Source organism: Streptomyces sp. GL_141, from assembly GCF_057834385.1.
In genome coordinates, this window is record NZ_CM174402.1 from 7,374,366 (window position 1) to 7,430,503 (window position 56,138).

The 56,138-nt window shown below is 72.4% G+C and carries 52 protein-coding genes (2 of these 52 cut by a window edge); 34 read left to right on the forward strand and 18 right to left on the reverse strand.

The annotated features are described in order from the left end of the window. Positions 1-728: the 3' portion of an 8-amino-7-oxononanoate synthase gene (locus AC3IX6_RS32895; RefSeq protein ID WP_489366933.1), read on the forward strand. It extends 448 nt beyond the left edge of the window; only the last 728 of its 1,176 coding nucleotides appear in the window; its start codon lies off the left edge, out of view; it ends in the stop codon at positions 726-728. A 36-nt stretch (positions 729-764) separates the two neighbouring features. On the opposite strand, the gene AC3IX6_RS32900 is transcribed toward AC3IX6_RS32895, so the two are convergent. Continuing rightward, complete coding sequence (locus tag AC3IX6_RS32900) at positions 765-986, reverse strand: DUF397 domain-containing protein (RefSeq protein WP_489366934.1); 222 nt, start codon at positions 984-986, stop codon at positions 765-767. Between the two features lie 12 nt (positions 987-998). Next, positions 999-1,886 carry a helix-turn-helix domain-containing protein gene (locus AC3IX6_RS32905; protein WP_489366935.1) on the reverse strand — a complete coding sequence of 296 codons (888 nt, stop codon included), beginning with the start codon at positions 1,884-1,886 and terminating at the stop codon, positions 999-1,001. A 197-nt stretch (positions 1,887-2,083) separates the two neighbouring features. Between AC3IX6_RS32905 and AC3IX6_RS32910 the strand changes: the two genes are divergently transcribed. Beyond that, positions 2,084-2,536, forward strand: coding sequence for an ATP-binding protein (locus AC3IX6_RS32910; RefSeq protein WP_489366936.1), 453 nt, complete (start codon positions 2,084-2,086; stop codon positions 2,534-2,536). 50 nt (positions 2,537-2,586) lie between these two features. Here the strand turns inward: AC3IX6_RS32910 and AC3IX6_RS32915 are convergent, their stop codons facing one another. Next, on the reverse strand, positions 2,587-2,976 hold the full coding sequence (locus AC3IX6_RS32915; RefSeq protein WP_489366937.1) for a VOC family protein: 390 nt from the start codon (positions 2,974-2,976) through the stop codon (positions 2,587-2,589). A 304-nt stretch (positions 2,977-3,280) separates the two neighbouring features. Between AC3IX6_RS32915 and AC3IX6_RS32920 the strand changes: the two genes are divergently transcribed. The 7 genes from AC3IX6_RS32920 (at position 3,281) to AC3IX6_RS32950 (ending at position 9,876) form a co-directional block, all read left to right on the forward strand. After that, positions 3,281-3,601, forward strand: coding sequence for an urease subunit gamma (locus tag AC3IX6_RS32920; protein WP_489366938.1), 321 nt, complete (start codon positions 3,281-3,283; stop codon positions 3,599-3,601). Further along, the gene (locus AC3IX6_RS32925; RefSeq protein WP_250740174.1) at positions 3,598-3,909 is read left to right on the forward strand and encodes an urease subunit beta; all 312 of its coding nucleotides are present in this window, start codon (positions 3,598-3,600) and stop codon (positions 3,907-3,909) included. The genes AC3IX6_RS32920 and AC3IX6_RS32925 overlap by 4 nt, the downstream gene beginning before the upstream one ends. Then, the gene (locus AC3IX6_RS32930) at positions 3,902-5,623 is read left to right on the forward strand and encodes an urease subunit alpha (RefSeq protein WP_489366939.1); all 1,722 of its coding nucleotides are present in this window, start codon (positions 3,902-3,904) and stop codon (positions 5,621-5,623) included. The genes AC3IX6_RS32925 and AC3IX6_RS32930 overlap by 8 nt, the downstream gene beginning before the upstream one ends. A gap of 16 nt (positions 5,624-5,639) precedes the next feature. Beyond that, a complete protein-coding gene (locus tag AC3IX6_RS32935; RefSeq protein ID WP_489366940.1) occupies positions 5,640-6,314 on the forward strand; it encodes an urease accessory protein UreF in 675 nt (224 codons plus the stop codon). A 109-nt stretch (positions 6,315-6,423) separates the two neighbouring features. Beyond that, positions 6,424-7,128: an urease accessory protein UreG gene (gene ureG, locus AC3IX6_RS32940; RefSeq protein ID WP_489366941.1), complete on the forward strand. Its 705-nt coding sequence runs from the start codon at positions 6,424-6,426 to the stop codon at positions 7,126-7,128. A gap of 32 nt (positions 7,129-7,160) precedes the next feature. After that, the gene (locus AC3IX6_RS32945; protein WP_489371631.1) at positions 7,161-7,955 is read left to right on the forward strand and encodes an urease accessory protein UreD; all 795 of its coding nucleotides are present in this window, start codon (positions 7,161-7,163) and stop codon (positions 7,953-7,955) included. Positions 7,956-8,187: 232 nt separating this feature from the next. After that, entirely contained in the window at positions 8,188-9,876 is a 1,689-nt protein-coding gene (locus AC3IX6_RS32950; RefSeq protein ID WP_489366942.1) for an alpha/beta hydrolase, read from the forward strand. A gap of 54 nt (positions 9,877-9,930) precedes the next feature. Here AC3IX6_RS32950 and AC3IX6_RS32955 read toward each other — a convergent pair whose 3' ends face one another. The 6 genes from AC3IX6_RS32955 to AC3IX6_RS32980 all read right to left on the reverse strand — a co-directional run bounded on the left by AC3IX6_RS32955 (position 9,931) and on the right by AC3IX6_RS32980 (position 15,186). Beyond that, entirely contained in the window at positions 9,931-10,641 is a 711-nt protein-coding gene (locus AC3IX6_RS32955) for a lysophospholipid acyltransferase family protein (RefSeq protein WP_489366943.1), read from the reverse strand. Positions 10,642-10,717: 76 nt separating this feature from the next. Then, positions 10,718-10,876 carry a hypothetical protein gene (locus tag AC3IX6_RS32960; RefSeq protein ID WP_250740168.1) on the reverse strand — a complete coding sequence of 53 codons (159 nt, stop codon included), beginning with the start codon at positions 10,874-10,876 and terminating at the stop codon, positions 10,718-10,720. A gap of 32 nt (positions 10,877-10,908) precedes the next feature. Then, positions 10,909-11,847 carry a cytochrome c oxidase assembly protein gene (locus tag AC3IX6_RS32965; RefSeq protein ID WP_489371632.1) on the reverse strand — a complete coding sequence of 313 codons (939 nt, stop codon included), beginning with the start codon at positions 11,845-11,847 and terminating at the stop codon, positions 10,909-10,911. Positions 11,848-11,979: 132 nt separating this feature from the next. Further along, the gene (locus tag AC3IX6_RS32970) at positions 11,980-13,008 is read right to left on the reverse strand and encodes a 6-phosphofructokinase (RefSeq protein ID WP_274547644.1); all 1,029 of its coding nucleotides are present in this window, start codon (positions 13,006-13,008) and stop codon (positions 11,980-11,982) included. A gap of 191 nt (positions 13,009-13,199) precedes the next feature. After that, the gene (locus AC3IX6_RS32975) at positions 13,200-13,928 is read right to left on the reverse strand and encodes a type 1 glutamine amidotransferase (RefSeq protein ID WP_489366944.1); all 729 of its coding nucleotides are present in this window, start codon (positions 13,926-13,928) and stop codon (positions 13,200-13,202) included. 19 nt (positions 13,929-13,947) lie between these two features. Next, positions 13,948-15,186, reverse strand: coding sequence for a Mur ligase family protein (locus AC3IX6_RS32980; protein ID WP_385371792.1), 1,239 nt, complete (start codon positions 15,184-15,186; stop codon positions 13,948-13,950). Positions 15,187-15,318: 132 nt separating this feature from the next. On the opposite strand from AC3IX6_RS32980, the gene def reads away from it, so the two are divergent. Beyond that, a complete protein-coding gene (gene def / locus AC3IX6_RS32985) occupies positions 15,319-15,882 on the forward strand; it encodes a peptide deformylase (protein WP_489366945.1) in 564 nt (187 codons plus the stop codon). Between the two features lie 111 nt (positions 15,883-15,993). Here the strand turns inward: def and AC3IX6_RS32990 are convergent, their stop codons facing one another. Then, positions 15,994-16,638, reverse strand: coding sequence for a TetR/AcrR family transcriptional regulator (locus AC3IX6_RS32990; protein WP_489366946.1), 645 nt, complete (start codon positions 16,636-16,638; stop codon positions 15,994-15,996). A 196-nt stretch (positions 16,639-16,834) separates the two neighbouring features. Here AC3IX6_RS32990 and AC3IX6_RS32995 point away from each other — a divergent pair, with 196 nt between their 5' ends. Next, the gene (locus AC3IX6_RS32995; protein WP_274547641.1) at positions 16,835-18,064 is read left to right on the forward strand and encodes an acyl-CoA dehydrogenase family protein; all 1,230 of its coding nucleotides are present in this window, start codon (positions 16,835-16,837) and stop codon (positions 18,062-18,064) included. A gap of 116 nt (positions 18,065-18,180) precedes the next feature. On the opposite strand, the gene AC3IX6_RS33000 is transcribed toward AC3IX6_RS32995, so the two are convergent. Beyond that, complete coding sequence (locus AC3IX6_RS33000; RefSeq protein WP_489366947.1) at positions 18,181-18,618, reverse strand: SRPBCC family protein; 438 nt, start codon at positions 18,616-18,618, stop codon at positions 18,181-18,183. 155 nt (positions 18,619-18,773) lie between these two features. Between AC3IX6_RS33000 and AC3IX6_RS33005 the strand changes: the two genes are divergently transcribed. Then, the gene (locus AC3IX6_RS33005; protein ID WP_489366948.1) at positions 18,774-18,959 is read left to right on the forward strand and encodes a DUF5999 family protein; all 186 of its coding nucleotides are present in this window, start codon (positions 18,774-18,776) and stop codon (positions 18,957-18,959) included. Positions 18,960-19,123: 164 nt separating this feature from the next. Here the strand turns inward: AC3IX6_RS33005 and AC3IX6_RS33010 are convergent, their stop codons facing one another. Together AC3IX6_RS33010 and AC3IX6_RS33015 are read right to left on the reverse strand one after the other, a co-directional pair. Next, positions 19,124-21,109, reverse strand: coding sequence for an ATP-binding protein (locus tag AC3IX6_RS33010; protein ID WP_489366949.1), 1,986 nt, complete (start codon positions 21,107-21,109; stop codon positions 19,124-19,126). 203 nt (positions 21,110-21,312) lie between these two features. Continuing rightward, positions 21,313-22,317: a fibronectin type III domain-containing protein gene (locus AC3IX6_RS33015; protein ID WP_489366950.1), complete on the reverse strand. Its 1,005-nt coding sequence runs from the start codon at positions 22,315-22,317 to the stop codon at positions 21,313-21,315. A gap of 249 nt (positions 22,318-22,566) precedes the next feature. Between AC3IX6_RS33015 and AC3IX6_RS33020 the strand changes: the two genes are divergently transcribed. The 7 genes from AC3IX6_RS33020 to AC3IX6_RS33050 all read left to right on the forward strand — a co-directional run bounded on the left by AC3IX6_RS33020 (position 22,567) and on the right by AC3IX6_RS33050 (position 29,754). Next, positions 22,567-24,204 (forward strand): ABC transporter substrate-binding protein, encoded by a 1,638-nt coding sequence (locus tag AC3IX6_RS33020; protein ID WP_489366951.1) that lies wholly within the window; start codon positions 22,567-22,569, stop codon positions 24,202-24,204. Positions 24,205-24,242: 38 nt separating this feature from the next. Beyond that, the gene (locus AC3IX6_RS33025; RefSeq protein WP_489366952.1) at positions 24,243-25,208 is read left to right on the forward strand and encodes an ABC transporter permease; all 966 of its coding nucleotides are present in this window, start codon (positions 24,243-24,245) and stop codon (positions 25,206-25,208) included. Continuing rightward, positions 25,201-26,085 carry an ABC transporter permease gene (locus AC3IX6_RS33030; RefSeq protein ID WP_489366953.1) on the forward strand — a complete coding sequence of 295 codons (885 nt, stop codon included), beginning with the start codon at positions 25,201-25,203 and terminating at the stop codon, positions 26,083-26,085. Before AC3IX6_RS33025 ends, AC3IX6_RS33030 begins: the two co-directional genes overlap by 8 nt. A gap of 92 nt (positions 26,086-26,177) precedes the next feature. Further along, a complete protein-coding gene (locus tag AC3IX6_RS33035; RefSeq protein ID WP_489371633.1) occupies positions 26,178-27,083 on the forward strand; it encodes an ABC transporter ATP-binding protein in 906 nt (301 codons plus the stop codon). After that, positions 27,076-27,735: an ABC transporter ATP-binding protein gene (locus tag AC3IX6_RS33040; RefSeq protein ID WP_489366954.1), complete on the forward strand. Its 660-nt coding sequence runs from the start codon at positions 27,076-27,078 to the stop codon at positions 27,733-27,735. The genes AC3IX6_RS33035 and AC3IX6_RS33040 overlap by 8 nt, the downstream gene beginning before the upstream one ends. Positions 27,736-27,835: 100 nt before the next feature. Then, positions 27,836-28,030 (forward strand): hypothetical protein, encoded by a 195-nt coding sequence (locus AC3IX6_RS33045; RefSeq protein WP_274547633.1) that lies wholly within the window; start codon positions 27,836-27,838, stop codon positions 28,028-28,030. Between the two features lie 155 nt (positions 28,031-28,185). After that, positions 28,186-29,754 carry a hypothetical protein gene (locus tag AC3IX6_RS33050; protein ID WP_489366955.1) on the forward strand — a complete coding sequence of 523 codons (1,569 nt, stop codon included), beginning with the start codon at positions 28,186-28,188 and terminating at the stop codon, positions 29,752-29,754. An 18-nt stretch (positions 29,755-29,772) separates the two neighbouring features. Here AC3IX6_RS33050 and AC3IX6_RS33055 read toward each other — a convergent pair whose 3' ends face one another. Together AC3IX6_RS33055 and AC3IX6_RS33060 are read right to left on the reverse strand one after the other, a co-directional pair. After that, complete coding sequence (locus tag AC3IX6_RS33055; RefSeq protein WP_489366956.1) at positions 29,773-30,936, reverse strand: PP2C family protein-serine/threonine phosphatase; 1,164 nt, start codon at positions 30,934-30,936, stop codon at positions 29,773-29,775. 96 nt (positions 30,937-31,032) lie between these two features. After that, entirely contained in the window at positions 31,033-34,500 is a 3,468-nt protein-coding gene (locus tag AC3IX6_RS33060) for a M28 family peptidase (RefSeq protein WP_489371634.1), read from the reverse strand. Between the two features lie 204 nt (positions 34,501-34,704). On the opposite strand from AC3IX6_RS33060, the gene AC3IX6_RS33065 reads away from it, so the two are divergent. From AC3IX6_RS33065 to AC3IX6_RS33080, 4 genes are all read left to right on the forward strand, one after another. Continuing rightward, positions 34,705-35,664 carry a LysR family transcriptional regulator gene (locus AC3IX6_RS33065; RefSeq protein WP_489366957.1) on the forward strand — a complete coding sequence of 320 codons (960 nt, stop codon included), beginning with the start codon at positions 34,705-34,707 and terminating at the stop codon, positions 35,662-35,664. 125 nt (positions 35,665-35,789) lie between these two features. Further along, positions 35,790-36,422, forward strand: coding sequence for a sulfatase-like hydrolase/transferase (locus tag AC3IX6_RS33070; protein ID WP_489366958.1), 633 nt, complete (start codon positions 35,790-35,792; stop codon positions 36,420-36,422). Continuing rightward, positions 36,386-36,712 (forward strand): sulfatase-like hydrolase/transferase, encoded by a 327-nt coding sequence (locus AC3IX6_RS33075; RefSeq protein WP_489371635.1) that lies wholly within the window; start codon positions 36,386-36,388, stop codon positions 36,710-36,712. The genes AC3IX6_RS33070 and AC3IX6_RS33075 overlap by 37 nt, the downstream gene beginning before the upstream one ends. Positions 36,713-36,806: 94 nt before the next feature. After that, positions 36,807-37,691 (forward strand): formylglycine-generating enzyme family protein, encoded by an 885-nt coding sequence (locus AC3IX6_RS33080; protein ID WP_489366959.1) that lies wholly within the window; start codon positions 36,807-36,809, stop codon positions 37,689-37,691. Between the two features lie 6 nt (positions 37,692-37,697). Here AC3IX6_RS33080 and AC3IX6_RS33085 read toward each other — a convergent pair whose 3' ends face one another. The 3 genes from AC3IX6_RS33085 to AC3IX6_RS33095 all read right to left on the reverse strand — a co-directional run bounded on the left by AC3IX6_RS33085 (position 37,698) and on the right by AC3IX6_RS33095 (position 41,556). Further along, positions 37,698-38,297 carry a TetR/AcrR family transcriptional regulator gene (locus AC3IX6_RS33085; RefSeq protein ID WP_489366960.1) on the reverse strand — a complete coding sequence of 200 codons (600 nt, stop codon included), beginning with the start codon at positions 38,295-38,297 and terminating at the stop codon, positions 37,698-37,700. A gap of 79 nt (positions 38,298-38,376) precedes the next feature. Then, complete coding sequence (locus AC3IX6_RS33090; protein ID WP_489371636.1) at positions 38,377-40,365, reverse strand: galactose-binding domain-containing protein; 1,989 nt, start codon at positions 40,363-40,365, stop codon at positions 38,377-38,379. A gap of 297 nt (positions 40,366-40,662) precedes the next feature. Continuing rightward, positions 40,663-41,556 (reverse strand): helix-turn-helix domain-containing protein, encoded by an 894-nt coding sequence (locus AC3IX6_RS33095; RefSeq protein WP_489366961.1) that lies wholly within the window; start codon positions 41,554-41,556, stop codon positions 40,663-40,665. Between AC3IX6_RS33095 and AC3IX6_RS33100 the strand changes: the two genes are divergently transcribed. The 11 genes from AC3IX6_RS33100 to AC3IX6_RS33150 form a co-directional block, all read left to right on the forward strand. Further along, complete coding sequence (locus AC3IX6_RS33100) at positions 41,555-42,127, forward strand: DUF2000 family protein (RefSeq protein WP_489366962.1); 573 nt, start codon at positions 41,555-41,557, stop codon at positions 42,125-42,127. The genes AC3IX6_RS33095 and AC3IX6_RS33100 overlap by 2 nt on opposite strands. Before the next feature lie 559 nt (positions 42,128-42,686). Next, complete coding sequence (locus tag AC3IX6_RS33105; RefSeq protein WP_489366963.1) at positions 42,687-43,073, forward strand: hypothetical protein; 387 nt, start codon at positions 42,687-42,689, stop codon at positions 43,071-43,073. Further along, a complete protein-coding gene (pstC, locus tag AC3IX6_RS33110) occupies positions 43,070-44,092 on the forward strand; it encodes a phosphate ABC transporter permease subunit PstC (protein ID WP_489366964.1) in 1,023 nt (340 codons plus the stop codon). Before AC3IX6_RS33105 ends, pstC begins: the two co-directional genes overlap by 4 nt. After that, positions 44,089-45,411: a phosphate ABC transporter permease PstA gene (gene pstA, locus AC3IX6_RS33115; protein WP_489366965.1), complete on the forward strand. Its 1,323-nt coding sequence runs from the start codon at positions 44,089-44,091 to the stop codon at positions 45,409-45,411. The genes pstC and pstA overlap by 4 nt, the downstream gene beginning before the upstream one ends. Before the next feature lie 69 nt (positions 45,412-45,480). Further along, positions 45,481-47,271 carry a phosphate ABC transporter substrate-binding protein PstS gene (locus AC3IX6_RS33120; protein ID WP_489366966.1) on the forward strand — a complete coding sequence of 597 codons (1,791 nt, stop codon included), beginning with the start codon at positions 45,481-45,483 and terminating at the stop codon, positions 47,269-47,271. Next, positions 47,271-50,006, forward strand: coding sequence for a hypothetical protein (locus tag AC3IX6_RS33125; RefSeq protein WP_489366967.1), 2,736 nt, complete (start codon positions 47,271-47,273; stop codon positions 50,004-50,006). The genes AC3IX6_RS33120 and AC3IX6_RS33125 overlap by 1 nt, the downstream gene beginning before the upstream one ends. A gap of 140 nt (positions 50,007-50,146) precedes the next feature. Continuing rightward, positions 50,147-51,142, forward strand: a complete 996-nt coding sequence (locus tag AC3IX6_RS33130) for a hypothetical protein (protein WP_489366968.1) — start codon at positions 50,147-50,149, stop codon at positions 51,140-51,142. A gap of 41 nt (positions 51,143-51,183) precedes the next feature. Continuing rightward, positions 51,184-52,755, forward strand: coding sequence for an Ig-like domain-containing protein (locus AC3IX6_RS33135; RefSeq protein WP_489366969.1), 1,572 nt, complete (start codon positions 51,184-51,186; stop codon positions 52,753-52,755). 112 nt (positions 52,756-52,867) lie between these two features. Further along, a complete protein-coding gene (locus AC3IX6_RS33140) occupies positions 52,868-54,859 on the forward strand; it encodes a hypothetical protein (RefSeq protein WP_489366970.1) in 1,992 nt (663 codons plus the stop codon). A 103-nt stretch (positions 54,860-54,962) separates the two neighbouring features. Continuing rightward, positions 54,963-55,862, forward strand: coding sequence for a sortase (locus tag AC3IX6_RS33145; RefSeq protein WP_489366971.1), 900 nt, complete (start codon positions 54,963-54,965; stop codon positions 55,860-55,862). 11 nt (positions 55,863-55,873) lie between these two features. Beyond that, positions 55,874-56,138 carry the start of a phosphate ABC transporter ATP-binding protein gene (locus tag AC3IX6_RS33150; RefSeq protein WP_489366972.1) on the forward strand. 554 nt of this gene lie beyond the right edge of the window, so 265 of the gene's 819 nt are visible here — the first part of the coding sequence; its start codon is at positions 55,874-55,876; the stop codon falls past the right edge of the window.

The following is a 56,138-nucleotide window of genomic DNA, read 5'->3' on the forward strand; positions in this document are numbered from 1 at the left end:
TCCCGCACTCCGACCCGGACGCCGCCCGCAAGACGCTCGCCGCCCACCGGGGGCGGGCGCTGCTGGTCACCGACTCGGTGTTCTCGGTCGACGGGGACGCCGCCCCGCTCGCGGCGCACGCCGAGGCCTGCCGGGCGGAGGGTGCGGCCCTGCTGGTGGACGACGCGCACGGCCTCGGTGTCCTGGGAGAGGGCGGCCGCGGGGCGCTGCACGCCGCCGGGCTCGCGGGGGCTCCCGGGGTGGTCGCGACGCTGACCCTCTCGAAGTCCCTGGGCAGCCAGGGCGGTGCGGTGCTCGGCCCGGCCAAGGTGATCCGGCACCTGGTCAACACGGCGCGGACCTTCATCTTCGACACCGGGCTGGCCCCGGCCGCGACGGGCGCCGCACTGGCCGCCCTGCGCCTGCTCCAGCGGGAACCGGAGCGCGCGGACCGCGCCCGCGCGGTGGCCGCCGAACTGTACGGGCGACTCACCGCGTCCGGCCTGACCGCGGCCCGGCCGGACGCGGCCGTGGTGTCGGTACGGGCCCCGTCGGCTTCGGCGGCACTGCGCTGGGCCGCCGACTGCCGCGAGGCAGGTCTGTCCGTGGGGTGCTTCCGGCCGCCGTCGGTGCCGGACGGCATCTCCCGGCTGCGACTGACCGCGCGGGCGGATCTCACGGGGGACGAGATCAGCCGTGCGGTGGAGACGATCCTGGGGACCGCTCCGGCCGGAGCCACGGACCGCTGAACGGAGCCGTTACGGGCGCTCCTGCGTGCTGCGTTCCTACGTCCCGAGATCCGCACGAACGGAGACGAGGAAGCCGTGCCAGGCCGGCCCGGTGAAGAGGACGGCCGGGCCGTCCGTCCGCTTGGAGTCGCGGACGGCGAGCAGGCCGCCACCGAGGACGGCCGTTTCCACACAGTTGTTCATTCCGGTGCTGCGGCTGCTTCGCCGCCACCGCGCGCTGTTCAGAAGTCCGCCTGTGGATAAGGGGGTTGCGGACACGGAGGTGCCTCCTTACGCGTCGTCAGCGAGGGCGCTGATGAGATCCGACGAATCGCGGGGCGGGAGGGCGTGCGCCTGGATGGTGCGGAACGCGGCGCTGTACGCCTCAAGGTCTTCCTTCCGCTCCAGATAGAGGCTACTCGTCAAATGGTCGAGTACCACCACATCCAGATCGGCGATGTTCGGAAATGAGAAGATGACGAACGGTCCGGTCAGGCCGAGATGTCCCCCCACGCTGAACGGCAGGACCTGAAGCCGCACTTGGGGCAAACGTGCCACCTCCACCAGGTGCCTCAGCTGTTCCTCCATCACCCCCGCCCCGCCGATCGCGCGCCGCAGCACCGCCTCGTCCAGGACGGCGCTCAGCTCCAGCGGCGGATCCGCCCGCAGCACGGACTGACGCGTCAGCCGTACGTCGACCAGCGCCTCCACCTTCGGCTCCGGCAGCCCGCCCAGTGCGGCCCGGGTCACGGCCCGCGCGTACTCCGGGGTCTGCAGCAGTCCGGGCACCACCGACAGTTCGACGGTGCGGGCCGACCGGGCCCCCGCCTCCAGGCTGATGAAGTCCCGGTACTCCTGCGGCAGCAGTCCCCGGTAGTCGTGCCACCACTGGCGCCCGCGCCCGGTGTCCTCGTCCGGCGCGGGGCCCGCCGCCGAGACCGAGAGGGCTTCCAGCAGGGCGCGCTGCTGTGCGCTCACGACGTCTTCTCCGTAGACGTCGAGCAGCAGCCGGATGTCCTCCACCTTGACGCCGCTGCGCCCCGTCTCGATGCGGCTGATCTTCGACTGGTGCCATCCCGCGAGCCGGGCCGCCTCACCGCTGGTGAGTCCGGACCGGTCGCGAAGGGCACGCAGTTCCTCGCCGAGCTTGCGCCGGCGCACCGCGGGACCGTGCTGCACATCCGCCTCCTTCCACCGGCACAGGTCGCACCAGTCTGCCGTCCAAATACGCTCTTCCGTAGCAGAGTTCACCGCATTGAGCGACAGATATATGCATATCTTGAGGGATCGGCGGAAACGACGGGACGATGGGTGGCACTCTGGCGTCCAGCACAGATCCGGGGCGGCTTCGCCCCGGTGGGAAAGGGACCGTCGCCATGGCAGATCACCAGGAAGCATCCGTCACTCTGCCGAGCGATCCCGCCTCGGTCGCGGCCGCCCGCCGCTACGTCGCGGAGGTGCTGGGAGAGTGGGGACTGTCCGAGGGCACCGAAGCCGCCGACAGCATCCGGCTCATCGTCTCGGAACTGGCCACCAACTCCGTGCAGCACACCTTCGGCCAGTCGCCGACCTTCACCGTGGACATCCGCCTGGAGCGCGAGGAATGGCTCCGCATCGGGGTCACCGACAGCCACCCGCGCTGGCCCAAGCGGCTCCCGGCCGCCGTCCAGCAGGACAACGGCCGGGGGATGGTCATCATCCGCTGGCTCGCGGCGGAGGCGGGCGGCCGGCTCTCGGTCAGCCCGACCGAGGACGGGGGCAAGACCGTGTGGATCGCCCTGCCCTGGACGGCCGCCGGCGCTCCGGCGAGGACGCGTACGGGCTGCTGAGGCCGGTCGGGACCCGGCGTGAGGGCGGTTCGGGCCCCGCGCGAGGCCGGTCAGGCCTCGGCGCGCTCCGACACGCTGCGCTCGATGCACAGTTCGTTGCCCTCGGGGTCGGTCAGGGTGACCCAGCCCATGCCGCCCTCCCGGCGGTGGTCGCCCTGCAGCTTCGCGCCGAGCGCTATGAGCCGCTCGACGTTCTCGTCGCGGGTCCCCGTGGTGGGCTGGATGTCCAAGTGGACCCGGTTCTTGGCGGACTTGCCCTCCGGCACCCGGACGAAGAGCACCCCGGGCACGCCCGGCTGGCCCGGGTCCAGCAGGATCTCGTCGTCGTCCGGCTGGTCGTCGGGGTGGATGGGGAAACCGGTCACGGCGGACCAGAACTGCGCCAGCCGGTACGGCTCCTGCGCGTCGAAGGTGATGTGGCGGACGGGGTTGACGAACATGCTGCTCCTCGTGGGGGGCTCCGTATACGGAACCGGGCCGTGCGACGCCCGGAGTTGAACCGGGTACCTGCTCGAAACGTGGGTTAACTCAGCGGAAAAGCGCGGCCCCTAGCGTAACGGCCACGTTCCTTCCGCCAATGGTCACCCATGGGCCGGCAAAGCGGCGGTGGGCGGGACGGAAAGTCTTTCCTTGTGTTGGGCAAGACACGCTTGGCTCGGATATGTGCAGGTCAACAAAGTGTTGACGGCCCATAAGGTCGGCTCGGCGCGATGTTGATCATGTCCCGGAAGCTTGGTGATTGCTGTGCAGCTGACCCCCCACGAGCAGGAGAGACTGCTCATCCACGTGGCCGCCGACGTGGCCGAGAGACGCAGGGCGCGGGGCGTGCTCCTCAACCATCCCGAGGCGATAGCCCTGATCACCGCACACATCCTCGAAGGAGCCCGCGACGGGCGGACGGTGGCCGAGCTGATGGCCTCCGGGCGGACCGTGCTCTCCCGCGAGGAGGTCATGGAGGGGATACCCGAGATGATCCACGACGTCCAGGTCGAGGCGACCTTCCCGGACGGCACCAAGCTCGTCACCGTCCACGACCCCATCGTCGACAAGCGGGTATCCATATGATTCCCGGCGAAATCGCCTACGGGGACGGCCCGGTGCGCCTCAACGAAGGCCGGCCCGTCACCCGACTCACCGTGCTCAACGCCGCCGATCGGCCCGTCCAGGTCGGCTCGCACTACCACTTCGCCGAGGCCAACCCCGGCCTCGACTTCGACCGCACGGCCGCCCGCGGACTGCGCCTGGACATCGCCGCGGGCACCGCCGTCCGCTTCGAGCCGGGCATCCCGGTCGCCGTGGCCCTCGTACCGCTGGCCGGGCTGCGCACCGTACCCGGACTGCGCGGGGAGACCGGAGGGCCGCTCGATGGCTGAGATATCGCGCCAGGTCTACGCCGACCTCTTCGGGCCCACCACGGGCGACCGCATCCGTCTCGCCGACACCGACCTCTTCGTCGAGATCGAGCAGGACCTCGGCGGCGGCCCCGGCCGGGCCGGCGACGAGGCCGTCTTCGGTGGCGGCAAGGTCATCCGCGAATCCATGGGCCAGGCCCGCACCACCCGCGCCGAAGGAGCCGCCGACACCGTCATCACCGGCGTGGTGATCCTCGACCACTGGGGCATCGTCAAGGCCGACGTGGGCATCCGCGACGGCCGGATCTGCGGCATCGGCAAGGCGGGCAACCCCGACACGATGGACGGTGTCGACCGTGCGCTGGTGATCGGCCCCGAGACCGAGATCATCGCCGGCAACGGGAAGATCCTCACCGCCGGCGCCGTCGACGCCCACGTGCATTTCATCTCCCCGACCGTGATCGAGGAGGCCCTCGCCTCCGGCATCACCACCCTCGTCGGCGGCGGCACCGGCCCCGCGGAGGGCACCAAGGCCACCACCGTCACCCCCGGACCCTGGCACCTGGCCCGGATGTTCGCCGCGCTGGAGGCGCACCCCGTCAACATCGGCCTGCTCGGCAAGGGCAACACCATGTCCCGCGAGGGCATGTACTCCCAGCTGCGCGGCGGAGCACTCGGCTTCAAGCTCCACGAGGACTGGGGATCCACCCCCGCCGTCATCGACGCCTGCCTCACCGTCTGCGAGGAGACCGGCGCCCAGGCCGCCATCCACACCGACACCCTCAACGAGGCCGGGTTCGTCGCCGACACCCTCGCCGCCATCGGCGGTCGGACCATCCACTCGTACCACACCGAAGGCGCCGGCGGCGGGCACGCCCCCGACATCATCACCGTGGTCTCCGAGCCGAACATCCTGCCCAGCTCCACGAATCCGACCCGGCCGCACACCGTCAACACCGTCGAGGAACACCTCGACATGCTGATGGTCTGCCACCACCTCAACCCCGCCGTCCCCGAGGACCTGGCCTTCGCCGAGTCCCGGATCCGGCCCTCCACCATCGCCGCCGAGGACGTCCTGCACGACCTCGGGGCCATCTCGATCATCTCCTCCGACGCCCAGGCCATGGGCCGCGTCGGCGAGGTGATCCTGCGCACCTGGCAGACCGCCCACGTGATGAAGAAGCGGCGCGGCTCCCTGCCCGGCGACGGGCCCGCCGACAACCACCGGGCCCGGCGCTACGTCGCCAAGTACACGATCAACCCCGCCGTCGCCCAGGGCCTGGCCCGCGAGATCGGCTCCGTCGAGACCGGCAAACTCGCCGACCTGGTGCTGTGGAAGCCCGCCTTCTTCGGGGTCAAGCCCGAACTGGTCATCAAGGGGGGCCAGATCGCCTACGCGCAGATGGGCGATGCCAACGCCTCCATCCCCACCCCGCAGCCGGTCCTGCCGCGCCCGATGTTCGGAGCGTACGGGCGGGCCCCCGGCCACAACTCGGTGAACTTCACCGCCCAGGCGGCCCTCGACGACGGGCTGCCCGAACGGCTCGGACTCGGCAAGGAGTTCGTCGCCATCGAGAGCACCCGCAAGGTCACCAAGGCGGACATGCGCAACAACGACGCCATGCCGAGGGTGGAAGTCGACGCCGACACCTTCACCGTCACCATCGACGGCGAAGTGGTGGAACCGGCCCCGGCGGCGGAACTCCCCATGGCCCAACGCTATTTCCTCTTCTGAGAGCAGGGGCCTTCCCATGAGCCTCGCCACTCTGCTCGTCCTCGCGGACGGCCGCTTCCCCGCCGGAGGGCACGCCCACTCCGGCGGGGCCGAGGCCGCCTGCAAGGCGGGCCGGATCCACGACGCCGCCAGCCTGGCGGAGTTCTGCCGGGGCCGGCTGCACACCGCCGGGCTCGTCGCGGCCGGCCTCGCCGCGGCGGCCGCCCTCGGGATCGACCCGGCCGCCCTCGACGAAGCCGCCGACGCGCGGACCCCGTCGCCCGCGCTGCGCGCCGCCGGGCGGCGGCTCGGACGCCAGCTGATGCGGGCCGCCCGCGCCACCTGGCCCGGCGCGGAACTGGACGCGCTGGCCGCCGCGTTCCCGCGCGGGGCGCACCAGCCCGTGGTGCTCGGCGTCACGGCCCGGTCGGCGGGGCTCGGGCCGCTCGACGCCGCGCACGTGGCGGCGTACGAGAGCGTGAGCGGGCCGGCCACCGCCACCGTACGGCTGCTCGGCCTGGACCCCTTCGAAGCGAGCCGGGTCCTGGCCGGGCTCGCCCCCGCACTGGACTCCGTGTCCCGGCAGGCGGAGCGGGCCGCCCTGCGGGCCCGCGCGGAGGGTCCGCACACCCTGCCCGCGGCCTCCTCGCCGCTGCTGGACATCGCGGCGCAGGCCCATGCCGACTGGCCGGTACGCCTGTTCGCCTCCTGACCCGGCGCCCGGCCGCTCCGTACGCCCCACCCCGTACGCCCCACCCCGTTCGCCCCACCCCGTTCGCCCCGCCCCGCATCCCCCCTGCTTCCGCCCAAGGAGTCCTGCCATGCACCTCGACCACTCCCTCGGCGGTGTGACCTTCCCGCACCGCCACACCCACAGCGCCGAGCCGCTGCGGGCCGACGGGACCCGCCGGGCCCTGCGCATCGGCCTCGGCGGGCCCGTCGGCTCCGGCAAGACCGCCACCGTCGCCGCCCTCTGCCGGGCCCTGCGCGCGGAACTGTCCATGGCCGTGGTCACCAACGACATCTACACCCGTGAGGACGCGGAGTTCCTGCTCCGCGAAGCCGTCCTGCCGCCCGAGCGGATCAGCGCCGTGGAGACCGGCGCGTGCCCGCACACCGCCATCCGCGACGACATCTCCGCCAACCTGGAAGCCGTGGAGGAGCTGGAGGAGGCCTTCCACGGGCTCGGACGGCTCGACCTGATCCTCGTCGAATCCGGCGGGGACAACCTCACCGCGACTTTCTCCCGGGGCCTGGTCGACGCCCAGATCTTCGTCATCGACGTGGCCGGCGGCGACGACATCCCGCGCAAGGGCGGCCCCGGCGTCACCACCGCCGACCTGCTCGTCGTCAACAAGACCGACCTCGCCCCCCACGTCGGCTCCGACCTGGGCCGGATGGCCCGCGATGCCGCCGAGCAGCGCGGCGAACTGCCCGTCGCCTTCCAGTCCTTGCGCGGCGAGGAGGGCGTGGCCCCGGTGGCCGCCTGGGTGCGCGAGCGGATCGCCGCCTGGACCGCCCGGTGAGCCCTACGGTGATCCCCGCGGCCCTCCCCGCAGTGACGGGCGCGCCCCCCGCCCGCCCCCCGGCCCCCGCTCCGGCCGGCCTGCGCGCCACCGCCCGCATCGGCGCCGCCGCCGACGGGCGGGGCTCCACCGCCCTGCCGCTGCTGGCCGGGGAGGGGCCGCTCGCCCTGCGCCGCACCCGGGGCGGGCCCGGCGAGGCGGGCGTCATGCTGGTCGGCGCCATGAGCGCCCCCCTGGGCGGAGACCACCTCAGGATCGAGGCCACCGCCGGACCGGGCGCCCGGCTGGTGCTCCGCTCCGCGGCGGCCACCCTGGCGCTGCCCGGCCGCCGCGGGGAACCCGCGCGGTACGACGTACGGCTCCGGCTCGACGACGGGGCGGCGGTGCGCTGGCTGCCGGAGCCCCTCGTCTCGGTGCGCGGCAGCGACCTGCGGGTCCACGCCCGCGCCGAACTGGCCCCCACCGCCCGGCTCCTGCTGCGCGAGGAGCAGGTGCTCGGCCGCACCGGGGAGGCTCCGGGCCTGCTGCGCGCCCGGCTCACCGTGACCCGGGACGGGAAGCCGCTGCTCGACCAGGAGCTGGCCTGCGGCCCCGGCGCGCCCGGCGGCTGGGACGGTCCGGCGGGACTCGCGGGCCACCGGGCGCTGGGCCAGCTGCTGGTGGTGGACCCGGAGTTCGCGCAGGCCCCGCCGCGGGCCGGGATGCTGGGGGAGTTCGCGGCGGTCACCCCGCTGGCGGGACCCGCCGTCCTGGTCACGGCCCTGGCCCCGGACGCCCTGCGGCTCCGCGAACTGCTCGACTCCGCCTGCGCCGCCTACGGTTGGTGAACCCGGCCGCCGCCGCGACGCGACCGCCGGCCGGCGACCTGCGAACCCGGGACGAACCCGACACCGCTCAGCGGTACACGCATTTCCGGATATCGGGTTGGCAAAGAACCGCCCCGCGCTCTGTCGCCCGCTCCTGGTCAGGCGGAAGTATCCCCAGCACATGCCGACGCACATCCACACCGGCACGAACCACGCCGCCCACGGCGGCAGATGACGCAGGGGGAACAACCACGTGATACGCAACGCGGTGCTGGGGAGCGCCGCCACTCTGGTCACCGGCACGCTGGCGGCGAGCCTGCTGCTCGCCCCGTCGGCGTCGGCCTCCTCGACCTTCTCGTCCGGCCCCTCCGGTCGCGACAACCCGATCGCCGAGGCGTTCGGCACCCAGATCGCCGCCGCCCGTGCGGCGCGCGCCGGGATCGACTGGAAGGACTGCCCGCCCGACTGGGGCTTCGCGGCGCCCATCCAGTGCGGCTTCGTGAAGGTCCCGCTGGACTACAGCAAGCCCTTCGGCAAGACGATCGAGCTCGCGGTCGACCGCGCCGTCAGCACCGGCACCAAGGAGGAGCGCCAGGGCGCGCTCATCTACAACCCGGGTGGCCCCGGCGGCTCCGGCATGCGCTTCCCGCGCCGCATCACCACCAAGAGCCCGCTGTGGGTGAACACCGCGAAGGCGTACGACTTCGTCGGCTTCGACCCGCGCGGCGTCGGCCACTCCGCGCCGATCTCCTGCATCGACCCGCAGGAGTACGTCAAGGCCCCCAAGGCCGACCCGGTGCCGGACAGCAAGGCCGACAAGGACGCCCAGCGCAAGCTCGCCGAAGAGTACGCGGACGGCTGCAAGGAGCGCAGCGGCGAGATGCTGCCGTTCATGACCACGCCGAACGTCGCGCGTGACCTGGACGTCATCCGAGCCGCCCTCGGCGAGAAGAAGCTGAACTTCCTCGGCGTCTCCTACGGCACCTACATCGGCGGCGTGTACGCCACCCTGTTCCCGACACACGTGCGCCGCATGATCGTCGACAGCGTGGTGGACCCGTCCCGCGACAACATCTGGTACGAGGCCAACCTCGGCCAGGACGTCGCCTTCCAGATGCGCTGGAACGACTGGGAGGACTGGGTCGCCAAGAACGACGCCTCCTTCCACCTCGGCACCACCCGCGCCGAGGTCGAGGCCAAGTGGCTGAAGCTGCGCGCCAAGGCCAAGGCCAACCCGCTCGGCGGGATCGTCGGCCCGGCGGAGCTCATCGGCTTCTTCCAGAGCGCCCCGTACTACGACTCCTCCTGGGTGCCCGTCGCCCAGACCTGGGCCGCCTACGAGGCCGGTGACGAGCAGGCGCTGATCGACGCCATCGCCCCCGACATGAGCGACATCCAGGGCAACGCCTCGGCGGAGAACGGCAACGCGGTCTACACCGCCGTGGAGTGCGCCGACGCCAAGTGGCCCACCAGCTGGTCCAAGTGGGACCGGGACAACACCAAGCTGCACGCCCAGTACCCCTTCATGACCTGGGCCAACGCGTGGATGAACCTGCCCTGCGCCACCTGGAAGTCCAAGCAGCACAACGCGATCGAGGTCGGGGTCGGCGCCCACCGCGGCCTGCCGCCGGTGCTGATCGTTCAGTCCGAGCGTGACGCCGCCACCCCGTACAAGGGCGGTGTCTCGCTGAACAAGCGGCTCGCCGGCTCGCGTCTGATCACCGAGCAGAACGCCGGCTCGCACGGTGTCACCAACCTGGTGAACCCCTGCATCAACACCCGGGTCGACACCTACCTGCTCACCGGCAAGGTCGACGCCCAGAACGTGACGTGCGGTCCGCACGCCACTCCGGTGGCCCCGGCCCCCGTCTCCGCCAAGCTCGTAGCCCCGGCCCCGGCCGCCGACAAGCAGGCGATCGACGAGCTCCCGGCCATCCGCTAGCCGGACCGGGCGGGCAGCGCCCCGCCCGGCCCACGGCACCGCACGGGAGAAGGCTCAGCGCGTCCTGCGCCGGGCCTTCTTCCGTGCTTCCTCCGCTTCCGCCTTGACCTCGGCGGCGTACCGGTCCACGTACTCCTGGCCGGACAGGGCGAGGACCTCGTACATGATCTCGTCGGTGATGGCCCGCAGCACGGCCCGCTCGCCCTCCATCCCCTCGTACCGGGAGAAGTCCAGCGGCCGCCCGAAGCGGATCGTGACCCGGCGGATGCTGGGGATCTTCTGCCCGGGCGGCTGGATCTCGAAGGTTCCGACCATCGCGCACGGGATGACGGGCACCGCGGCGCCCAGCGCCATCGCTGCTACTCCGACCTTGCCTTTGTACAGCCGCCCGTCGTGTGAGCGGGTGCCCTCCGGATAGATGCCGAGCAGCTCGCCCTTGGACAGCACCCCGAGCCCCTCGCGGAGCGCCGCCTGACCGGCGTCCTTGCCGGAGCGGTCCACCGGGATCTGTCCGGCGCTGCGGAAGAAGGCGGCCGTGAGCCGTCCCTTCACTCCCGGTCCGGTGAAGTACTCGGCCTTCGCGAGGAAGGTGATGCGCCGCTTGAGGATCGCGGGCATCAGGAAGTGGTCGGAGAAGGAGAGGTGGTTGCCCGCGATGATCGCGGCCCCGTCCTCCGGAATGTTCTCCAGTCCTTCGATGCGGGGCCGGAACAGGAGCCGCAGCAGCGGCCCCAGGATCACGTGCTTGAGCAAGTGGTAGAACACCAAGCGGCTCCCGTCGACGTCCCGTGGTCACGGACATCCTACGGACGGTCAGCCCGGGGACGGAGGGGGCGTCGGCTCAGGTACCGCCCGAGGCCGCCATGCCCGCGGTGAGCAGCCCCAGCACGACCCAGCCGAACCACAGCCAGCCGTTGCTTCCGAGGGCCACGGAATACGTGGCGATCGCCACCAGAGAGGCGAAGGTCATCACTGCCATCGCCTTCACGGATCCGGTCATGCCCCATGGTGGCGCCTCAGGGTGCTCCCGCGCTACTGGCCACGCGCTTGGAGCGAGGCGAGATACGAGTTGTAGGCCGCCAGCTCCTGGTCCCCGTTGCGGTCCTCGGACCGGTCGGAGCGCTTCGCCGCCCGCTGTTCCGAGTGGTACCACTGGTAGACCAGCGCGATCAGCACCAGCACCGAGGGGATCTCGCTGAAGGCCCAGGCGATGCCGCCGCCCCACTGCTGGTCGAGCAGCGGGTCGATGCCCAGGGAGGCCGGCGGGTTCGCGTACGTCTTGATCATCGGCTCGCTGGCCATCATCAGCGCGATGCCGAAGAAGGCGTGGAAGGGCATTCCGGCGAACAGCTCCAGCATCCGCATCACGTAGCCGGGGCGGTGCGGGCCCGGGTCCACGCCCATGATCGGCCAGAAGAAGACGAGGCCGACGGCGAGGAAGTGCACCATCATCGCGATGTGACCGGTCTTCGACCCCATCAGGAAGTCGAAGAGCGGGGTGAAGTACAGGCCGTAGAGGCTGGCGATGAACATCGGGATGGTGAACACCGGATGGGTGATCACCTTCATGTACCGGCTGTGCAGGAGCATCAGCAGCAGCTCGCGCGGCCCCTTGTGGCCACGGGCCGCCGGCGGCAGCGCGCGCAGCGCCAGCGTCACGGGCGCGCCCAGCAGCAGCAGGATCGGGCTGAGCATGCTGATCACCATGTGCTGGACCATGTGCACGCTGAACATGACCATGCCGTAGTCGTTCAGCTTGGTGCACATCATCAGGGCCACGCTCAGCACGCCGATGGTGAAGGCGAACGTCCGGCCGACCGGCCAGGCGTCCCCGCGCCGGCGCAGCCGCACCACGCCCCACCCGTACAGCGCGAGGCCGAGGAGCGAGCCGATCAGGAAGAAGGCGTCGAAGGAGAACTCCAGCCCGCGCCCGAGGGTGAAGGGCGGCAGGTCCATGTCGTGCATGTCCATGCCGTCGTGCGCGAGGTAACTCAATCTCTTCACTCCCTTGACCCGTGGTGCCCCACCACAGTAATGCCGCCCCCGGACGGGAATCGTCCGGGGGCGGCCATTACGGGAGTGACACGGAGAAAGGGGGAAAGATCACAGGACGTTCTGCGCCTCGGCGTACCGCTCGGACGGGACCGTCTTCAGCGTCTGCACCGCCTCGTCGAGGGGGACCATGACGATGTCCGTGCCGCGCAGCGCCGTGAGCATCCCGAACTCGCCCCGGTGGGCCGCCTCCACCGCGTGCCAGCCGAAGCGGGTCGCCAGGACGCGGTCGTACGCCGTGGGGGTGCCGCCGCGCTGGACGTGACCGAGGATGACCGGCCGGGCCTCCTTGCCGAGGCGGTCCTCCAGTTCGACGGCGAGGCGGTTGCCGATGCCGGCGAACCGCTCGTGGCCGTACATGTCGGTGCCGCCGCTCTCCAGGGCCATCGAGCTGCCCTCGGCGGGCTTGGCGCCCTCGGCCACGACGACGATCGCGAAGCGCTTGCCCTGCTCGAAGCGTTCGCCGACGATCGCCGTCAGCTCCTCGATGTCGAAGGGGCGCTCCGGTACCACGATGGCGTGCGCGCCGGCCGCCATGCCCGAGTGCAGGGCGATCCAGCCGGTGTGACGGCCCATGACCTCCACGACCATCACGCGCTGGTGGGACTCGGCGGTGGTCTTCAGCCGGTCCAGCGCCTCGGTGGCGACCCCGACGGCGGTGTCGAAGCCGAAGGTGACGTCGGTGGAGGCGATGTCGTTGTCGATCGTCTTCGGGACGCCGACGATGGGCAGACCGCCCTGCGAGAGCAGGTTCGCGGCCTTCAGGGTGCCCTCGCCGCCGATCGGGATGATGGCGTCCAGGCCGAGATCGGCGACGTGGCCGCGGGCCCGCTCCACGCCGTCGCGCAGATGGGCGGGCTGGACCCGGGAGGAACCCAGAATCGTTCCGCCACGGGCCAGGATGCCGCTCACGGCGTCCAGGTCGAGCTTGCGGTAGTCGCACTCCAGCAGGCCGCGCCAGCCGTCGTGGAAACCGATGACCTCGTCCCCGTGGTCGACGACGGCGCGGTGCACGACGGAGCGGATGACGGCATTGAGGCCGGGGCAGTCGCCTCCGGAAGTGAGCACACCTATGCGCATGGCAGGGAGGACCTTTGCAACGTGGGCCGACGACCGGACCACGTCGTCCGGTTGGAACTACCCAGCACCCTACAAGCGGATCGAGGGTGGACTGAACCATCCTCCACATGCTGGTCAGATCAGTCGTACGAAAACACGTCGGCCCGGACCCCAGCAGGGGAATCCGGGCCGAACAGCGGGTGCCGCGGGGGCTACGCGGGCTGCGTGGCCGCCGCGATCCGCTCGGCGCGCAGCGCCTCGTACCAGCGGTCGTCGATGGGCGGCAGCGCGTTCACGTCGAGGGCCAGCTTCAGCAGCAGGTCCGCGATCTGCGGGTTGCGCGCCAGCACGGGACCGTGCATGTACGTGCCGAACACCGTGTCGTTGTACGCGCCTTCGGTGCCGTCACCGGTGCCGTTGCCGCGGCCCATCGTGACCCGTGCGAAGGGCTTGGCCGTCGGGCCGAGGTGCGTGACGCCCTGGTGGTTCTCGAAGCCGGTCAGCTGAGGCAGACCGAGCCGCGGGTCGATGTCCCCCAGCACGTCGCCGACGCAGCGCTCGCCCTCGCCGCGCACGGTCACCACGTCCAGCAGGCCGAGGCCCTGCTGGCGCTCGCCGACGTCGTTGACGAACTCCTGGCCCAGGATCTGGTAGCCGGCGCAGACGGAGAAGACGATCGCCCCGTTCGAGACGGCGCGCTCCAGACCGCCGTCGCGCAGCAGCCGCTCCGCGGCCAGCCGCTGCGGCCGGTCCTCACCGCCGCCGATCAGGTAGATGTCGCCCGAGGTCGGGATCGGCTGGTCGCTGCGCACGTCCACGCGCTGCACGTCCAGGCCGCGCCGGCGGGCCCGGCGCTCGACGACCAGGGCGTTGCCCTGGTCTCCGTACGTGCTGAGCAGGTCGGGGTAGACCCACACCAGACGCAGGCTGTTGTCGCTCATGCTCTTGTCCTTACGGGTACTAGTTGCCGACGCGGCGGCGCACGTCCTGGAAGGCGGTGTAGTTGGCGATCAGCTCGATCTGTCCGGGCGGCGCCAGCTGCACGGCCTCGTCGAGGGTCTCGCACACCCGGAAGTCCAGGCCGGCGACTTCGAGGCGGACCGCGAGGTCCAGCTTGCGGTCGCCGATCACGAAGATGGGGTGGCCGGCCAGGCGCGGGTAGTCCACGTCCCACAGCCACGAGGTGTCGGTACCGTCCGCACCGCGCGCGTTGACCGACAGGATCACCGGGGTCGGCGGCGGGTCGATGAGGGAGAAGGTCTCCAGCCAGCCGGCCGGGTTCTTCGCGAGCAGCAGCCGCAGTTCGCGGCCCTGGAAGCTCACCACGTCGTAGCGTCCGGCGACGGCCTGCACCTGGTACATCCGCTCCAGCGCCACCTGCGGCGGAACGCCGAAGACGGCTGCCACGGCGGCCGAGGTGGCCGCGTTGGCCTTGTTGGCGCGGCCCGGGAGCTGGAGGCTGATCGGCCAGGCGCTGCCGTGCGGGTCGAGCACGTGGTCACCGGAGAGCACCCAGCTCGGGGTGGGACGCCGGAAACCGCACTCGCCACAGAACCAGTCGTCGCCCGGACGCTGCATGACGCCACCGCAGGAGGGGCACGACCAGGCGTCGTCCTTCCACTCCTGGCCGGCGGCGACCCACACCACGTTCGAGGAGGAGGAGGCGGCCCACACGATCAGCGGGTCGTCGCAGTTCGCGACGACGACCGCCTTGGAACCCGAGAGGCCCTCGCGCCACTTCTCCGCGAGCATGCGGGTCTCGGCGGCGCGGTCCAGCTGGTCGCGGGAGAGGTTCAGCAGGGCGATCACCTTGGGGGTGACGTCCCGGGCCACTCCGGCCAGGTACTTCTCGTCCACCTCGATGACGCCGTAGCGGGCGTCCGAGCCGCCCGCCAGGGCGGAGGTGATGCCCGCGGGCATGTTCGCGCCCAGTGCGTTGGAGACGACCGGACCGCTGGCCCGCAGGGCCTCCGCGATGAGCCGGGTCGTCGTGGTCTTGCCGTTCGTCGCCGAGACGAGGACGACGTCGAGATGCTGCGCCAGCGCGCCGAGGAGATCGGGGTCGAGCTTGAGCGCGACCTTGCCTCCGATCACCGATCCGCTTCCGCGTCCCGCGGCCCGCGACACCGCCGCCGCGGCCTTGCCCGCCGTCACGGCCAGCTTGGCCCGCGGCGAAAGCGGCTCTGTGTTGCCTGCCATCGTCCCTTGTCCTCCTTGCGTCGGTCGCCCCCAGCCTATCCATGACCTGCCCGCGCCCCGACCGCGGCGCCCCCGGTCTGCCGAAGATCTCCTCATATAGTCGCCCGTCGTGGCCGTCGTAGGCTTACCGCCATGCGACAGCGTTCCCTCCCCGGTACCTCCGGCATCGTCCGCACCATGAGCCTGCTGGGCGACCCGGTGCTCCATTCCGCTTGCGCGGAGGTCACCGAGTTCGGCCCGGCCCTCGACCGGCTCATCGAGGACATGTTCGCCACGATGTACGCCGCGCAGGGCGTGGGCCTCGCCGCGAACCAGATCGGCGTCGGGCAGCGGGTGTTCGTATACGACTGCCCCGACGACGAGGACGTCCGCCACGTCGGGCACATCGTCAACCCGCGGCTGGTGTCCGCCGAGGGTGACGAGTTCGCGGGCCCCGAGGGATGCCTGTCCCTGCCGGGGCTGGAGGCGTCGACGGTCCGCTTCGACGAGGCCGTCGTGGAGGGGTTCACCTCGGACGGAGCGGCGGTGCGGGTGGCGGGGACCGGGTTCTTCGCGCGGTGCCTGCAGCACGAGTGCGATCACCTCGCGGGGGCGGTGTACGCGGAGCGTGTGACCGGGCTGCGGTCGCGCAAGCTGCGGCGGCAGATCCGGAAGACCGACTGGGGTGCGGCCGGGATCCACGCGCTGGGTGAGTGAGGGCCCGGCGGGGCCGGGGCCGGGGCCCCGGGGCTCTGCCCCGGACCCCGCGCCTCAAACGCCGGCGGGGCTGGATGTGCCCCGGTCGGCGCCGGGTGTGACCGGGTGGGCTCAGAAGCCCGGGCCGTCCGCTCGGTTGCCGGCTGTGGCCAGGCGGCCCCAGAGGAGGTCGGTGAGCGCGCTGACGAGTTCCGTGCGGGCGCAGGGGCGTTCGCCGAGCCACCAGTCGCCCGCCGCGTGCATCATGCCGACGATGCCGTGGCCCCAGACCCGGGCCAGGCGTTCGCCGCCGGGGCCGAGGTCGACGCGTTCGCCGATCACCTGGGCCAGTTCCTCGCCGAGGCGGCGCAGCAGCGGGGCCGAGTGCAGGCCGACGTCGAAGCCGCGCTCCGGGGCCTGGGAGTCCTCGGCCGGGTGCATGAGGAAGCGGTAGACCTGGGGGCGGGCCTCGATCGCGGCGAGATAGGTGTCGAGGGTGGCCTCCACCCGGCTGCGCCGTTCGGCGGGGGCGTCGAGGGCCGCGCGCAGCGAGTCGAGCAGGGCGTCCGTGTGCCGGACGGCCAGGGCCTGGTAGAGGCCGGCCTTGTCGCCGAAGTGGCGGTAGAGGATGGGCTTGGTGATCCCGGCCTCCGCCGCGATGGCGTTCATGGACGCCTTGGGGCCGTCCCTGAGGACGACCCGGTCGGCGGCCTCCAGCAGCTCCCGCCGCCGGCGCTCGGCCGCTCCCGGCTCGCCGGACTGCCGTGTGGTCTCCATGCCGTGTCTCTCCCCGCCCTTGCGATGTCCTTCAGGCCCACGCAACGTAACACCCCGCACACCCTGGTGATCTCATCGGCGGTCCGTCATCGCTGCTGCTTGACAGTGCTTACCGGCCGGTAACAGACTGGAGTCGGCGTAAGGGTTACCGTTGGTAACCGCTTGTTGGGCAGGCGAGACGAAAGCTGGAGGGGACATGGCGGAGTTCACCATGGAGCTGAACGACGACCAGAAGCAGGTGCGGGACTGGATCCACGGCTTCGCCGCCGACGTGATCCGCCCCGCGGCCGCGGAATGGGACGAGCGCGAAGAGACTCCGTGGCCCGTCATCCAGGAGGCCGCCAAGGTCGGCATCTACTCCCTCGACTTCTACGCCCAGCAGTTCTTCGACCCCACCGGCCTCGGCATCCCGATGGCCATGGAGGAGCTGTTCTGGGGCGACGCGGGCATCGCGCTGTCGATCGTCGGCACCGGACTCGCCGCCATCGGCGTCGTCGCCAACGGCACCGAGGAGCAGATCGGGACCTGGATCCCGCAGATGTACGGCACCCCCGACGACGTGAAGGTCGCCGCCTTCTGCTCCTCCGAGCCCGACGCCGGCTCCGACGTCGGCGCGATGCGCACCCGCGCCGTGTACGACCAGGCCACCGACGAGTGGGTGCTCAACGGCACCAAGACCTGGGCGACCAACGGCGGCATCGCCAACGTCCACATCGTGGTGGCGGTCGTCGACCCGGAGCTGGGGACCAAGGGGCACGCCTCCTTCATCGTGCCGCCGAACACCCGGGGCCTCTCCCAGGGGCAGAAGTTCAAGAAGCACGGCATCCGCGCCTCGCACACCGCCGAGGTGGTGCTGGAGGACGTACGGATCCCCGGTTCCTGCCTGCTCGGCGGCAAGGAGAAGCTGGACGAGCGGCTCGCGCGGGCCCACGAGCGGGCCAAGGCGGGCGGCGGGGAGCGAGTGAAGAACGCGGCCATGGCCACCTTCGAGGCCTCCCGCCCCGCCGTCGGCGCCATGGCGGTCGGCACGGCGCGCGCCGCGTACGAGGTGGCGCTGGACTACGCGAAGACCCGTACGCAGTTCGGCCGGCCCATCATCGACAACCAGGGCGTCGCCTTCCAGCTCGCGGACATGCGGACCTCCATCGACGCGGCCCGGCTGCTGGTGTGGCGGGCCTCCTGGATGGCGGTCGCGGGCAAGCCCTTCACCTCGGCCGAGGGCTCGATGTCCAAGCTGTTCGCGAGCGAGACCGCCAAGAAGGTCACCGCCCAGGCGGTCCAGATCCTCGGCGGCAACGGCTTCACCCGCGAGTACCCGGTGGAGCGCATGCACCGCGACAGCGCGATCTACACGATCTTCGAGGGGACGAGCGAGATCCAGCGCCTGGTGATCGCGCGCACGCTCTCGGGCATGCCGATCCGCTAGCGCGGGGCTGGAGCGGGGAAGGGGCCCGGGGCCGCCGCGTGGCGGCCCCGGGCCCCTTCGCGCGCGGTGCCGTGTCCGGCGGGCCCTCGGGGCGCCCGGGGGCCCGGCTGCCCCGTTCAGGGGCGCAGGAGGGCGTCCAGGGCGCGGGTGAAGAAGAGGCGGGCGGCGGCCGCCACGAGGGGGTCGAAGGGGCGGCCCAGGCCGCGTACGCGCAGTTCCTCGCGCCATTCGGCCTCGCAGCCGCCCCGGGGTGAGGGGCGCAGCTCGATCTCCGCCCGGCCGAGCACCACGCGCCCGTGTTTGACGAGCCGGACCAGTCCCGCCGAGCCGCCCCGAGGGGGCTGCCAGAGGGTGACTTCCATGGGGTCGTCGAAGGTGATGCTCCCCACGCCCGTACGCATGGTGAAACGCGTGCCGGTGTGCGTGGGAGGCGGCGTTTCGATGATCGCCCGGGTGAGCGGGACGGCCGCGCCGTGGCGTTCCCAGTCCGTCAGCCTCCTCCACGCCTCCCCGGGGTCGAGAAGTGTGTGCCGAATGATCCGGATAGCGGGCATGAGCGCATCGTAAGCGGGCATACACACCCTGAACTGGGCGGCGAATATGGGTTCCGTCCGGGGGTGGCGATCAGTAATACTCACCGCCACCGTGGATCGCGGATTCGACCGGGTGACCACCGGCCTTCCCGCCCCACACTGCGAGGAGGTGCGCCATGTGCTCCCACCAGCCCCCCTGCCCGTCCGCCGAAAGCGTCGATCATGACGCCGCACGCACCGTGGCCTTCCACCCCGAACAGGGCTGGAACCTGCTCTGCAACGGCGCCGTCGTATTCGACGACACAGGTGAACTGCTCCCCGACGGCCGCACGGTGGAACCCCGCCGCCCGGCCCTTGTTTGAGCGAGGAGGCAGCATGCGCCAGCAGCTGATCCGAAAGCCCGTTCCGAAGCCCGCACCCCGAGACCTGGATCTGCGCACACCGTCGGGCAGACCCCTCCCGTACTGACGGGAGCCCAGGAGTTACACCACGGCGCCACCGGCCCGGCCCCCGCACGGGGTGGGCCTCAGCCGGTGGACGCCGCCGCGCCGCCCAGGAAGGCGCTCTCGTACGCCTCGTCGCCGATCGCTGCCCTGGCCTGCCGTTCGCCCTGGTCGCGCAGGGCCGTGAGCGACGGGGAGCCCATCTGCGGCCGCCCCACCGTGCGCCACCAGGCGTGCCCCGTGCCCAGCAGCCGGGCCGCCAGCTCGCCGTCTCCCAGGGCCGCCACCGCCGCCGCCAGCAGGTCGAGACCGAGCGCGATCCCGAAGCGGTCGCCCAGCAGCCGTTTGCCCGAGAGCATCGCCCGCGCGTGCCGGGCCGCCTCCCCGTGGTGGCCGAGCCCGAACGCCGCCACGGCCAGGATGTAGTCCGCGTACGCCCGCAGCCAGCGCTCGCCCAGCTCCGCACAGGCCTCGCGCAGACCCCGCGCCTCCCGCTCGGCCTCCTCGAAGCGCCCGAGGTCGCACAGGGCGTAGCCGGTGGCCAGCCGGCACAGCAGCCAGCCCACGCCGCTGGGTCTCCCGCCGTGGCCCCCGCGCGCCCGGGGGCCGGCGAGCGCCAGGGCCCGTGCGGGATCGCCCGGCATCAGCACCGCCACCGCGTGCAGGTACGCGGCGCGCAGCTCCGGCTCGGGGTCGGCCAGCGTGGCCGCGGCGCCCGTGCACGCCTTGCCGAGCTCCTCGGCCGTGGCCAGGTCGCCCTGGAGCAGGTTGGTGAGCCCCAGGGCCCACAGGGCCTGGACGTACGCGGCCCCCGACCGCGGGCCCCGGCTCAGGGCCCGTTCCAGGAAGGACCGGCCCTCGTCGACGTGGCCGCAGGAGAACCAGAAGAACCAGAGCGCGCCGGCCGTCTCCAGGGCCGCCGTCGGGTCCGAGCGGAGCAGGTGCTCCAGGGCGGTGCGCAGCTGCGCGTGCTCGGCGGTCATCCTGCGGTACCAGTCCACCTGGCCGGGCCCCATCCAGCCCGGGTCGGCGGCCTTCGCGAGCGCGGCGTACCAGTGGGCGTGCCGGTCGGCGACGACCCGCTCCTCGCCGAGCTCCGCCAGCCAGTCCTGCCCGTACTCGCGGATCGTGTCCAGCAGCCGGTAGCGGGCGCCCGCGCCCCGTTCCCGGCTGCACCGGACCACCGACTTCGCGACCAGGCCCGCCAGCACCCGCTCCACCCGCGCGGCGGGCAGGGGGCCGCCCGAGCACACCGCGCGCGCGGCCGCGACGTCGAAGTCCCCGGTGAAGACCGAGAGCCGGGCCCACAGCAGCCGCTCGACGGGTTCGCACAGCTCGTGGCTCCAGCCGATGGCGGTGCGCATGGTCTGGTGCCGGGGGAGCCGGGCGGTGGTGGTGCCGGACAGCAGGTCGAAGCGGCCTTCGAGGCGCAGGGCCATCTGCTCCAGGGTCCAGAGCCGCATCCGGGCGCCGGCCAGTTCGAGGGCGAGGGGGATCCCGTCCAGACGGCGGCAGATGTCCGCGGCGAGGGCAGCCCGGTCCGGGTCGGCGAAGGCGGACGCGGCCTGCGGGGTGGCGGCGAGGGCGCGGGCCCGGAACAGCGCGAGGGCGTCGCTCTCGGGCCCGTCGCTGGGCAGCGGGCTGACCTCGACGAGGTGCTCCCCGGGGGTGCGCAGCGGCTCGCGGGTGGTGATCAGCACCGTCAGGCCCGGGGCGGACTGCAGGAGTTCGCCCACCAGGTGCCGGCAGGCGGCCACCAGGTGCTCGCACGTGTCGAGGACGATCAGCAGTTCCTTGTCGGCCATCCACGCGCACAGTTCCTCGTCCAGGGGGCGCGGGGACTGGTGGGCGAGGCCGATGGTGTGCGCGACGGTGGCGGTGAGCAGGTCGGCGTCGCGCAGCGGCGAGAGCTCCACCCACCACACGCCGTCGGGCCTGCGCTGGCGGGGGTCGGCGGCGGCCCGCAGGGCCAGCCTGGACTTGCCGACGCCGCCGACGCCCGTGAGCGTCACGAGCCGCCGCTCGCGCAGCAGGTCGGACAGGAGGCCGAGTTCACGCTCACGACCCACGAAGCTCGCCGTTTCCGGCGGAAGGTTTCCCGGCACGGCGCCAGAGTCTGGTGCAGGATCGCCGTCCGCGGAATCTGCCTGATTGTTGTTGACCGAGTACTCACCGAACACGGGAGTATTCTGCGCGATCTTCTTTCTCCGTAGTGCCGTTCGGGCCACATCGGAACGAACGGATGGTCAGGAACTGCTCCGCGGCCCGGGGTTCAGGAGGCCAGTGCGACCCGATGTTCGGCGGAGAAGGCCCCCCAGCTGCCGTCGGGCAGCCGCGCCCGGAGCTTCACGGTCCATACGGTTCCGGGCGGTTCGGCGACCGTGAGGCGGTGCTCCGCCCGCCCGGCCGGGACCGCGCCCGCGCCGAACTGGATGACGGTGGTGGGGCGGCCGTTGACGTACAGCTCGTACTCGCTGGTCTCCCGGCCGGTCGCCGGGGGCGTCCAGGCGAGGGTCACCTCGCCCGGTGCGGCGGTCGCGGTGAAATCGCCCGGGGCGGTGCCGGTCCGCTGCCCGGGCCCGGGCGGGGTGGTCACGTCGGCGGCGGGGCCGGCGGGGGAGGAGTTGTCGGCTCCGTCGCGGGCCCGGACGGTGAAGGTGTACACGCTGTCGGGCCGGAGGTCCTCCAGGACCGTGGTGGTGACGCCGGGGCCGACCGTGTGGATCCGGGCGTCGCCCTGGTAGACGTCGTACGCGGTGACGCCCGTGTCGTCGGTGGCCGCGGCCCAGGTGAGCCGGGCGGAGGTGGGCCCGAGGGCCTGACCGGCCGTACGGGGCGGCGGGGTCGGGGGCAGCCGGTCCTCCGCCTTGGCCGCGGGGGTGGTGGCCGAGGCCGTCGCACCGGCCGGGGAGGTGTTCCCCGCGGCGTCCCGGGCGCGCACCGTGAACGCGTAGGCCGTCTGCGGGGCGAGGTCGGTGATGTCCGTCATCGTCTTGTCGGCGGGCAGCTCACGGATCAGGCGGTCCGCCTGGTAGACGAGGAAGGAGGTCACCCCGTCGGCGGGCGCGGGCGACTGCCACATGACGTGCACGGTGGTGGCGCTGCCGGCCTGGGCCGTGAGCCCGGCCGGGGCCGCCGGGGGCTTGGTGTCGGAGGCTCCGCAGGCCGTCAGTGCGGCCGCAAGGGCCAGGGCGAGGGCGGGAGTCGTTCCCCATGCGTGCCGCCGCCGGGAGCCGCTGTGCGGGTGCCGTGCGGTGCTCGGTGCGGGGTCGTGCACGGCGGGCGCCCTCTTCTTCCGGTGCGGTTCGGGTCTTCCGGTTCCTCGGGTCTTCCGGTTTCTCCGGTTTCTCCGGTTTCTCCGGGTCTTCCGGCTCCCCGGAAAGGTCTAGACATATATGGCATGCTCCGCGGCGGCCGGGCAAGACCCCTGCGCCGCCCCTTCCCGCCGGCGGTGCCCGGTTCGTGTCCTCCCGCCCCCGTCTGGCATTATTGCGAGCTCTTTGCAATAACAAAGGAAGTGCACCAGATGAAGGCCCGGACCGTACGGGGAATGGCCGGGACGACCGCGGCCGCGGTGATCGTCGCGGGCGCGGCGGCCTGCTCGAACCCCGGGGGAGGTGCCGCGGCGGGCGCCGGGGCGGCCGACTCCGCCGTGGTCGGCATAGCCACCGAGCCGGAGAGCCTCAGCCCGCTGCTGGGCTACGGCAAGGACGGCAACTCGAAGATCTTCGACGGACTGCTGGCGCGCGACGCCGACATGAAGCTGAAGCCCGCGCTGGCCGAGGCCCTCCCGCAGGTCTCCGCCGACGGGCTCACCTACACCTACGCGCTCCGCAAGGGCGTGCGGTTCAGCGACGGGCGGCCCTTCGGGGCCGAGGACGTCGTCTTCACCTACCGGACGATCCTCGACGCGAAGACGAACAACGCGTCCAAGTCCGAGCTCGACGCGATCGCGGACGTCACGGCGCGGGGCGACGACACCGTCGTCTTCACCCTGAAGTACCCCTACGCCCCCTTCGCCGAGCGGACCGTCCTGCCCATCGCCCCCGAGCACCTCGCGGGCGGACAGGACGTCAACAGCGGCGAGTTCACCACCAAGCCCGTCGGCACCGGACCGTACGTGCTCACCGCCTGGTCCAAGGGCGAGAAACTGAGCTTCAAGGCCAACCCGACCTACTGGGGCGGCGAGCCGGCGGTGAAGAAGTTCACCATGGCGGTCATCAAGGACGACGACGTACGCGCCACCCGGCTGCGCTCCGGAGAGCTGGACGGGGCCGTCCTGCCGCCGAACCTGGCCAAGGGGTTCGCGGCCGGCAAGGGCGACAACGGCGGCAAGGGCGATGCGGCAGGCAAGGCGTGGAAGACCTATGCCGCCAAGACCTTCGACTACCGCAACGTCACCCTGCCGACCGAGAACCCCGTCACCGGTGACACGGCCGTCCGCCAGGCCCTCGACATCGCCGTGGACCGCGCCACGATGGTCGACAAGCTGCTGGAAGGCGCGGGCAAGGCCGCCTACGGCCCCGTCCCGACCGGCAGCCCGTGGTTCACTGCCGGCACCGAGCGCCCGTACGACCTCGCCCGGGCGAGGAAGATCCTCGACGACGCCGGCTGGGTCCCCGGCGCCGACGGCATCCGCGCCAAGAACGGGGTCCGCGCCGCCTTCCCGCTCTGGTACACCACCGGCGACAAGATCCGCCAGGAGCACGCGCTGGCCTTCGCCTCCGACGCCAAGAAGGCCGGCATCCAGGTCACCACCGAGTCCGGCAGCTGGGAGGTCATCGAGCCCCGGATGCGGACCGACGCCGTCCTCGCGGGCGGCGGCTCCCCGGCCGACCCGGACTTCGACCAGTACCTGACCCTGAACTCCGCGCTCGCGGGCGACGGCTTCAACAACATGGCCCGGTACGACAACCCGGCCGTCGACAAGGCGCTGCTCGAAGGCCGCCGCAGCGCGGACCCGGCCGTGCGCAAGGCCGCGTACGACACGGTCCAGCGCGAGCTCGTCAAGAACCCCGGCTACGTCTACCTCACCCACATCGACCACCTCTACGTCGTGGCCGACCGGTGGGACGGACCCTCCACCCAGACCGAGCCGCACGACCACGGGCTCGGAACCGGCCCCTGGTGGAACGTCGAGACCTGGAAGCCGAAGCAGAAGTGAGCCGTCCCCACCGCCTCCACCGTCTCCCGTGGGGGCCGATGGCGCGCATGGCGGGGCGGCGGACGCTGTTCGCCGGGCCGGTGCTGGTCGTCGTGACCTTCGGGGTGTTCGCTGTCGCCGCGCTGTCGCCCTTCGACCCCGTCAAGGCCTACGCGGGCACCGCCGGCCTCACCGCCTCCCAGGCCGGCCTCGACCAGCTGCGGGCCAACCTCGGCGCCGACCAGCCCCTCCTCGCCCGCTGGTGGGAGTGGCTCACCTCGGCGCTGACCGGGGACCTCGGCACCTCCGCCGTGATGCGTCAGCCCGTCTCCGACGTCATCGCGCAGCGGCTCGGCTGGTCGGCGCTGCTCGCGCTGTGCGCCTTCGCCGTCGCCGTGCTGCTGGGCACCGGGCTCGGCGTCCTGGCCGCACGCCGGCAGGGCGGGCGCCTGGACCGGGCCGTCTCCGGGCTCGCGTACACCCTCGAAGCGGCCCCGGCCTTCTGGCTGGGCCTGCTCGCCATCTGGTTCTTCTCGGTGCGCCTGGGCGTGCTGCCGTCCGGCGGCCTCACCGACGCGGGCAGCGACGTGGTCACCGCCGGGCAGGTGGCCCGCCACCTGGTGCTGCCCGCGCTGGTCCTCGGCATCTCCCAACTGCCCTGGTTCTTCCTGTACGTCCGGCAGGGCGTGGCCGACGCGCTGGAGGAGGATCCCGTACGGGGCGCCCGCGCGCGGGGCCTGGGGGAGCGTCGGGTGCTGCTCGGGCACGGGCTGCGCTCCGGCATGCTCCCGATGCTGACCCTGATCGGGTCGCGGGTGCCGGAGCTGATCACCGGCGCGCTGCTGGTGGAGACCGTCTTCAGCTGGCCCGGCATCGCCGCGGCCACCGTGCAGGCCGCGACCTCGGTGGACTTCCCGCTGCTGGCCGCGCTGACGGTGCTGGCCACGGCGGCCGTGCTGGCCGGAAACCTGCTGTCCGACCTGCTCTACGGGCTGGCGGACCCGAGGGTGGGCTTCGATGGCTGACACGACGACGGCCGGAGCGGTGCTCTGGCGGTCCCGCGGGCGCGACCGGAGCTCCACCCGGACCCTGCGGGTGCGGATCTCGGCGGTGATCGTCGTGCTGATCGCGCTGGCGGTGCTGCTCGTGCCGCCGCTGGTCCAACTCGACCAGCAGGCGGTCGACTTGTCGGCAAAGCTGCTGCCGCCCTCCTGGGCCCATCCCTTCGGCACCGACGACGTGGGCCGCGATCTGCTGCTGCGCTGCGTGTACGGGCTGCGCGTCTCCCTGCTGGTCGGGCTGGTGGCGGCCCTGGTCGCCACCGTCCTCGGCACGGCGGTCGGCGCGCTCGCCGGAGCGCTCGGCGGGTGGCCGGACCGGTGCCTCATGCGCGTGGTGGACGCGCTGTCCTCGATCCCGCACCTGCTGCTCGGCATCTTCATCGTGGCGATGTTCCGGCCGGGGGTGTGGCCGGTGGTCGTCTCCGTGGCCCTGACCCACTGGCTGTCCACGGCCCGCATCGTCCGCGCGGAGGTGCTCTCGCTGCGCTCGCGGCCCTATCTGGACGCGGCCGTCTCGGGCGGCGCCTCGCGGTGGCGGGTGACCGTACGCCACCTCGTGCCCGGAGTCCTGCCGCAGGCCGGGCTCGCCGCCGTACTGATGGTCCCGCACGCCATGTGGCACGAGTCGGCCCTGTCCTTCCTCGGCCTCGGCCTGCCGGCGCACCAGGCGAGCCTGGGCAACCTGGTCCAGACGGCCCGCGGTTCGCTGCTCGCCGGCGACTGGTGGCCCACGCTCTTCCCCGGGCTCCTCCTGATCGTCCCGACCCTGGCGATCGCCGGCCTCGCGGGCGCCTGGCGCGAGCGCCTCAATCCCCGCCGCCGCTCGGAGCTGACGCTGTGAAGACCCCCATCCCCGCGGCGCCGGTGCCGGTCCCGGAGCCGGGCTCCGCCCGGCCCGTACTCGCGCTGGACCGGCTCTCCGTGCGCTTCCGCATGCGCGGCGGCCGGTACGTCGAGGCCGTCACCGACGCCACCCTCGCCCTGGCTCCCGGCGAGTGCCTCGCCCTCGTCGGCGAGAGCGGCTGCGGCAAGTCCGTGCTCGCCTCCGCCCTGCTCGGCCTGCTCCCCGGCAACGCCGAGACCGCGGGCTCGGCCCGGCTCGCCGACGGGACCGACCTGCTCGCCCTCGACGAGCGCACCCTCGCCCGGACCGTCCGGGGCCGCCGCGTCGCCCTGGTCCCGCAGAGCCCCGCCGCGCACCTCACACCGGTCCGCACCATCCGCTCCCACCTGGAGGAAACGGTCCGCGAGCTGACCGGCACGTTCCGAAAGGGACGGTCCAGGGCGGAACTGCGGGACGCCGCCGAAGCGGCGGCCGAGCGGGCGGCCTTCCCCGCCACCCACCTCGACCGCCATCCCCACGAACTCTCCGGCGGGCTCGCCCAGCGCGCCGCCACCGCGCTCGCGCTGATCGGCGAAGCACCCCTGCTGCTCGCCGACGAGCCGACCACCGGCCTCGACCGGGACCTCGTCCACCGCACGGTCGACGAGCTGCGCGCCCACACCCGGGAGGCCGGCCGGGCGCTGCTGATGATCACGCACGACCTCGCGGCGGCCCACCGGATCGCCGACACCGTGGCCGTCATGTACGCGGGCCGCATCGTGGAGACGGCCCCCGCCGGATCCTTCTTCGGCGCTCCGGGCCCCCGCCACCCCTACGCGCGCGGCCTCCTCGACGCCCTCCCCGAGCGGGCCTTCACCCCCATCCCGGGCGCCCCGCCCGAACTCGGCGCGCTCCCGGCCGGCTGCGCCTTCGCCGCCCGCTGTCCGCGCGCCGATTCCCGCTGCCGGGCCGAGCGGCCATCGCTCACCGAAGGGGTGGCCTGCCACCATGCTTGAGCTCACCGGCATCACCGCCGGCTACGACCGCCGCACCCCCGTCGTCCGCGGAGCCCGCCTGAGCCTCGCCCCCGGGGAATCCCTCGGACTGCTCGGCCCCAGCGGCTGCGGCAAGTCCACCCTGGCCAGGGTCGCCGCGCTGCTGCACCGGCCCGACCGGGGGACCGTGGCCTTCGACGGCCGCGCCGTGGCCGGCTTCCGGCACCGGGCACCGCGCGCCCTGCGCACCTCGGTCGGCATGGTGTTCCAGCAGCCCCGGCTGGCGGCGGACCCCCGGCTCACGCTGCGCGAGCTCGTCGCCGAACCGCTCCGGGCGACCGGCCGGCGCGGCGAAATCGACGCCACCGTCCCCGGGTTGGCGGACCGGGTCGGCCTGGGCGCAGACCTGCTCGGCCGCCGGCCGCACGAGGTGAGCGACGGGCAGCTCCAACGGGCCTGCGTGGCGCGGGCCTTGGTGCTGAGACCGCGCTGGCTGGTGTGCGACGAGATGACCGCCATGCTCGACGCGTCGACCACCGCCGCGCTGGTCGGCGTAGTGGAGGAGTACCGGGCGGAGTCCGGTGCGGGCCTGCTGGCGGTGGGGCACGACGCCGTACTGCTCGGGCGCTGGTGCGGGCGAACGGCCCACTGGGACGAGATCGTCAAGGACTGAACGCCGGTCACGGACCGTCAACACCCGTTTGGCGGACACGGGTTTCGCCCGAAGGGCCCTCCCGCTGCGCCACCATGGCGGCGCGTAAGGAGGTGTTCCGATGGTGATCTCCCTCTCCGTCCTCGTCCTGCTCCTCGTCCTCGCGTGGATCTTCCTGCGCGGTGGCGGCCTCAAGCTGTCGCACGCGCTCGTCTGCGTCCTGCTCGGCTTCTACCTCGCGAGCAGCAGCCTCGCGCAGACCATCCACAACGGGGTCTCGGCCACGGCGAACGTGGTCAGCGGCTTCAAGCCCTGAAACACCGCGAGTTGATCAACTGTTGCGCCTTCGTGAATCATCCGGCTCTTCCATGGACTCCTCAGGCAGTGCGATCTAGCGTCTGGCCCCGGCGCGATGTCAGACGCAATGTCAACAAAGACCGAGGGCAACCGAGGTCAAGGGAGGAAGTCCGGATGTTCCGAAGAGCGCTGAACTGCGCCGCGGCACCCGCTCTCGCCGCATGTGCGGTGTTGTACGGGGTCGCGCCGGCCGCTGCCGAGGAGATACCCCTGGCCCCGGGCCACCGCCTGGTCAGCCATTACGACGGCGCCCCGGCCGCGGCGGCGCCGCTGCCCGGCGAGGCCCCGCCGCAGCACCCCTTCCTCGCGCCGAACGGCCGCAGCGGCATGCACTCCGACGCGGCGGGCAGTGCCACCTCGCCCTGGTCGGGACCGCTCGGCAAGAACCCGGAGGTGACCAGCGAGAAGATCGCCGCCCTCGGCGGCGAATGCGCCACGGCCACCTTCGACTCGGGCGGCCGGCCGGTCACGGTGTGCGGCACCTTCGGCGGCTTCAAGGTCAAGCTGCTGGAGCCCCGTACGCTCGCCACGCTCGCGGAGTACCAGCTCCCGCAGCGTTCCTCGACGGTCCAGGCGATCACCTCGCTCGACTTCTCGAAGATCTTCAAGGACACCTCGGGCGGCGCCTACTTCTACCTGGACAACCAGGACCGGGCGGTGCTGGCGGATTCCCGCCAGCACATCCTGAGGCTCTCGCACGTACAGAAGCCGGACGGATCCTGGACGTTCGAGGTCGACAACGACTGGGACCTGACCGGCCAGGTACCGCACGACTGCGTCGACTGGACCAACCTGTGGCCCACCGGCACCTGTGACCCCGTCACCTCGGTGATGCCCGACTGGAACGGCCGCATCTGGTGGGTCACCCGCCAGGGCCGCGTCGGCACCGTGGACCCGGCGACCTCGGTGATCCGCTCGATCCGGCTGGCGGGGGAGGAGATCCAGAACTCCTTCTCGGTGGGCGAGGACGGCGTCTCCATCGTCACCGACCACGCGCTCTACAGCTTCACCGCCTCCGCCGACGGCACCCCCGTCGCGCAGTGGCGCCAGACCTACGACCGGGGTACGGGAACCAAGCCCGGCTCGGTCAACCAGGGCTCGGGCACCACCCCGGACCTCTTCGGCAACGGCTACGTCGCGATCACCGACAACGCCGACGACCGGATGAACGTGCTGGTCTTCAAGCGGGGCCTGGACGTGCCCGAGGGGCAGCGGCTGGTGTGCAAGGTCCCGGTCTTCGGATCGGGCGCCTCGACCACCGACAACTCCCTGATCACCTGGGGCAACAGCATCGTCGTCGAGAACAACTACGGCTACGAGAACGTCACGTCGCTGGTCCTCGGCAAGTCGGTCGTCGGCGGCGTCAGCCGCATCGACGTCCGCGCCGACGGCAGCGGATGCGACACGGTCTGGCAGAGCGCGATCCGCTCGCCCTCCGTGGTCCCCAAGCTCTCCACCGCGAACGGGCTGCTCTACTTCTACGAGAAGGAGCCGAACTTCTGGGGGATCGACGCCTGGTACCTCACGGCCGTCGACTTCCGCACCGGTGAGCGCCGCTGGCGTCAGCTGACCGGCACCGGCCCGCTGTACGACAACAACTGGGCCCCGATCACGCTGGGCCCCGACGGGACGGCCTACGTCGGCGTCTTCAACGGCATCGTCGCGGTCCGCGACGGCGGCTGAGTCACCGCGGCGGCTGAGTCATCGCGGGGACCCGTCCACCGGACGGGTCCCCGCCCGGGGCAGCCGGCCGACGCGCTCGATGGCCACCATCGCCGCGTCGTCGCCCAGGAGGCCGTTCGGCGTGTGGGCGAGGAGGTCCGCGCACAGATGGCGCAGGAGGGCCTCCGGGCCGTCGCCGGGCCAGTCCGCGGCCCGCTCCGGCAGGGGGTAGAAGGCCCCCGACGCATCACGGGCCTCGATGACGCCGTCCGTGTACAGCAGGACCACGTCCCCCGGCTCGAAGGCGAAGGACTGCGGGGTGAACCCGGTGTCCACGAATTCGGACAGACCCAGCGGCGGAGCCGGATGGTCCACCTGGAGGGGGACGACGCGGCCCGCGCGCAGCAGCAGCGGCGGCGGGTGCCCGCAGCTGACCACCCGCAGGGACGGCTCCCCGTCGGGAATGTCGACCACGGCCGCGGTGGTGAACCCCTCGTCCGGCCGGCCGGGGCCCGCGGAGCCGTCCGCGCCCCGGTCCGGGTCGGCGGCCACGGCGGCCTCCAGGTAGGCCACCAGCCCCGGCAGGTCGGCCTCCAGGTGGGCGGCGGCCCGGAAGGCGCCGAGGACGACCGAGGCCTCTCCGACCGCCTCCAGCCCCTTGCCGCGGACGTCGCCGATGATCAGCCGGGTGCCGTCGGCGGTACGGGCGGCCGCGTACAGGTCGCCTCCGATCTGCGCCTCGGCCTGCGCCGACAGGTACACCGAGGCGATCCGCAGCGGGCCCATCCGGTCGCGCAGCGGTCGTAGGATCACCTGCTGCGCCGCGACCGCCACGGAACGCAGCTGGGTGAGCTGCCGCTCGTGCACCTCGCGCAAATGTGCGAAGAAGGTGACGAAGGCGGAGATCAGGACGAGGGCGATGATCTGGAAGGTGTGGTTGAGGTCCGTCAGCGAGGTGCGGGCGATGGCCACGCCCACCTGCGCGAGGACCGCCACGGCGCCCACGCACCCGGTCGTGCGCGGTCCGGCGAAGGAAGCGGTGAGGGCCGGGGCGGCCACCAGGAAGGGGCCCAGGTGGACCTCCGGCGGGGCCAGGACGTCCACCACCGTGACGATGGCGATCAGCAGGAACGGCACCGCGAGCAGCACCGCGCGCGATTCCCGGAACCGGCTGGTGCGTGGGTGCGGCGCTGAGGGGGCCATGCCTCCTGCATACACCGCGCACGGCCGGGCGGCACCCGCTCCGGCCGTGTGGCCGGGGCGGGTGCCGCCCGTGTGGTGTTCAGGGTGCCGGGGGCGTCAGCTCACCTGGAGGGTGACGTCGTCCACGACGAAGGAGGTCTGCAGGGAGGCGTCCTCCAGGCCCTGGAACTTCAGCGTGACCGTCTGGCCCGCGAACTGGGAGACGTTGAACGTCTTGAGCTGGTAGCCCGCGGCCGCGTTCACGTTGGACAGGGTCGCCAGCGTCTGGCCGCCCACCGAGACGGTGAAGGTGTCGTAGACCGTGTTCTCGGTCTCGGCGGTGTCGATGTGCAGGTAGAAGCCGAGCTGGTACGAGGAGCAGCCGGTCGGGATGGTCACGGACTGGGAGGCGTTGTCCGTGCGGGTCGTGCCGTAGCCGTTGAGCCAGGCCTTGTACGTGCCCCCGTGCGGGGTCTGGCCGGCCTGGTTGGTGATGACGTTCGAGGTGGTCGTCCACGGGGTGGTGCCGCTCTCGAACCCGCCGTTCGCGACGAGCTGGCGCGGGGTGCAGGAGGGGCCGGTGCCGGTGACGGTCAGCGTGTAGGTGGTGGTGTGGCTGACCGAGCCGGCGCCGGTGACGGTCAGGGTGTAGGTGCCGGGCGCGGTGCTCGCGCCGACCTGGACTTCGAGCGTCGAGGAGCTGCCCGACTGGACCGAGGCGGGGCTCAGCGAGGCGGTGGTGCCGGCGGGGGCGCCGGTCACCGACAGGGCGACGGTCTGGGCGGCGCCACTGGTGGTCGCCGTGTTGATCGTGGAGCTCGCGCTGCCGCCCTGGGCGGCGCTGCCGGTGGCCGGGGAGGCGCTGATCGAGAAGTCCGGGCCGGGGGTGGTGCCGCCGACGGCCTGGTTCCAGACGGTGTAGGCCACGCCGTCCGCGCTGCGGTCCAGGACCGTGGCGCTGATGTTGTTCGTGGTGTCGCAGGAGGCGTGGTAGCAGGGGTCGTACGCCGCGTTCGCGGTGCCGCCCCACTTCGCGGCCTGCGCCGAGGTCTTGCGGGCGCTGGCACCGGAGGCGTAGCCGGAGGTGGCGATGCCGCCCTGCTGGAAGGAGTAGTCGTCACTGCGGCCCTGGCCCTCGGTGTTCTCCTCGGGAGCGAGGTTCAGCGAGGTCCAGTAGGCCTTGAGCGGGGCGGCCGCCGTGGAGTTGACGTTGTTGATGAAGTAGCCGCCGTTGGTCGAGCCGACCATGTCGAAGTTGTAGTAGGCCTTGATGGCCGACTTCTGGGTGCTGGTGAGCTGGTTGACGTAGAACTTCGAGCCGTTGAGGCCCTGCTCCTCGTCGGTCCACCAGGCGAAGCGGACGTGCTTGGTCATCGTCGGGTTCTTCTGGGCGAGGACGAGCGCGTTCTCCAGCAGGGTCGCGGAGCCCGAGCCGTTGTCGTTGATGCCCGGACCCGCCGAGACGCCGTCGAGGTGCGCGCCGAACATGATCGTCTGGTCGGCGGGGCCGCCGGGCCAGTCGGCGATCAGGTTGTTCGACGGGTAGGTGCACGAGCTGCAGTACTGCTCGGTCACCGTGTATCCGGCGGCCTGCAGCTTGCCCTTGACGTACGCCAGCGACGCCGTGTAACCGGCGCTGCCCGCACGGCGGTTGCCGCCGTTCTGGGAGGCGATCGTGTTGAACTGCGTCAGGTGCGCCTGGACGGCGGCCACGTCGATGTTCGGCGCGCCGGGGTTGGGCGTGGTGCCGCCGACGGTGAGCGCGTAGTCGACGGTGTGCGCGAGGCTGGTGCCCTGACCCTTGACCACGACGGTCGAGGATCCCGGAGCCGCGCTGGAGGAGGCGGTCAGCGTCAGCGTCGAGGACTGGCCGGACTGCACGGTGGCCGGGCTGAAGGAGGCGGTGACGCCGGCCGGGAGGCCGGACGCGGTGAGGGTCACCTGCTGGGCCGTGCCCGTGGAGATGGCGGTGGCGACCGTGGTGGTGGCCGAGGCGCCCTGCTGGACGGTGCCCGAGGACGGGTTCAGCGCCAGCGAGAAGTCACTCTCCTGGCCGCTCGGGGTGCAGGTCGGGTCGGCGGCCTGGGCGGGCACGCTGATGGCGTCCCAGGCGCCCTTGGTCTTGTTGAACAGGTTGCAGGTGCTGTCCAGCGACTTGGCGGAACTCAGCGTCGCCGTCCGGTACTTCTTGTAGGACATGCTGGAGGTCTTCAGCAGCATGCCGCCGTAGAAGATCTTGCCGGCGTTCTGGATGCCCACCCCGGTCAGCGTGGACTGGTTGCAGGTGCTGCTGTTCGGCTTGCCGCCGCCCGGGCTGGTGCCCTCGGCGAGCAGGTAGAACCAGTGGTTCATCGGGCCGGCCGCCGCGTGCACCTCGGTGCCCGGTATGGAGGAGCTGTAGCAGGCCGGGTCGTTGTTGACGGCCGCCGGGTTGTACATGTTCCGGATCGGCCCGCTGCCCACGAGGTTGATCGTCTCGCCGACGAGGTAGTCCGGAGTGTCGTACGGGGAGGGCTGGTTGATGTAGGCCTCGGTCAGCGCGCCGAAGATGTCACCGGTGGCCTCGCCGAGCCCGGACTCCTGGCCGCTGGTGCCGCCGGGGGTGTTGGAGTCGATGGCGTGCCCGTACTCGTGGGCCACCACGTCCACGCTGGCGATCCACTCGTTCGCGTTGTTGTGGCCGATGGTGACCGAGCTGCCGTCCCAGTACGCGTTCACGTCGTTCAGCCCGACCTTGGCCGGGAAGCTGCGGCCACTGCCGTTGACGCCGTTGCGGCCGAGCCACTGGCTCAGCATGTCCCACTGCTTCTGCGCCGCGAACATCAGGTCCGTACAGCCGGTCTCCCTGGAGGTGGGGTTGCCGGTGCCCCAGGAGTCGGTGGACTTCGAGAAGACCGTGCCGGAGCTGTAGTCGGCGCAGCTCAGGGCGGTCCGGTTCGGGTCGCGCAGGGAGTACGTGCTCCCGGAGGCCGTGGTGTCGATGGTCAGCGGGTTCGGGCCGTTCCACTTGCTGTTGCCGCTGCCCGCCACCACCTCGTCGAAGCTGTCGACGAACTTTCCGGTGCGGGCGTCCACGAACACGTGGAGCTTGCTGGGCGCCTTGGCGGTCCGCCCGATCAGGACGGTCTCCCAGGCCAGCACCGGCTTGTCGTCCTTGATCTTGACGACGAGCCGGCTGCTCTCCACCTTGTCGGTCTTGACCTGGCGGCCGCGCGATACGGTCTCGGCGGCCTGGGCCGAGAACGACGCGGTGGTGGCCACGTCGATCACGGTCGCGGAGGCCGACTGGAGGGCGCGTACCCGGCCCTGGCCGTCGGCGAGGACGACCGCGTCGCCGCCGACGACCGGCAGGCCGCGGTAGCTGCGCTCGTACGCGACGGAGTAGAGGTCCTTCACCCAGGGGGTGACCAGGCGCCGGTCGTACTGCTGCTGCGGGGAGTTGACCAGGCTGTCGAGCCCGCTGCGCACGGCCGCGTCGGCCGCGGCGACGGCCCGTTCGGCAGCGGTGGGCGGGAGGGGATCCGCGTTCTGCGAGGCGGTGGCGGTGGTGGCCAGCGTGCCGGCGAGGCCCGTGGTCAGCACCATGGCCGCGAGGGCGGCCAGCCATCTGGTGGGCTGCAAGAGTCCACTCCGATCGTGTGGGGGGATGGAACGGGGCGGGGAGGTGTGCGAAAGGCGGTCTGGCGTTCGCGGCCGAGTATGGGCGTGTCCATGACGGGATCGGGACATCCCTGCGGGCATAAGACCGGCGTTATGGTGCCGACGGATGGCGCTGCGTAAGCTGCCGGGATGCAGCTGGAGTTGAGACATCTGCAAGCCGTCTGCCAGATAGCGGAGACCGGAAGCCTGGGGGGCGCGGCGCGGATCCTCGGGATCTCCCAGCCGGCGCTCTCCGCCCAGTTGCGCAGGATCGAGCGGGTCACCGGCGGCGAACTCTTCGTCCGGGGGCGGCTCGGGGTCGAACCCACCCCGCTCGGCCAGTTCGTCCTGGCCAAGGCCCGCCGGGTGCTCAGCGAGATGGACGCCCTCGGCTCGGAGGCGCGGGCCCGCACGGCCGACGCACCGCTGCGCCTGGGCTGCATCCTGCTGGTGCTGATCGACGGACTGATCGCCCGGCAGGACCTGGTCCTGTCCGGCCGGGAGATCACCGTGGACCTCGAGGACTCGGTGACCGCCCTGGTGCGGATGCTCGGCGCGGGCCGCTACGACGTCATCGTGTACGGAGAGGTGAACGACCACGAGGTGCCGCTGCCCGCCGGAGTGGCGGCCCGCACCCTGGTCCCCAAGGAGCCCTTCTGCATCCGCATGTCAGCCCGGCACCCGCTGGCCCGGCTGGAGGCCCTCGATCTCGCGGACCTCGCCGACGAGCAGTGGATGACCCTGGTCGAGGACGACGACGGCGGACCCGAGGCGCTGGTCGAGGCCTGCGCCAAGGCCGGCTTCGTCCCCGCACTGCGCTACCGGATCACCGACCGCATGATGCAGTACGACCTGATCTCCGCGGGCCGGGCCGTATCGCTCAGCCAGCCCACCGCACCCGCCGTGCCGGGCACGGTGATGCGCCCGCTGATCGGGGCCCCGATCACCGGGCGCATCCGGCTGGCCTGGAACCGCTCGACGGTCTCGGCCGGCCAAGCGGAACTCTTCTACCGGTCGGCCGCCTACGCGTATCTGGCCAATGTGGACAACAACCCCTTCCACCGGGCCTGGTGGGACGAGCATCCGGAAGCCCATCCCGCCCAGGACTGACGTCATTTCATACTCCGTACATGGAACGGGTATTCGGATCCCTTTACGCTCTCCGCAGGGCAGCGGCCGGCACACCATTCTTTGCGAGGTAGGGGGGCGCCTTCGGGGAGCAGGAGGAAATACCCATGAGCAAGAGAGCCCGCACCCAGGTCAGCCGGAGAGGATTCCTCGCCGGCACCGCGGCGGCCGCGGCGGCCGCCACCGTGCCCGCGATCGGACAGGCGGCCGCGGCCCCTGCCGCCGCCGGCCGCCCGAACATCCTGCTGATCGTCACCGACGACCAGTCCAAACAGACCGACTGGGCACTCCAGAAGACCATCGGCCGGCTAGCCGGCCAGGGCGTGAAGTTCAACCACGGGCACGTCACCACCCCCCTGTGCTCGCCCTCCCGCTCCTCGGTGTTCTCCGGCCGCTACGCCCACAACCACGGGGTCCGCAACAATGCCTCCTCGGCCGTGCTGGACCAGAACACCACCGTCCAGCGCTATCTGAAGCAGGCCGGGTATCGCACGGGCCTCTTCGGCAAATACCTCAATTCCTGGAACATCGCGGACGCGCCGCCGCATTTCGAGGAATTCGCCCTGCTCCAGCCCGGATACGTCGATGCCAAGTGGAACGTCAACGGGGCGGTCCAGACGATCAACGGCTACACCACGAACATCATCAGGAACCGGACGCTGAGCTCTCGGTCGACGACGCCGTCCAGGCCTTCAAGGACAAGCTGGCGGCCACCGGACAGCTCGACAACACCCTCGTGATCTACATCGGCGACAACGGCTTCGGCTGGGCCGACCACGGCTGGACCGCCAAGTCCGTGCCCTACAGCCCCGCCCACGAGGTGCCCTTCTGCCTCTCCTGGCCCGCCGGAGGCCTCGGAGCCGGCACGGTGGACAACCGCATCGTCGCCAACATCGACATCGCGCCCACCATCCACGCCGCAGACCCCCACCAGCTGGTCAACAAGCTGTACCGGGCCACCCCGACGCAGGAACGGAACCTGGGCATCCCCGCCCTGGCCGCCCAGCTCGCCGCCGACCGGGTCGGCTAGCCGCGGGGCCGTCCTCCGCTCGACCTCCGGCCGGGCGCCGCTCGCCCGCGCCCGGCCGGACCGGCACCCATCCGTACGCTCACCGGAGCCCCTCATGTCCTCCTCCTGCTGCACCCCGGGCCACGACTCCCCGGCCGGTGCCCGCACCCTGCTCGCCGCGCCAGCGCTCCCCGCGCCCCGGCCCGTACGCGGTCTGCTCGACCTGCCCGGGGGCCGGTTCCTCATGGGCACCGAGGAGGCGGACGGGTTCCCGGCGGACGGGGAGGGCCCGGTCAGGGAGGTGGAGGTGGCACCCTTCCGGATCGCGCCGACCACGGTGACGAACGCCCAGTACGCCACCTTCGTGAAGGCCACCGGACACGTCACGGAAGCCGAGGACTTCGGCTTCTCCTTCGTCTTCGCCGGTCTGCTCGCGGCGGAACTCGCCGGCACCGCACCGGCCGTGGAAGGAGTCCCGTGGTGGCGGGCGGTGTCCGGCGCGAGCTGGAAGCGGCCCGAGGGGCCCGGCTCGTCCATCGCCGACCGGCAGAACCATCCCGTCGTCCACGTCTCCTGGAACGACGCGACGGCCTACTGCGCCTGGTCCGGTACCCGACTGCCCACCGAGGCCGAATGGGAGTACGCGGCCCGCGGCGGGCTGGAGCGGCGCCGCTACCCCTGGGGCGACGAACTCGCCCCGGGCGGGCGGACGATGCTCAACATCTGGCAGGGCGACTTCCCCACCCTGCACACCGGCCCCCACCTCGGCACCGTCCCCGTGAAGTCCTACCGCCCCAACGGCCACGGCCTGTACAACACGGTGGGCAACGTCTGGGAATGGTGCTCCGACCCGTTCGCCCCGGGCCACCCCTCCCGCGCGATGCGCGGCGGTTCCTTCCTCTGCCACGACTCGTACTGCAACCGCTACCGGGTCGCGGCCCGCAGCTCCAACACCCCCGACAGCTCGACGTCGAACATCGGCTTCCGGGTGGCGGCTTGAGGGGGATCAGGTCGCGGGCACGACGAGCCCGGCCACGTGATCGGTGACCATGTCGAGGATCTCGGCGGCCGCCTTGTCGTCGCCGAGGACCAGGAAGTTCAAGGTCACCCCGTCCGTCATGGCCGCCAGATAGCGGGCCAGCACGGTCACCGGCACGCTGAGCTCGAACGGGTGGATGAGGCGCAGCTCCTCGAGCAGCACGGTGTACGCGTCGCAGTAGGACTCGTACTGCTTGCGCGCCAGGTGCCCGAACTCCGGCTGGCGCAGCGCGTACTGGGTGAGCTCGTAGGTGAGCATGTGCGCGCCGGGACTGGCCGCCACGTGGTCCCAGTACGCCTGGAAGCCGGCCCGGACGGTTTCCCGCAGGGTCGGCCTCGGCAGGATCGCGGCCTTCACGAGGGTGACGTAGTGCGCCGTGATGGTCTCGATGACCGACTCCAGCAGCGCCTGCTTGGAGTCGAAGCAGTAGTGGAAGACGCTCAGGGAGACGCCCGCCTCCGCGGCGATGGACCGGGTCGTGGTCCTGGACACCCCGTCGCGGGTCATCGCACGGATCGCCGCCTCCGTCAGCTGCCTGCGCCGGTCGGTCAACGGCATCCGTGCCATGTACGGGTTCCCCTTCGTTCCGGTGCGCCCCGAGCGGGGTGTCCGCGGGCACCGGCCCCGGACACCCCGCTCGACGCCGTCAGCTGCTGTATACGCCGACTTCGTACAGGGAGTAACCCCACTGCGTACCGCGTCCCGCTCCGTGGACGCGCACGTACCGGGCCGGGACCCCGGCGAACTGCGCCGTGTCCAGGCCGCCGTCACCGCTCGCCGTGGACCAGGCCGTCTGCCAGTTCGTGCCGTCCGGGGAGAGCTCGATGCGGTACGACCTTCCGTACGCGCGCTCCCATTCGAGCGTGACCCGCTTGACCAGGGCCGGTGAGCCCAGGTCGAACTGCACCCACTGGTCGTCGCTCCAGTCGCTCGCCCAGCGGCTGCCCCGGTCGCCGTCCACGGCCCTGCCGGGCGCGTAGCTGATGAACGGGTTCCACTCGGCGGAGCTCGCCGAGGCGGCCGTGCCCGCCGCGAGGTTCACGCCGGCCTTGTGCTGCTCGGAGTTGCCCCAGGTGCGCAGGTAGGACTCGGCGCCCTTGAACAGGTCGTCCACCACGCCCTGTCCGCCGGTGAGCCGGATGTCCTCGATCCAGTCGGGCACCAGGCCGTAGTGGGAGGCGCCGTCGGTGTTGAGGTCCCACGTGCGCTGGCCGGTGGTCACCTTGTCGATGACCGAACCGCCGTCGGTGCTGCGGAAGGGGTACGTGACCGGGTTGGGCGTGTTCGCCCCGCGCGGGCCGGGCCAGCCGCCGACGCCGTTCATGTCGGTTCCGTAGCCGTAGCCGACGTTGTACTTCTCGCGCAGCGCGTCGGTCCGCTTGGCCTCGGCGCTGAAGCCCTCGGAGCCGCCCATGTACGCGGCGGCGAAACCGCCGAGCTTGTAGAGCCGCTCGGTCCAGCCCAGGTCCATCCAGCTGTGCGAGGAGATCACGCCGGGGTACGACTCGGTCTCGAGGATGTCGAAGGCCTGGCCGGCCGCCTTCACGCTCATGTGGTCGAGTTCGAGCATCATCTTGCGTTTCATCATGCCGCGCACCGCGTAGTCACCGAGGTCGGTGAGGCCGCGGGTGTTGCACTGGGCGCCCGAGGCGTACGAGGGCACGCTCACGCCCGCCGGCAGCTCCTTCTCGGCGGCGGCCGCCGGGGCCAGGCCGATGGGGTTGTCGTGCTGCGGGCCCGCGCACGCTTCGGTCTTCCAGAAGGTGCCGGTCGACAGGAACTGCCCGACGTTGATGGCGGTGCCCAGCGCGCCCTCGTCGAAGCGGACCCCGCACAGGGCGTTGTCGAACTTGTGGCACAGGAACATGCTGCGCACGCCGAGGTTGTACAGCTCGTCGAGCCCGCGGTCGATGTCCTGCCTGCTGCACTGCGCGATGTCCAGGATCTGCTTGCAGCCGAAGGGCTCGGAGGTCTCGACGCCGAGGACCACGGCCAGCTTGCCCTGCTTGATCACCTCGCGGGCCTGGGCGGAGTCGGTGACGATGCGGAACCAGCCCTTGCCGGCGCCGCCGTACATCTTGTCGACGTAGGCCTGCATGTCGTAGGTCTTCTTCGCCTCCAGACGGATGGCGGTCATCTCGTCGCAGCTGCGGTCCTTGAAGAAGTAGACCGAGCAGATCACCCCGTTGGTGACGAGGTCGTTGACGAGGACGCGCTGACCGCCGCGCCAGGCGCGCTCGATCCAGGCGTAGTAGTTCTGCTGGTGGGTCAGCGAGTCGTGCGCGGGCCAGTCCTTGAAGGTGGGCCAGCCGTCGGGGTCGTGCTTGCCGTCGCCGCCCTTGGTGATGAAGTCGAAGATCGCGAGGCTGCCGTCCGGGTAGTGCTCCGGACAGTCCTTGAGCGCGTCGGCGATGCCGGCGTCGGAGAACGGCTTGCCGCAGATCAGGCGGCCGCCGAAGCCCTCGTTGGACATGATGTGGTCGTGCGCGTCGACGAAGCCGCGGACGTTGCCCTGGGCGTCGGTGCCCTTGAAGGGCTCACCGGTCACGTTGACCTGGGAGTCGGGCGCGGGCCGTGCGGTGGGGTTCCACCAGCCGTTGTCCGCCGCCGCTCCCGGGACGGGGCCGAGCACCATGGCGAGCAGGCCGAGGAGCAGGGACAGGATCGCGAACGGCTTGCGCCGGCGGCGGGATCGTGGTTCCGGTTCCGGTCGTCGCCTGTGCGGGTCTGGGGTCATGGCCACTACTCACGTCCTCGGTCGGCGGAGGGCGCGGTCGAGGACACGGTCCACCGGAGGCGTGGCCGCCCTGGCACCTGTTTGTCATGTCCCGCGCAAGCATTGTGTCGAGAATCGCTACTGCCGGGTACAGAGTCAAGAGTCCGGGTCACATGACCTGATGGATCGTCACCCTACTGGCCCGGCGGGCCGCCGTCAGCGGTATCCGGAGGAACGGGCGTAGCGCCCGGGGGTGGTGCCGACGACGCGCTTGAAGTGCCGGGTGAAGTGGGACTGATCGTAGAAGCCCGCCGCGACCGCGACCTCGGCGGCCGGGAGGCCGTCGAGGAGCAGCCGGCGGGCCAGGGAGACCCGGCGCGAGACGAGGTACTGGTGCGGGGCGATGCCGAAGGCGCCGCTGAAGGCGCGCACCAGGTGCGCGGGGTGGGCCTGGAGCAGACCGGCCGCCTCCTCCAGGGACAGGCCGCCGGCCGCCCGCTCGTCGAGCAGCTCGCGCAGGCTCCGGGCGAGGCCGGAGCCGGGGCCGTGGCCGGGCCCGCTGCCCTGGCCGGGGCGTGCGGCCCGGGTGTCCGGGAGTTCGAGGCGGGGCCGGAGCAGCGTGCGCAGCCGTTCGCCGATCAGGGCCAGCCGGCTCTCCGCCTCGAACTCGTCGCCGGGAGCGTCCAGGACCCGGTGGAGCTGCCCGACGCGGCGGCGCAGTACGGGGTCGGCGAGGTCGGGGCCGTCCACGGCGGCGCCGATGAAGCGCTCGTCCAGCACGGTCGTGTCCAGGTAGACGACGCGCTTGCGGAACCCGTGCGGTGTCGCGGCGGAGCCGTTGTGCGGGACCTGCGGCGGGAGCAGGCTCACGGTGTCGTCCGGGGTGCCGCGCGCGTGCCGGTCCAGGTCGTAGCGGACGGCGCCGTCGTCGACGATCAGCAGGGTCCAGGAGTCGTGGACGTGCATGGGGTACGCGTGCGCGGTGAAGCGGGCGTGGAAGACCTCGACGACACCCGCGACCCGCGGACGCCAGGCCGAAACCTCCTGCTGGGGCTGCACGCAAAGAACGTACAAGACCGTGCGCGGGGACGCCCGGCAGTCTCGGTGCATGAGCGACGAGAAGCAGACCGACGAGAAGCGGACCGACGAGAAGCAGACCGACGAGAAGCGGACCGACGAGAAGCGGACCGACGAGAAGCGGACCGACGAGAAGCAGAGCGACGGGAATCAGGACGAGAGCCGCAGCGAGGAGGGCGAGCGCGACGCGCCCGTGCGGTTCGACACCAAGATCGCGGTGCTGCTCCGCGAGGACCTGGAGACGTGGCAGCGGCTGAACGTCACGGCGTTCCTCGTCAGCGGGCTCGGTACCGCGCTCCCCGAGGTGATCGGCGAGCCGTACGAGGACGCCGACGGGACCCCCTACCTGCCGATGTTCCGCCAGCCCGTCCTGGTCTTCGAGGGCGGGAAGGAAACGGTGACGGCGGCGCACGAGAGGGCGGTGCGGCGCGGGCTGCGGACGGCGGTGTTCACCTCGGACCTGTTCGGCACGGGCCACGACCGGGCCAACCGGGCGGCCGTGGCGGCGGTGGGCAGGGGGCAGCTCGATCTGGTCGGGATCGCCGTCCACGGGGCGCGCAACGCGGTGGACAAGGTGCTCAAGGGGGCCCGCATGCACGGGTGAGCGCTGCCGGTGAGCGCTGCCGGAGGAGCCGGTGGTGGGATGTCGTTTCGGCCACCGGGTGAGGGGAGCGGGGTCGTTGCGGAGGCGCCCCCAGGGGTCTGCGCGCGTGGTGCTGGAGCCCCGCGCGGCGCTGTACGGAGCCTCCCTTCATCGGGGCGCGAGCCGCTTCCGGGTGCTGTTGTGAAGGTTGCCCGGGGCTCCCGGGAGGCCTGATCCCTGCCCCCGCAACCGAAACGCGCCGCGTCGCACGAAACGTGCCTCCGCCGCGCGTTCACGTGTTCTCCGTTTCTGCTTCACCGATCCGTGTGCCCCAGAGCCCTACGCCCCGTGGATTGTCATGCCCGCGGCCATGGGTGGGTGGCCGTTTTCCGGCCACGCACGGCTTGTGGGGAAGGGGGGCGGTCCGGTGTCTCAGCCACGTTTTCTGTTCGTGTCCTGGGTGGATGGAGAAAGACGTCAGACGCCTGCGCCTATGGCGGGGGGACCGCACGCAGTGCGGGGGGACGGCGGTCACGGCAGCCATGGAGGCCACGGCAGCCACGGCGGCGGGCCCGACGGCGTGACCTGGCGCCTGGTCGGCTCCAACAATCACGAACTCGGCCGCAGCCCTTCCGTGTTCCACGCCCTCGGCGCCTGCTGCACGGCCGTCGAACGGCTCCGGTCGCGGATCGCCGAGGCCGTCCCGATCGTGGTGATGTCCGGTCCCGGTTCCGGCGTCGGCGCCTGGACCTGGCAGCTCGCCCTCGACGACCAGTGCGTGGCCGTGGCCGTGCGCACCTTCCGCCGCCAGCGCGAATGCCGCCACAGCCTCCAGCTGTTCCTGTCCGCCGCCGCCGAGGCGCAGGTGGCCTCCGGCGTCACCCACACCCGTCGGCTGCGCGGTCTGCGGCTGCCCGGTGCCGGGGACGCCCCGGGGCTGGCCCTGCGCGGGGGAGGCCTGCGATGACCGCGACCACGGTGATCCCCCCGGCCGCCCCCGAGGACGAGCACGTCACCCCGCGCGCCCTCGCCCGGAGCGGCGATCCGGCCGACCGGATCTTCCGCGGCTCGGCCCGCACGGCCGGCGCCGCCGTCCTGCTCGTCATGACCCTGGTGGGCGTCTTCCTCGGAGTCCGCGCCCTGCCGGCCCTGGACGATGCCGGCTGGGCCTTCTTCACCACCTCCGCCTGGGAGCCCGACTCCCACAACTTCGGTGTGGCGGCGGTCCTGGTCGGCACCCTGCTCATCGGCGGCGTCGCGATCCTCTTCGCGCTGCCGCTGGCGATGGGCACCGCCCTCTACATCACCGAGTACGCGCCGCGCCGCATCAAGCAGACCCTGATCAGCCTGGTCGACCTGATGGCCGCGGTGCCCAGCGTGGTCTACGGCCTGTGGGGGCTGTTCCTGTTCCAGCCGCACGTGGTCGGCCTGTCCCGCTGGCTCACCACCTACCTGGGCTGGTTCCCGCCCTTCGCGGTCGACGGGGACGACCCGCGCGACCCGCTCAACCCGAACACCTTCTACACCTCCTCCACCTTCATCGCGGGCATGGTCGTCGCCCTGATGGTGACGCCGATCGCCTGCTCGGTGATGCGCGAGGCCTTCGCCCAGGCGCCGCCCGGCGAGCGCGAGGGCGCCTTCGCGCTCGGCGCCACGCCGTGGGGCGTCATCCGCTCCGTCGTCCTGCCCTTCGGCAGGGGCGGGATCATCGGCGGCACCATGCTCGGGCTCGGCCGCGCGCTGGGGGAGACGATCGCCGTCTACCTGATCATCTCGCCGGTCTTCGTGATCCAGCCGCACATCCTCCAGAACGGCGCCATCTCCGTGTCCGCCCTGATCGCCCTGCGCTACGGCTCGGCCAGCCCCCTCGGGATATCCGCCCTGATGGCGGCCGGCCTCACCCTCTTCCTGATGACCCTGGTGGTCAACTTCATCGCCTCCTCGGTCGTGGCCCGCAGCCGCTCCGGAGCGGGGGCCGACGCATGACCGCCCTCACGCACCGGCCGCACGGCCCGGGTACTGCCGCGAAGGGTGCTCCCGGCGCTCCCGGCGCTCCCGCCCTCGCCACCGTCCGCCCGCCCGTGGTCCTCGACGGCGCCGGGGTCCCGCCCGAGCACCGGCGCAACACCGCGACCCTGCACGTGCGCGACGTCCTCGCCATGGTGGGCGCGGCCGCCGCCGCGCTCGCCGTGACCGCCCTGCTGTTCGGCCGGCTCCTGCCCTTCAACGCGCCGCTGGGCTTCGCGGTGGTCCTCTACCTGGCCTTCATGGCGCTCTACGCCGTCCTCGTGTCCCTCGACGAATCCGCCGCCACCGTGCGGGCGCGCCTCGCGCAGGCCCTCGTGCACAGCGTCGCCGCCCTGCTCATGACGGCCCTGGCGTTCGTCGTCGGCTACGTGCTCATGCGCGGCTGGGACGCCCTGGCCCACCTCAACTTCTTCACCGAGGACATGGCCGCCACCGGCCCGCTGGAACCGCTGACCCAGGGCGGGGCGCTGCACGCCATCGTCGGCACCCTGGAACAGATCGGCATCGCCCTGGCGATGTCCGTGCCGCTGGGGCTGGCCTGCGCGGTGTTCCTCAACGAAGTCCCGGGCCGCTACGCCCGGTTCGTCCGCACCATCGTCGAAGCCATGACCGCGCTGCCCTCCATCGTGGCCGGCCTGTTCGTCTACGCGACCTGGATCCTGCTGCTCCAATTCGACAAGTCCGGCTTCGCCGCGGCCCTCGCGCTGTCCGTGATGATGCTGCCCATCGTGATCAGGGCCTCCGACGTGGTGATCCGGCTCGTGCCGGGCTCGCTGAAGGAGGCCTCCTACGCCCTGGGCGCCGGTCAGTGGCGCACCGTGTGGACCGTGGTCCTGCCCACGTCCCGCTCCGGACTGACCACCGCCGTCATCCTGGGCACCGCCCGCGGCATCGGGGAGACCTCCCCGGTGCTGCTCACCTCCGGCGTCGCCAACGCGCTCAACGCCAATCCCTTCGACGGGCCGCAACTCTCGCTGCCGCTCGCGGTCTTCAGCCTGGTCCAGTCCCCGGAGAAGTCCATGATCGCCCGGGGGTTCGGCTGCGCCGCCCTGCTGATGGCGCTCGTGCTGCTGCTCTTCGTGCTCGCCCGCGTCATCGGCGGCAAGGCCCCGGGCCAGCTCGGCCGCGGCGCGCAGCACCGCCGGGTCCTGGCGTCCGCCCGTGACGTCGAGCGGATGCGGGCCCGGGCCGCCGAGCGGGACCTCGCCCTGGCCGAAGAGGAGGCCGGGGGGCCGGAGCCACAGGGGTGGCAGGCGCTACCTCCGCCCCGGGCGTAGCCCCCCTCGCTCCTCGCGGCCCGCGCCGCGTCCATTCGTACGATCTGTGACCGATCAGGAGAGTTACCCATGCCCGGACGACCCCCGGCACACCCGGTGCGTGCCCCTTCGGGCGGCCGCACACCCGACCGGCGCGGCCGCCTCCGCGTCCGCGGACTCGCGCTGGTCCTGGCGGCGCTGGCCGCCGTGCTCCCCGGTGCGGTGCCGGCCGCCGCCGAGAGCTACGTACCGGTCTCCGGCGCGGGTTCCACCTGGAGCCAGAACGCCCTCGACCAGTGGCGGGCCAACGTCAAGCAGTACGGCATGACGGTCAACTACAGCGGTACGGGATCGTCCGACGGCCGCAACCAGTTCCGCAACGGCACCGTCGACTTCGCGGTCTCCGAGATCCCCTACGGGATCAAGGACTCGGGGGTCGTCGACCCGCCGCCCGCGCGGAAGTTCGCCTACATGCCGATCGTCGCGGGCGGCACGGCCTTCATGTACAACCTCAAGATCGGCAACCGCCGGGTCACCAACCTCCGCCTCTCCGGCGAGGTCGTGGCCAAGATCTTCACCGGCGTGATCACCACGTGGAGCGACCCGGCGATCAAGGCCGACAACCCCGGCCTCGCGGCCTCCCTCCCCGCCCGCAAGATCGTCCCCGTCGTCCGCTCCGACGGCTCGGGCACGACGGCCCAGCTGACCAAGTGGATGAGCACGGAGCACGGGGCCCTGTGGGACGCCTACTGCGGCAAGGCCGGCCGCTCCACCCCCTGCGGCCAGACCTCCAACTTCCCCACCATCGCGGGCCGCGGGTTCGTCGGCCAGTCCGGCTCCAACGGCGTCTCCGGCTACGTGGCCCAAGAGGGCAACATCGGCACCATCACGTACGTGGAGTACTCCTACGCGGTCTCCACGACGGGCTTCCCGGTCGTCAAGGTCCTCAACAAGTCGGGCTACTACACCGAGCCCACCGCCCAGAACGTCGCCGTGTCCCTCGGCAAGGCGGAGATCGACCCCGTCGACCTCACGCAGAAGCTGGAAGGGGTCTACGCGGGGGCCGACCATCGCACCTACCCGCTCTCCAGCTACAGCTACATGATCATCCCGACGGCGCAGGAATCGAACTTCAACCCGCAGAAGGGCAAGGCGCTCGGCGCCTTCGCCTACTACTTCCTCTGCGAGGGGCAGCGCTCCGTCGACCGGCTCGGCTACTCGCCGCTCCCCATCAACCTCGTCCAGGCGGGGCTGGAGCAGGTGCGCCGCATCCCCGGGGTGACCGTGGCGAACATCGACATCAAGAACTGCCGCAACCCCACCTTCTCGCCCGACGGCAGGAACACCCTGGCCGAGACCGCCCCGATGCCCGCCGCCTGCGACAAGCAGGGCGCCACCCAGTGCGAGACCGGCACCGGCGGCAACAAGACCCCGACGCAGACCGGTGGTTCCGGTGGCGGCGGGGCGGCCTCCGGCGGCGCCGCTGCCTCCGGCGGTGGTACGGGCGGCACGGGCGGCGCTGCCACGGGTGGCACGGGCGGCACGGGCTCCGGCGGAGCCACGGGCGGCTCCGCGGCCTCGGGCGGCACGGGCGGTGCCGACGGCGCGAGCGGCGCGGGAGCCGCCACCGGCGGTACGGGTGAGGCCACGGGCGGCGACGGTACGGCCACCGGGGGAGTGGACCCCGTCACCGGACAGCCCCTCGCGGCCGGCGCGGCCGACCTGTTCGGGATCCCCGTCACCACCTCGACCGGCATCGGCGGGACCCTGCAGACCGTCCTGATGGTGCTCGGCGCCCTGATCCTGCTGGCCGTCACGGTCGCCCCGCCGCTGCTCACCCGGCGCCTGGCTCGGCGCGGCCGCACGGGAGGCGGGTCCTGATGCGCACCCCGTTCGGCATGCCGTCCGGTACCCGGCTCCGCACCCCGCGCCGCACGCGGCGGATCCGGCTGCTCTTCGGCTCGCTCTGCCTGGTCCTGCTGCCCGTGGTCGCCACCTCCGGGCCCGCCGGCCTCGGCCCGCAGGCCGCGTACGCGGCAGGCGGGGAGGGTTCCGAGGTCACCGTGTCCGGGTCCGGCGAGTTCGCCGACCTCAAGGTGACGGTCGGCCAGACCCGCAACCTCGTCGGCCAGGTCGTCAAGATCTCCTGGACCGGCGGCAAGCCCACCGTGTCCGACACCGCCTACAGCGCCAACTACCTCCAGATCATGCAGTGCTGGGGCGACGAGCCCACCGGCCCCGCCGTCGACCAGTGCCAGTTCGGCGGTTCCTCCGCCCTCGGCGCGGGCGCGGGGAACCAGGCCGGGGCCTACACCAACACCCGCCAGCTCAACTACGGCGCCAACCTCCAGGATTCGGAACGCGAGCCGCTGCCGCCCCCCACCCCGAGCGGGATCTCGTACGCCCCCTTCCGCACGGTGGGCGGGGACCCGGTCAGCCCGGGCAACTGGAACGAGTTCTACGACGTCAACAGCACCAACGAGGTCCCGTACGCCCGCACCAACGCCCGCGGAGCCGGCGAGGTCTGGTTCGAGACCCAGACCACCGTCGAGGCCCCCGGCCTCGGCTGCGGCTCCGCGGTCACCGGCCCCCAGGGCGCCGTCGGCGGACGCGGGTGCTGGCTGGTGATCGTCCCGCGCGGCGAGAAGGAGGTCGACGGCAGCCCGCACACCGCGCAGTCCAGCGGACAGCTCCAGTCCTCCCCGCTCAGCCCGGCCAACTGGAAGCAGCGCATCGTCGTCCCGCTCGGCTTCGAACCCCTGGGCAGCTACTGCCCGATCGGCGCCGAGGAACGCGGCACCATCGGCAGCGAGATGGCCGCCGAGGCCGTCACCCGCTGGCAGCCCGCCCTGTGCCGGACCGGTGGCAAGGCCATCTACGGCTACGCCCAGGTCCCCGACGAGACCGCCCGCGTCAAACTGCTCTCCGGCACCCCCGGGCTGGTCTTCCTCGGCCGGCCCGCGCCGGCCGACCCCGTGCGCAAACCCGTCTACGCGCCCGTGGCCCTCTCCGGCATCACCATCGGCTTCTTCATCGAGAGCCAGGCCGGATTCGCGGCGCCCGACGAGGTCAAGGCCCGCAACGGAACCCGGCTCGGCAGCCTGCGGCTGACCCCGAGGCTGGTGGCGAAGCTGCTGACCGAGTCCTACCAGGACGGCAACTCCCGCTTCGCCGAGAGCACCGCGAAGAACCCGGTGAACCTGGGCCGGGACCCGGAGTTCATGAAGCACAACCCCGCCTACGCGGGACTGGACTTCGGCGGCAAGCTCGGTGACGCCCTGGTCCCGCAGCCGCTCGCCGACACCACCCGCCAGCTGTGGGACTGGGTGTCCCGGGACCCGGCCGCGCGGGAGTTCCTCGACGGCACGCCCGACAACACGGGCGCGCACGGGGACACCGCCTACGCCGGCATGGCCGTGAACCCGAACTACCGGGGGCTGTCCGTGCCGTTGGACACCTTCCCCAAGAGCGACCCGTACTGCCAGGCGTTCCCCGTGGAGCACCCCGAGTCCCCGCTCTGCATCCAGGACAAACACCCCTACGCCACCGACATGCACGCCGCCGCGCGCGCCGCGAGCCGCGGGGACACCCTGGCCCGTACCTCCTGGGACGCCACGGCCACCCCGCCCTCGTACAAGAAGGACCCGCCGCAGCTCGCCGGTTCGCGCGCCGTGCTCGCCGTCACCGACACCGCGACCGCCGACCGCTACGGCCTGGTGCGCGCCGAACTCCTCAACGCGGGCGGCTCGTTCGTCGCCCCCGAGCCGGCCGCCCTGATCGCCGCCGCGAGCGCCCGCAAGGCCGGGGCCGACGGGGTCAGCTCTCCCGACCCGGCGGCCGCGGACCCGGCGGCGTACCCGCTCACCGTCCTCACCTACGCCGCCACCGTGCCCGCCGACCTCACCGAGGCGGAGGGCAAGGACTACGGCGCCATGCTGGCCTACGCGGCCGCCCAGGGGCAGACCCCCGGCGTGTCCGCGGGCAGCCTGCCGCACGGCTACGCCCCGCTGCCGGAGGCCCTGCGCGCCCAGACCCGGGCGGCGGCGCAGCGGGTGAGCACCGAGGCGGGCAAGAAGCCGACGCCCACGCCGGAGCCCTCGGCCCCGACGGCCCCGGCGCCGGGCACCGCGGGCGGCACATCGTCCGGCACGGGCGGCGCGGCGGTCGCCGGCGGATCCGGCTCGGCCGGTACGGGGACCTCCGCCTCCGGAGCCTCGGCGGCGGGCGCCGGCTCCGCGGCGGGCGGCGCGGCCGCACCCGGCCCCGCGGCGGCCTCACCCAGCGCCTCCGCGGCGGCCACCGGCGCCGCGGGTGCCACGGGCGCCACCGGCACCTCGGGCTCCCCGGCCGCCCAGGCGGCGGGAACCACCCCGGACTGGGTCGTCGGAGCCATCCGCAACGTCCTGCTGATCTGCCTCGTGGTCGGGGCGCTCGCGGCCTTCGCGGGACCGCTGCTCCCGCGCTTCCTGCCCGGGGCCCTGCTCTGGCTGCGGTCGCTGCGGGGGGCCGCGGGGGGAGCGGCCGTCGCGTCCGGCGGGCCCGCGGACCTGCCGGCGGACTGGGCGACGCACAAGAAGACCGGCCCGAGGGACTGGAGCCCGCCGGACCAGGACTGAATCCGCTCCCGTCCCGGCTCCGTACGACGAGAGGAGGTGGTGCCCGGCGACGACCGTCTGACCAATCCGCGCCAACGGAACTTCATCCCACGCGCGCCGGGCACCACCCCGGGCGCAGCCTAGCTGAGGGGTCATCCCAAGTGAACAAGAAGAAAATCGCCTTCGGCGTCTCGGCCTTCGCTCTCGCGGCCACCATCGCGGGCGCCGGCCTCGCCGCCGCCGACCCGTCGGGCCCGCCGCCGTACCGCCAGCTCTCCGGCGTCGGCTCCGACACCACCCAGGACGTCATGAACGGTCTGGCCGCGGCCATCACCGTGAACGGCCAGAAGGTCATCGGCTCCTACGACTCCACCGGCTCCGCCAACATCACCACCAAGGACCCGGCGGTCAACGCGAACTGCACCATGGCCCGCCCGAACGGCTCGGGCGCCGGCCGCTCCGCGCTGCTCACCTCGCTCCAGGCGGGCAACGGCTGTCTGGACTTCGCCCGTTCCTCCTCGCTGAACCTGGCGGCGGCGGCCCCGGGCCTGACCTACGTGCCCTTCGCGGTCGACGGCGTCACCTACGCCATCACCCCCGGCTCGGCGATCCCGCGCAAGCTGACGCTGACCGACCTGAAGGCGATCTACCACTGCGACCCGAACTACGTGGGCACGGGTCCCAACTACGCCATGACGGTCTACCTGCCGCAGGCCGGCTCGGGCACCCGCGGCTTCTGGGAGTCCCAGATGGGGATCACGGACGCCGACGTCGTCGCCGGCATCTACCCCTGCATCAAGGACAAGAAGGGCACCACCCCGGTGCAGGAGCACGACGGCCGCCTCCTCGACGACAAGTCGATCGTGCCGTTCTCCATCGCCCAGTACCAGTCGCAGTCCTCGCAGACGATCGCGGACCTGCGCGGCCGCGCCATCCTCGGCACGGTCGACGGGACCTCGCCCACCGTCCTCAACAGCGGGTTCGGCGTGAAGCGCGACGTCTACAACGTGATCCCGACCAACAAGGTGGCCACGGCTCCGTGGAGCACCGTCTTCGTCGGCGCCAACTCCGAGATCTGCAAGCAGACCTCGGTGATCAACACGTACGGCTTCGCCACCAGCCCGAACTGTGGCGACACCACCAAGCAGACCCCGTGACCCTGATCGCCGCCCGAGCTTCACATTCTGGAGACGTTGTGTTGAAGAACAGAGTTATGCGGACCATGGCCCTGGGGGTCGCCGCCGTGACCACCGCCTTCGCCGCGGGTCTGGCCGGAGCGGGCGCCGCGTACGCCGCCCCGATCGGAACGATCGAGATCAACCCGGCGACCGGCGCGGACACGTCCGGCATCGCGTTCACCACCTCGGCGGCCTGCCCGGCCAATGCCACCAACGTGCTGGTCACGGTGGCGGGTTCCGGCTTCCCGGCCGAGGGTCTGAACGTGGTCGGCAACTCGCCCATCGCGACCTACCCGACCGCCGCCAACGGCGGCATGGTCATCCCGCTCACCTCCACGATGCGGGACTACGCCAGCCAGGCGGGCTTCACCACCCTCCAGGGCAAGTACGACTTCACCGTGATCTGCCGGACCGCCTTCAACGGCACCAGCCTCGGCGACTACACGGGCGCGATCTGGTTCACCTCGAACACCACGTACCAGAACACCGACCCGGCGGTGAAGACCGACACCGTCACCTCCCTCGCGGTCACCCCGGCCGGTCCCGCGCAGGCGGGCACCCCGGTCACCCTGACCGCGGGCGTCACCCCGGCCGGCGCCGGCGGCACCGTCCAGTTCAAGGACGGCGCGGCCGACCTGGGCACCCCGGTCACCGTGAACAACGGCACCGCGGCGCTCACCACGTCCAACCTGACCGCCGGTACGCACAACCTGACGGCCGTCTTCACGCCGGCGAGCGCCTCCTACAACGGCTCGGCCTCCGCCGCCGTCTCCTACGTGGTCACGGCCGCTGCGGCCACCGCCACCACCACCGCCCTGGCCGTCTCCCCGGCCGGCACCGCGCCGCAGTTCAGCCCGGTGACCCTGACCGGTACGGTCACCCCCGCGGGCGCGGCGGGCGCGGTGAAGTTCACCGACACCGTCGGCGGCTCCACCGTCACGCTGGGCACCGTCCCGGTCGCGAACGGCACCGCGGTGCTGAACACCAGCAGCCTCCCGGTGGGCGACCACTCCTTCACCGCCGTGTTCGTCCCGGCCGACGCCGGTGCCTTCCTGGGCTCCGACTCGGGCGCGATCCCGTACGTGGTGGGCGCCTTCGCCGGTGTCTCGGCCTCCGAGACGATCACCACCACCGTCAACTCGGGCGCGCTGGCCATCAGCGTCGCCAACCCGCAGGTCACCCTGCCCTCGCCGGTGCTCAACTCCGACGGGGACCTGCTGACCACGGCCGGCTCCATCAACCCGGTCACCCTCACCGACACCCGCGCCGGCAACCCGGGCTGGACCGTCAGCGGCCAGGTCACCGACTTCTCCGACGGTGCCACCCACGCCATCAACGGCCAGAACCTGGGCTGGAGCCCCAAGCTCGTCGACAAGGCGCCCGCGCAGACGGTGACGCCCGGTTCCGCCGTCCCCGCCGCGCACGGTGCGGCCACCGGCGACTCGGGCACGGCGGGCCTCAAGTCCGCCCGCACCCTCGCCAACGGCACCGGTCTCGGTACCGCGCACGTCACCGCCGACCTGGCGCTGAACGTCCCGACGTCCACGGTCGCCGGTACGTACTCCGCCACCCTCACGCTCACCGCCATCTGATCCAGGCATGAGCTCCGGGCCGGAGCGGACCCCGCCTTCCCGCGGCCCGCTCCGGCCCGCCCCTGACGCCTGGACCCACCGCACCCCTTCCCCTGGATCGGACGCCCGAGCCATGAACCCCACCGCCCCCGCCGCCCGGCGCGGCCGCCGCCCCGGCGCGCCGGCCGCGGCCGCCCCGCTCCTCGCCCTCCTCCTCGCCCTGCTCGCGCTGGTCTCCACGGCGCCGGCCCGGGCCGCGACCTCGGCCCCGGCCGCTCCCGGCGAGGACCGCAAGTCAACCTTCGGCGTGCAGCCCGCCGGGCCGAAGGGGCCCGACGCCCGGCCCCACTTCTCCTACGGGGTCACCGGCGGAGCCACCACGCGCGACCAGATCGCCATCTGGAACTACGGCGAGGAGCCGCTCACCCTCGCCGTCTACGCGAGCGACGCGGTCAACACCCTCGACGGCGGCTTCGACCTGCTCCCGGCCGGCCAGGCCCCGAAGGACGCGGGCAGCTGGATCAAGCTGGAGAAGGACAAGGTCACCGTCCCGCCCAAGGGCAACGTCGTCGTCCCCTTCACCGTCACCGTCCCCCGCGAGGTCACCCCCGGGGACCACACCGGCGGCATCGTCGCCTCGCTCGCCGCCGGAGCCCAGGACAGCCAGGGCAACAAGGTCAAGCTCGACCAGCGGGTCGGCGCCCGCGTCTACATCCGCGCCGCCGGGACCCTCACCCCGCGCCTGGAGGTCCAGCAGGTCGCCGCCTCGTACGAAGGATCCGCGAACCCCTTCTCCGAGGGCTCGGCGACCGTCACCTACACCCTGAGCAACACGGGCAACGTGCGGCTCGGCGCCCGGCAGGCCGTACGCGTCAACGGCCTGTTCGGCACCTCCGTCACCGCGGACGGCGTGAAGGACCTCGGCGACCTGCTGCCCGGCACCTCGCTGAAGATCACCGCCAAGGCCGACGGGGTCGCGCAGGTGCTGCGGTCCTCCGCCGTCGTCTCCGTCCAGCCGGTCGCCGCCCGCGACGGCGTGGACCCCAAACTTCCGTCCCTGACCCGCTCGGTGTCGCTGTGGACGGTCCCGTGGGCGCTGCTCGCGATGGTCCTCGTGATCACCGGGGGCGGGCTGTGGGTGTGGCGCCGCAGGCGCCTGGCCCGGGCCGCGGCCGCCGTGTCGGCCCGCCGGCGTGCCACCCGCGACCCCATCGATACGAACGAACGCCAGAACGCCAAGAAGGAGCCCATCGTGCAGTTCACCCGCCTCAGCCGGCGATCCGCGGCAGGCGCCGCGACTGCGGCCGCCGCCGCCCTCGTGGGCCTGGCCCTGACCGTGCCGACCGCGGCCCACGCCGCCCCGGCCGGCACGGCGAAGATCAACCCCGCCACCGGCAACGACGGCAGCAGCGTCGACCTGACCACCTCGGCCGCCTGTCCGGAGCCCGCCACGAACGTCCTGGTCACGGTGGCCGGCAAGGGCTTCCCGGCCGAGGGCCTCAACGTGGTCGGCAACTCGCCCATCACCACGTACCCGCCGGCGCCGTCGGGCGGCATCAACGTCCCGCTGACGATGACCATGCGGGACTACGCGAGCCAGGCCGGCTTCACCACCCTAGAAGGCCGCTACGACCTGACCGTCGTGTGCCGCAAGGCCTTCGGCACGGAGACCTACGGGACGTTCGCGGCCTCCCTGTGGTTCACCTCCAACACCGAGTACCAGACCACGGACCCGGGGACGGGCAACCCGACGCCGACGCCCACCCCGACCCCCACTCCCACCCCGACCCCCACCGCGACGCCCACCCCGACCCCGACCGCCACCCCGACTCCGACCCCGACCCCCTCGGAGTCCGCGTCCCCCACGCCCACCCCGTCCGAGACGGCCTCCCCGTCCGCGTCGGCCTCCACGGGCACGACCACGAGCGGCGGCAGCAGCGTGGGCGTCTCCACCAACGTCTCGGGCGGAGCCTCCGGCGGCGCCGGCGGCTCCGGCGGCGGCCTGGCCAACACCGGCGCCGACGCCACCACGGTCGGCCTGCTCTCCGGAAGCCTCGTCGTCACCGGCGGCGCGCTCGTCTGGTGGGCCCGCCGCCGCGGCCTGCTGACCTTCGCGGGCAACTGACCGCGGCATCCGCATCCCCGCGGCACACGCATCCCCGCGTCACACGCGTTCCCGCGGCATCCGCGTTCCCGCAGCATCCGCTTCCGCATTCGGAGAAGACACGATGACAGCCACCTCCGCCCCGCCGGTGGACGTGCGCCCCGACCCCGCCGGAGCCCCCGGGGCCCCGGCGGGGCGTACGGGCCCACCCGGCCTGTGGGCCACCGGCGCGGCCCTGGCCATCCTGGGCGCCCTGCTCCTCGGCTTCGTCGCGGAAGTGGGCCCGCTCGGGCACCTGCGCCACGAGCGGGACCGCCGGGTGGGGTACGCGCAGCTGCGGGAAGGGCTCGCCAACGCCACCGCGCCGCTGGGCCCGACCACCCCCGGCACCCCCGTCGCCCTGCTGGAGATCCCGCAGATCGGGCTCCGCGAGGTGGTCCGCGAGGCGACCACCTCCGGGGTGCTGGCCTCCGGGCCCGGCCACCGGCGCGACACGGTCCTGCCCGGCCAGCCCGGCACGAGCATCCTCATGGGCCGCCAGGCGGGCTACGGCGGCCCCTTCGCCCACATCGCCGACCTGGCGCGCGGGGAGACCTTCCTGGTCGTCACCGGCCAGGGCGAGCACACGTACAAGGTGCTGGGCGTGCGCCGCGCGGGCGACCCGCAGCCGGCCCGGCCGACCGGTGACGCGGCCCTGCTCACCCTGATGACCGCGGACGGGACCCCGTACGTGCCGGACGGCGTGGTCCACGTCGACGCCGAACTCACCACGCCCGTACAGCAGTCCGGCGGCCGCACCCCGGGACGGCTGGCCGCGGACGAGGCCCCCCTCGGCAGCCAGACCTCGGCCTGGTTCCCGCTGGTGCTGTGGGCGCAGGCCCTGCTGCTCGCCGCGGCGGCCCTGGCCTGGGCGCGGATCCGCTGGGGCCGCGCGCACACCTGGCTGGTCGGCTTCCCGGTGCTGGCCGCCCTCGGCCTGGCGGTCGCCGACCAGGCCGCCCTCCTCCTGCCCAACCTCCTGTGAACGAGGCCGTGATGACGACGCAGACGCTCCCCCTCCCCGCGCTCCCCGCAACGGGAGCGTCCACCCTCGACGCCCGGGACGTCTCGGCGTGGTTCGGCGGCCGCAAGGTCCTCAACCGCGTCTCCCTGACGATGCCGGGCGGCCAGGTCACGGCCCTGATCGGTCCCTCGGGCTGCGGGAAGTCCACCTTCCTGCGGATCCTGAACCGGATGCACGAGCTGATCCCGGGCGCCGAACTGGCCGGTGAGGTCCTGCTCGACGGCGAGGACGTCTACG

Bases quoted from the DNA above. Each gene is read 5' to 3' on its own strand.
- AC3IX6_RS32910 (WP_489366936.1), top strand. From the start codon at position 2,084: ATGGCAGATCACCAGGAAGCATCCGTCACTCTGCCGAGCGATCCCGCC.
- AC3IX6_RS32915 (WP_489366937.1), bottom strand. From the start codon at position 2,976: ATGTTCGTCAACCCCGTCCGCCACATCACCTTCGACGCGCAGGAGCCG.
- AC3IX6_RS32925 (WP_250740174.1), top strand. From the start codon at position 3,598: ATGATTCCCGGCGAAATCGCCTACGGGGACGGCCCGGTGCGCCTCAAC.
- AC3IX6_RS32930 (WP_489366939.1), top strand. From the start codon at position 3,902: ATGGCTGAGATATCGCGCCAGGTCTACGCCGACCTCTTCGGGCCCACC.
- AC3IX6_RS32935 (WP_489366940.1), top strand. From the start codon at position 5,640: ATGAGCCTCGCCACTCTGCTCGTCCTCGCGGACGGCCGCTTCCCCGCC.
- ureG (WP_489366941.1), top strand. From the start codon at position 6,424: ATGCACCTCGACCACTCCCTCGGCGGTGTGACCTTCCCGCACCGCCAC.
- AC3IX6_RS32960 (WP_250740168.1), bottom strand. From the start codon at position 10,876: ATGACCGGATCCGTGAAGGCGATGGCAGTGATGACCTTCGCCTCTCTG.
- AC3IX6_RS32965 (WP_489371632.1), bottom strand. From the start codon at position 11,847: ATGGACATGCACGACATGGACCTGCCGCCCTTCACCCTCGGGCGCGGG.
- AC3IX6_RS32970 (WP_274547644.1), bottom strand. From the start codon at position 13,008: ATGCGCATAGGTGTGCTCACTTCCGGAGGCGACTGCCCCGGCCTCAAT.
- AC3IX6_RS32975 (WP_489366944.1), bottom strand. From the start codon at position 13,928: ATGAGCGACAACAGCCTGCGTCTGGTGTGGGTCTACCCCGACCTGCTC.
- AC3IX6_RS32980 (WP_385371792.1), bottom strand. From the start codon at position 15,186: ATGGCAGGCAACACAGAGCCGCTTTCGCCGCGGGCCAAGCTGGCCGTG.
- def (WP_489366945.1), top strand. From the start codon at position 15,319: ATGCGACAGCGTTCCCTCCCCGGTACCTCCGGCATCGTCCGCACCATG.
- AC3IX6_RS32990 (WP_489366946.1), bottom strand. From the start codon at position 16,638: ATGGAGACCACACGGCAGTCCGGCGAGCCGGGAGCGGCCGAGCGCCGG.
- AC3IX6_RS32995 (WP_274547641.1), top strand. From the start codon at position 16,835: ATGGCGGAGTTCACCATGGAGCTGAACGACGACCAGAAGCAGGTGCGG.
- AC3IX6_RS33000 (WP_489366947.1), bottom strand. From the start codon at position 18,618: ATGCCCGCTATCCGGATCATTCGGCACACACTTCTCGACCCCGGGGAG.
- AC3IX6_RS33005 (WP_489366948.1), top strand. From the start codon at position 18,774: ATGTGCTCCCACCAGCCCCCCTGCCCGTCCGCCGAAAGCGTCGATCAT.
- AC3IX6_RS33020 (WP_489366951.1), top strand. From the start codon at position 22,567: ATGAAGGCCCGGACCGTACGGGGAATGGCCGGGACGACCGCGGCCGCG.
- AC3IX6_RS33025 (WP_489366952.1), top strand. From the start codon at position 24,243: ATGGCGCGCATGGCGGGGCGGCGGACGCTGTTCGCCGGGCCGGTGCTG.
- AC3IX6_RS33030 (WP_489366953.1), top strand. From the start codon at position 25,201: ATGGCTGACACGACGACGGCCGGAGCGGTGCTCTGGCGGTCCCGCGGG.
- AC3IX6_RS33035 (WP_489371633.1), top strand. From the start codon at position 26,178: ATGCGCGGCGGCCGGTACGTCGAGGCCGTCACCGACGCCACCCTCGCC.
- AC3IX6_RS33040 (WP_489366954.1), top strand. From the start codon at position 27,076: ATGCTTGAGCTCACCGGCATCACCGCCGGCTACGACCGCCGCACCCCC.
- AC3IX6_RS33045 (WP_274547633.1), top strand. From the start codon at position 27,836: ATGGTGATCTCCCTCTCCGTCCTCGTCCTGCTCCTCGTCCTCGCGTGG.
- AC3IX6_RS33050 (WP_489366955.1), top strand. From the start codon at position 28,186: ATGTTCCGAAGAGCGCTGAACTGCGCCGCGGCACCCGCTCTCGCCGCA.
- AC3IX6_RS33055 (WP_489366956.1), bottom strand. From the start codon at position 30,936: ATGGCCCCCTCAGCGCCGCACCCACGCACCAGCCGGTTCCGGGAATCG.
- AC3IX6_RS33060 (WP_489371634.1), bottom strand. From the start codon at position 34,500: ATGGTGCTGACCACGGGCCTCGCCGGCACGCTGGCCACCACCGCCACC.
- AC3IX6_RS33065 (WP_489366957.1), top strand. From the start codon at position 34,705: ATGCAGCTGGAGTTGAGACATCTGCAAGCCGTCTGCCAGATAGCGGAG.
- AC3IX6_RS33070 (WP_489366958.1), top strand. From the start codon at position 35,790: ATGAGCAAGAGAGCCCGCACCCAGGTCAGCCGGAGAGGATTCCTCGCC.
- AC3IX6_RS33080 (WP_489366959.1), top strand. From the start codon at position 36,807: ATGTCCTCCTCCTGCTGCACCCCGGGCCACGACTCCCCGGCCGGTGCC.
- AC3IX6_RS33085 (WP_489366960.1), bottom strand. From the start codon at position 38,297: ATGGCACGGATGCCGTTGACCGACCGGCGCAGGCAGCTGACGGAGGCG.
- AC3IX6_RS33090 (WP_489371636.1), bottom strand. From the start codon at position 40,365: ATGGTGCTCGGCCCCGTCCCGGGAGCGGCGGCGGACAACGGCTGGTGG.
- AC3IX6_RS33100 (WP_489366962.1), top strand. From the start codon at position 41,555: ATGAGCGACGAGAAGCAGACCGACGAGAAGCGGACCGACGAGAAGCAG.
- AC3IX6_RS33095 (WP_489366961.1), bottom strand. From the start codon at position 41,556: ATGCACCGAGACTGCCGGGCGTCCCCGCGCACGGTCTTGTACGTTCTT.
- pstC (WP_489366964.1), top strand. From the start codon at position 43,070: ATGACCGCGACCACGGTGATCCCCCCGGCCGCCCCCGAGGACGAGCAC.
- pstA (WP_489366965.1), top strand. From the start codon at position 44,089: ATGACCGCCCTCACGCACCGGCCGCACGGCCCGGGTACTGCCGCGAAG.
- AC3IX6_RS33120 (WP_489366966.1), top strand. From the start codon at position 45,481: ATGCCCGGACGACCCCCGGCACACCCGGTGCGTGCCCCTTCGGGCGGC.
- AC3IX6_RS33125 (WP_489366967.1), top strand. From the start codon at position 47,271: ATGCGCACCCCGTTCGGCATGCCGTCCGGTACCCGGCTCCGCACCCCG.
- AC3IX6_RS33140 (WP_489366970.1), top strand. From the start codon at position 52,868: ATGAACCCCACCGCCCCCGCCGCCCGGCGCGGCCGCCGCCCCGGCGCG.
- AC3IX6_RS33145 (WP_489366971.1), top strand. From the start codon at position 54,963: ATGACAGCCACCTCCGCCCCGCCGGTGGACGTGCGCCCCGACCCCGCC.